The sequence below is a fragment of the bacterium genome (assembly GCA_021372615.1).
Classification (GTDB): domain Bacteria; phylum Armatimonadota; class Zipacnadia; order Zipacnadales; family UBA11051; genus JAJFUB01.
Window position 1 is genome coordinate 1 of sequence record JAJFUB010000132.1, and the last position, 57671, is coordinate 57671.

General features: G+C 68.2%; 46 protein-coding genes (1 of these 46 running past the window's edge). 13 read left to right on the forward strand and 33 right to left on the reverse strand.

Translation table 11 applies throughout. The features are described from left to right. Nucleotides 1–100: 100 nt before the first annotated feature. Complete coding sequence (locus LLH23_19530; GenBank protein ID MCE5240658.1) at nt 101–1138, reverse strand: radical SAM protein; 1038 nt, start codon at nt 1136–1138, stop codon at nt 101–103. A gap of 71 nt (nt 1139–1209) precedes the next feature. Continuing rightward, the gene (locus tag LLH23_19535; protein ID MCE5240659.1) at nt 1210–2223 is read right to left on the reverse strand and encodes a zinc ABC transporter substrate-binding protein; all 1014 of its coding nucleotides are present in this window, start codon (nt 2221–2223) and stop codon (nt 1210–1212) included. 149 nt (nt 2224–2372) lie between these two features. Between LLH23_19535 and LLH23_19540 the strand changes: the two genes are divergently transcribed. After that, the gene (locus tag LLH23_19540; GenBank protein ID MCE5240660.1) at nt 2373–3971 is read left to right on the forward strand and encodes a DUF2961 domain-containing protein; all 1599 of its coding nucleotides are present in this window, start codon (nt 2373–2375) and stop codon (nt 3969–3971) included. A 76-nt stretch (nt 3972–4047) separates the two neighbouring features. Here the strand turns inward: LLH23_19540 and LLH23_19545 are convergent, their stop codons facing one another. The 4 genes from LLH23_19545 to LLH23_19560 all read right to left on the reverse strand — a co-directional run bounded on the left by LLH23_19545 (nt 4048) and on the right by LLH23_19560 (nt 10363). Beyond that, complete coding sequence (locus tag LLH23_19545) at nt 4048–4737, reverse strand: rhomboid family intramembrane serine protease (protein MCE5240661.1); 690 nt, start codon at nt 4735–4737, stop codon at nt 4048–4050. A 157-nt stretch (nt 4738–4894) separates the two neighbouring features. Beyond that, nucleotides 4895–8260 (reverse strand): hypothetical protein, encoded by a 3366-nt coding sequence (locus LLH23_19550; protein MCE5240662.1) that lies wholly within the window; start codon nt 8258–8260, stop codon nt 4895–4897. A 93-nt stretch (nt 8261–8353) separates the two neighbouring features. After that, nucleotides 8354–9985, reverse strand: a complete 1632-nt coding sequence (gene groL / locus LLH23_19555) for a chaperonin GroEL (protein ID MCE5240663.1) — start codon at nt 9983–9985, stop codon at nt 8354–8356. Nucleotides 9986–10048: 63 nt separating this feature from the next. Continuing rightward, nucleotides 10049–10363 carry a co-chaperone GroES gene (locus tag LLH23_19560; protein MCE5240664.1) on the reverse strand — a complete coding sequence of 105 codons (315 nt, stop codon included), beginning with the start codon at nt 10361–10363 and terminating at the stop codon, nt 10049–10051. A gap of 219 nt (nt 10364–10582) precedes the next feature. Between LLH23_19560 and LLH23_19565 the strand changes: the two genes are divergently transcribed. After that, nucleotides 10583–14056, forward strand: coding sequence for a DUF4091 domain-containing protein (locus LLH23_19565; GenBank protein ID MCE5240665.1), 3474 nt, complete (start codon nt 10583–10585; stop codon nt 14054–14056). A gap of 7 nt (nt 14057–14063) precedes the next feature. On the opposite strand, the gene hflX is transcribed toward LLH23_19565, so the two are convergent. The 6 genes from hflX to miaA form a co-directional block, all read right to left on the reverse strand. After that, nucleotides 14064–15368, reverse strand: coding sequence for a GTPase HflX (gene hflX, locus LLH23_19570; GenBank protein MCE5240666.1), 1305 nt, complete (start codon nt 15366–15368; stop codon nt 14064–14066). 163 nt (nt 15369–15531) lie between these two features. Then, on the reverse strand, nt 15532–15825 hold the full coding sequence (locus LLH23_19575) for a hypothetical protein (GenBank protein MCE5240667.1): 294 nt from the start codon (nt 15823–15825) through the stop codon (nt 15532–15534). A gap of 101 nt (nt 15826–15926) precedes the next feature. Then, the gene (locus tag LLH23_19580; GenBank protein MCE5240668.1) at nt 15927–17114 is read right to left on the reverse strand and encodes an LL-diaminopimelate aminotransferase; all 1188 of its coding nucleotides are present in this window, start codon (nt 17112–17114) and stop codon (nt 15927–15929) included. Nucleotides 17115–17176: 62 nt separating this feature from the next. Then, complete coding sequence (gene dapF, locus LLH23_19585) at nt 17177–18043, reverse strand: diaminopimelate epimerase (protein ID MCE5240669.1); 867 nt, start codon at nt 18041–18043, stop codon at nt 17177–17179. A 121-nt stretch (nt 18044–18164) separates the two neighbouring features. Continuing rightward, on the reverse strand, nt 18165–18380 hold the full coding sequence (locus tag LLH23_19590; GenBank protein MCE5240670.1) for an RNA chaperone Hfq: 216 nt from the start codon (nt 18378–18380) through the stop codon (nt 18165–18167). Further along, nucleotides 18380–19324, reverse strand: a complete 945-nt coding sequence (gene miaA, locus LLH23_19595; GenBank protein MCE5240671.1) for a tRNA (adenosine(37)-N6)-dimethylallyltransferase MiaA — start codon at nt 19322–19324, stop codon at nt 18380–18382. The genes LLH23_19590 and miaA overlap by 1 nt, the downstream gene beginning before the upstream one ends. Nucleotides 19325–19795: 471 nt before the next feature. Here miaA and LLH23_19600 point away from each other — a divergent pair, with 471 nt between their 5' ends. The 9 genes from LLH23_19600 to LLH23_19640 all read left to right on the forward strand — a co-directional run bounded on the left by LLH23_19600 (nt 19796) and on the right by LLH23_19640 (nt 29953). Continuing rightward, a complete protein-coding gene (locus LLH23_19600) occupies nt 19796–20734 on the forward strand; it encodes an ATP-binding cassette domain-containing protein (protein ID MCE5240672.1) in 939 nt (312 codons plus the stop codon). Between the two features lies 1 nt (nt 20735). Beyond that, complete coding sequence (locus tag LLH23_19605) at nt 20736–21449, forward strand: ABC transporter permease (GenBank protein MCE5240673.1); 714 nt, start codon at nt 20736–20738, stop codon at nt 21447–21449. 62 nt (nt 21450–21511) lie between these two features. Further along, nucleotides 21512–23194: a GldG family protein gene (locus tag LLH23_19610; protein MCE5240674.1), complete on the forward strand. Its 1683-nt coding sequence runs from the start codon at nt 21512–21514 to the stop codon at nt 23192–23194. A 6-nt stretch (nt 23195–23200) separates the two neighbouring features. Further along, on the forward strand, nt 23201–24676 hold the full coding sequence (locus LLH23_19615; GenBank protein MCE5240675.1) for a DUF4340 domain-containing protein: 1476 nt from the start codon (nt 23201–23203) through the stop codon (nt 24674–24676). A gap of 137 nt (nt 24677–24813) precedes the next feature. Further along, nucleotides 24814–25014, forward strand: a complete 201-nt coding sequence (locus LLH23_19620; protein MCE5240676.1) for a helix-turn-helix domain-containing protein — start codon at nt 24814–24816, stop codon at nt 25012–25014. Nucleotides 25015–25170: 156 nt separating this feature from the next. Further along, nucleotides 25171–27000 carry a TIGR03960 family B12-binding radical SAM protein gene (locus LLH23_19625; protein MCE5240677.1) on the forward strand — a complete coding sequence of 610 codons (1830 nt, stop codon included), beginning with the start codon at nt 25171–25173 and terminating at the stop codon, nt 26998–27000. Next, a complete protein-coding gene (locus LLH23_19630; GenBank protein ID MCE5240678.1) occupies nt 26997–27671 on the forward strand; it encodes a TIGR03936 family radical SAM-associated protein in 675 nt (224 codons plus the stop codon). The genes LLH23_19625 and LLH23_19630 overlap by 4 nt, the downstream gene beginning before the upstream one ends. Before the next feature lie 191 nt (nt 27672–27862). Further along, nucleotides 27863–29554 carry an Rne/Rng family ribonuclease gene (locus LLH23_19635; protein MCE5240679.1) on the forward strand — a complete coding sequence of 564 codons (1692 nt, stop codon included), beginning with the start codon at nt 27863–27865 and terminating at the stop codon, nt 29552–29554. 3 nt (nt 29555–29557) lie between these two features. Beyond that, entirely contained in the window at nt 29558–29953 is a 396-nt protein-coding gene (locus LLH23_19640; GenBank protein ID MCE5240680.1) for a hypothetical protein, read from the forward strand. Between the two features lie 99 nt (nt 29954–30052). On the opposite strand, the gene LLH23_19645 is transcribed toward LLH23_19640, so the two are convergent. The 15 genes from LLH23_19645 to LLH23_19715 all read right to left on the reverse strand — a co-directional run bounded on the left by LLH23_19645 (nt 30053) and on the right by LLH23_19715 (nt 47884). After that, entirely contained in the window at nt 30053–30913 is an 861-nt protein-coding gene (locus tag LLH23_19645; protein ID MCE5240681.1) for a PHP domain-containing protein, read from the reverse strand. An 89-nt stretch (nt 30914–31002) separates the two neighbouring features. Next, nucleotides 31003–33288 carry a DEAD/DEAH box helicase gene (locus LLH23_19650; GenBank protein ID MCE5240682.1) on the reverse strand — a complete coding sequence of 762 codons (2286 nt, stop codon included), beginning with the start codon at nt 33286–33288 and terminating at the stop codon, nt 31003–31005. Then, the gene (gene tatC, locus LLH23_19655; protein MCE5240683.1) at nt 33285–34181 is read right to left on the reverse strand and encodes a twin-arginine translocase subunit TatC; all 897 of its coding nucleotides are present in this window, start codon (nt 34179–34181) and stop codon (nt 33285–33287) included. Before tatC ends, LLH23_19650 begins: the two co-directional genes overlap by 4 nt. Nucleotides 34182–34307: 126 nt before the next feature. Then, nucleotides 34308–35414: a sn-glycerol-3-phosphate ABC transporter ATP-binding protein UgpC gene (gene ugpC, locus LLH23_19660; GenBank protein ID MCE5240684.1), complete on the reverse strand. Its 1107-nt coding sequence runs from the start codon at nt 35412–35414 to the stop codon at nt 34308–34310. Between the two features lie 181 nt (nt 35415–35595). After that, nucleotides 35596–36531: a lysophospholipid acyltransferase family protein gene (locus LLH23_19665; protein ID MCE5240685.1), complete on the reverse strand. Its 936-nt coding sequence runs from the start codon at nt 36529–36531 to the stop codon at nt 35596–35598. A gap of 98 nt (nt 36532–36629) precedes the next feature. Then, complete coding sequence (locus tag LLH23_19670; GenBank protein MCE5240686.1) at nt 36630–37652, reverse strand: hypothetical protein; 1023 nt, start codon at nt 37650–37652, stop codon at nt 36630–36632. Continuing rightward, nucleotides 37649–38575, reverse strand: coding sequence for a 4Fe-4S binding protein (locus tag LLH23_19675; protein MCE5240687.1), 927 nt, complete (start codon nt 38573–38575; stop codon nt 37649–37651). Before LLH23_19675 ends, LLH23_19670 begins: the two co-directional genes overlap by 4 nt. Before the next feature lie 95 nt (nt 38576–38670). Beyond that, nucleotides 38671–39417, reverse strand: a complete 747-nt coding sequence (locus tag LLH23_19680) for a helix-turn-helix domain-containing protein (protein ID MCE5240688.1) — start codon at nt 39415–39417, stop codon at nt 38671–38673. Nucleotides 39418–39541: 124 nt separating this feature from the next. Further along, entirely contained in the window at nt 39542–40237 is a 696-nt protein-coding gene (locus LLH23_19685) for a class I SAM-dependent methyltransferase (protein MCE5240689.1), read from the reverse strand. Nucleotide 40238: 1 nt separating this feature from the next. Continuing rightward, complete coding sequence (locus LLH23_19690) at nt 40239–41390, reverse strand: glycosyltransferase family 4 protein (protein MCE5240690.1); 1152 nt, start codon at nt 41388–41390, stop codon at nt 40239–40241. 9 nt (nt 41391–41399) lie between these two features. Then, nucleotides 41400–42260, reverse strand: a complete 861-nt coding sequence (locus tag LLH23_19695; protein ID MCE5240691.1) for a ChbG/HpnK family deacetylase — start codon at nt 42258–42260, stop codon at nt 41400–41402. Further along, nucleotides 42257–43222 (reverse strand): glycosyltransferase family 2 protein, encoded by a 966-nt coding sequence (locus LLH23_19700; protein MCE5240692.1) that lies wholly within the window; start codon nt 43220–43222, stop codon nt 42257–42259. Before LLH23_19700 ends, LLH23_19695 begins: the two co-directional genes overlap by 4 nt. 11 nt (nt 43223–43233) lie before the next feature. Beyond that, nucleotides 43234–45249 (reverse strand): hypothetical protein, encoded by a 2016-nt coding sequence (locus LLH23_19705; protein MCE5240693.1) that lies wholly within the window; start codon nt 45247–45249, stop codon nt 43234–43236. Beyond that, nucleotides 45246–46229 carry a glycosyltransferase family 2 protein gene (locus LLH23_19710; GenBank protein MCE5240694.1) on the reverse strand — a complete coding sequence of 328 codons (984 nt, stop codon included), beginning with the start codon at nt 46227–46229 and terminating at the stop codon, nt 45246–45248. The genes LLH23_19705 and LLH23_19710 overlap by 4 nt, the downstream gene beginning before the upstream one ends. A 65-nt stretch (nt 46230–46294) precedes the next feature. Continuing rightward, complete coding sequence (locus LLH23_19715; GenBank protein MCE5240695.1) at nt 46295–47884, reverse strand: glycosyltransferase family 39 protein; 1590 nt, start codon at nt 47882–47884, stop codon at nt 46295–46297. Nucleotides 47885–48127: 243 nt separating this feature from the next. Here LLH23_19715 and LLH23_19720 point away from each other — a divergent pair, with 243 nt between their 5' ends. Together LLH23_19720 and LLH23_19725 are read left to right on the forward strand one after the other, a co-directional pair. Next, nucleotides 48128–50014 (forward strand): hypothetical protein, encoded by a 1887-nt coding sequence (locus LLH23_19720; protein ID MCE5240696.1) that lies wholly within the window; start codon nt 48128–48130, stop codon nt 50012–50014. 130 nt (nt 50015–50144) lie between these two features. Continuing rightward, the gene (locus LLH23_19725) at nt 50145–50912 is read left to right on the forward strand and encodes an N-6 DNA methylase (GenBank protein MCE5240697.1); all 768 of its coding nucleotides are present in this window, start codon (nt 50145–50147) and stop codon (nt 50910–50912) included. Between the two features lie 81 nt (nt 50913–50993). Here the strand turns inward: LLH23_19725 and LLH23_19730 are convergent, their stop codons facing one another. The 6 genes in view from LLH23_19730 to LLH23_19755 are tightly spaced (at most 44 nt apart) and all read right to left on the reverse strand, a layout consistent with a single transcriptional unit that may run on beyond the window. Further along, on the reverse strand, nt 50994–52025 hold the full coding sequence (locus LLH23_19730) for an Ig-like domain-containing protein (GenBank protein MCE5240698.1): 1032 nt from the start codon (nt 52023–52025) through the stop codon (nt 50994–50996). A gap of 40 nt (nt 52026–52065) precedes the next feature. Further along, nucleotides 52066–53727 carry a FecR domain-containing protein gene (locus LLH23_19735; protein ID MCE5240699.1) on the reverse strand — a complete coding sequence of 554 codons (1662 nt, stop codon included), beginning with the start codon at nt 53725–53727 and terminating at the stop codon, nt 52066–52068. Continuing rightward, nucleotides 53724–55640 (reverse strand): adenylate/guanylate cyclase domain-containing protein, encoded by a 1917-nt coding sequence (locus LLH23_19740; protein MCE5240700.1) that lies wholly within the window; start codon nt 55638–55640, stop codon nt 53724–53726. Before LLH23_19740 ends, LLH23_19735 begins: the two co-directional genes overlap by 4 nt. A 44-nt stretch (nt 55641–55684) precedes the next feature. Then, nucleotides 55685–56359, reverse strand: a complete 675-nt coding sequence (locus LLH23_19745; GenBank protein ID MCE5240701.1) for a sugar transferase — start codon at nt 56357–56359, stop codon at nt 55685–55687. A 29-nt stretch (nt 56360–56388) separates the two neighbouring features. Continuing rightward, nucleotides 56389–57027 carry an EpsI family protein gene (locus LLH23_19750; protein ID MCE5240702.1) on the reverse strand — a complete coding sequence of 213 codons (639 nt, stop codon included), beginning with the start codon at nt 57025–57027 and terminating at the stop codon, nt 56389–56391. Further along, nucleotides 57000–57671, reverse strand: partial view of an exosortase/archaeosortase family protein gene (locus LLH23_19755; GenBank protein MCE5240703.1) — the 3' portion only. The gene runs 213 nt beyond the window's last position; the window shows 672 of its 885 coding nt (coding positions 214–885); its start codon lies beyond the right edge, outside the window; it ends in the stop codon at nt 57000–57002. Before LLH23_19755 ends, LLH23_19750 begins: the two co-directional genes overlap by 28 nt.

The following is a 57671-nucleotide window of genomic DNA, read 5'->3' on the forward strand; positions in this document are numbered from 1 at the left end:
GGTCGGTGACCGCTCCCACAGACTGGCGTCTGCTCAGTGGCGTGGCCCACATGAGGGCCGTGGTCCGCGCGTGGGAGGGGTCACCGACCCCGACCGGACCTCAGCGACGCCTCAAGTAGTCCAGCGGGTACTTCCGCCCCATCGCGCAATCCTGGCACAGCGGCAGCCCCGCCAGTCTCCCCCACCTCATCCGCCGCCGCAGGGCCTGCAGCTTGTCCCCGTGCCAGATCTCGGGGATCGTCTGCTCGGTGGCGTTCCCCAGGCCGAAGTCCGCCTGCACGTCATAGCAACACAGGCCGATCTCGCCGCCCGCGCCGATGACGAGCGTGTCGTGCAGCCGCCCGCAGTCCACGTACACAAAGCCGCGGCGCCGGTCGGGTCGCGCCAACTCGGGGGCGACGACCTGCCCGGCCCAGTCAGTCCACGGCTTCAGCTCGAGGCGGACGTTCGGCCGCCCGCGGGCCAGGGCCTGCCAGCGCGCCACGACGGCGCTGAACTCCGGCAGCGTCGCCTCAGTGGCAATCACCTGCAGGGCAATGACAGGGAGGTCGCGGTCGCTCGTCGCGTTCAGCTCCAGCAGGCCCCGCACGTTGTCCATGACCTGGGCGAAGGCGCCGCCGCAGCGCAGGCTCTCATACGTCTCGGGGCTGCTACCGTCCACGGACACCCCCAGCCACGTCAGGGGTGAGGCCAGCAGCCCGGCCGCGGCTGCCTGGTCCAGCAGCGTCGCGTTCGTGCTGAGCGTCAGGCCCCGCATGGCGTTCCGTTCCTGCCCGTACGCCAGCAGGCCGGGCAGCCGCTCGCCGGCCAGATGGACAAAGTCCAGCAGTCGTGGGTGCAGCAGCGGCTCGCCGAACCAGTGCAGCGCCAGAAAGCGCACATGCCCGCCCGAACGCGCCTCAGCCGCCGCGATCTGCTCGATGAGCCGCTCGAACAGGTCCGGGCTCATGTCCCGCGCGGGCCGCCGCATGTCCCGGCGCGGGCACATGCGGCAGTTCAGGTTGCACCGGCTGGTGGTCTCGATGACGAAGCTCGTGGGGAAGTCCGGGGTGCGCGGCACCCGCCAGGCGCCGTACAGCCGCGCCAACGGGGCGTTGACCAGGCGCAGGAAGGCCGATTGGCGAGCAGGAGAGTTCATAGCCCCTGTAGTGGCGCGATTTATCGCGCCCGCACGGCGCAGTGAGATGCACGGCGCGATGAATCGCGCCGCTACCGATCGAAGATGCCCGCGCCGCAGGAGGGCGCGCGGGGACGGGACAGGCGACGGCCGATGACGATCCCCAGCAGTAGCCCCAGGAGCCCGGCTGCCAGCAGCCGGGCGCCAGTCGTCGCGGGCGACGTCTTCGGCTCCACGCCCCTGGCGTCAATGGCCGCCAGGGCGGCGGTGTTGTCGGCCATCTGTGACAGGTACGTGTCCTGCCCCGGGCGTGTGTCCAGGAAATGCACGTAGACGATGGGCGCGCCGCTGTCGCTGGCGATCTGGCGGGCCGCCTCGCCCTGCTTGGACTGGCGCATGGACAGCGGGCAGACAATGGCCGAGTAGGCGCCCCGGCGCAACTGCGCCACGGCCTCTTGCAGGCGCCGGCCGGCCACCGTGCCGGAGCCCTCCGCCATGGCGACTTCGCCCACCGGCACGCCGAAGTTGGCGATGACGTCACAGACACCGGGGATCATGGCCAGCATCGGCCGACCGGACAGCCCGCGTTCCTGGACGACACGCAGGCCCGCCTGGCGCTGGGCGGCCAGCTCCTGCTCGAAGGCCTGCAGACGCGCCTGAAGCACCGCCGCGGGCAGCCCTATCTGGGCCAGCCGCCCCGCGACGGCGCGCGCGATGGCGACGGCGTTGTCCAGGCGGAGCCACGGCGCGTGGGGGTTGCGGGGGTAGCCGGGGTAGTCGTGCAGCGCGGCGCCCCGGGCGGCGTAGTCGTCCCAGTCCAGGGAGGGCTTGTCGCGCAGGGCGGATTTGATGGCTGCCTCGAACTCATGCGAGGAGCTGGCTGCATAGATGACCAACTCGCTGCGGCCAAAGCTCCGCACCTGCGCGGCGGAGATGGTGAAGTCGTGGGGGTCGGAACCGGGCGGCAGCACGACCTGCATCTCCACCAGGTCGCCCGCGACCGCCTGCACGATGGCAGCCATGTCGGGCATCGTGACCAGCACCAGCGGTCGCCCAGCCGCATGCGCCGGGATCGTACCGACCACGATGGCGGCCAGCAGGCCCACCAAGCGACTCAGCCCCGCATTCGTCCCGCAGTTCATTGGCGATATCGCACCTGCCCGATTCGCCTCAGCATATCAGAAACACCGGAAGGTGTCACTCCTGCCCCGAGACGTTATAATGCGCACAGTCCGCTCCCTGCATGGAGGCCGCAATGTCCCGCTTCATCCAGTCCAGTCTCACCTTCGCGCTGGTGTTTGTCTGCCTCTCGGCGGTGACGATGGCGCAGAGCCCCACCTGGTTCAGCCCCGAGAACCTGCCCCCCCAGCTCCGGCACCCGCTGAAGCTGCTGGCAACCACTGCCATGTCCGGCGAGGGCAAGGACTTCTTCAGCCTCAAGCCCGGCCAGACGGCCACCATCGGCACGATCACCGGCCCCGCCATCATCTTCCGCATCTGGTCCACCTCCAGCAACACGAAGCTATCCTCGCTGGACATGATCGTGGATGGGAAGAAGGAGACGCTGGTGGACCGAGGCCGGTGGAGCGAGGAGCAGTGGCGCAAGACCAGTCCCCTGCGTTCTCTGGACAAGCAGGCCTACTGGTCGTATGTCCCGGTCTTCGTCAAGAAGCAGGCCGTGTTCCGCGCCCACAGCTTTGAGCAGGGCACGAACGAGCCGATGAAGTTCTACCTGCAGGTCGGCTATCGGCAAGTGCCGGCGACAGAGCTGGCGGCCGCTGCGAAGCTGGACCTCAAGCCCATCCGCGAGGAGTTGGGGCAAGCCTACGCCCTGGAGCCGAGCTTCTGGGGCAATCCCGCCACTGCGGCGAAGGGGCCGCTGACGTTGGGGAAGGCGTGGACGGTGCCGGTGTCGGGCCCGGCCCAGGTGCAATGTCTGGCCCTCACCGTCGGCGACGCCGCCACGCCCGAGCAACTGCGGGCGACGCGGCTGGTCGTGACGTGCGACGGGGTGCGGACCATTGATGCACCCGTGGGCGCGCTGTTCGGCACAGGGCACCGTGCGGCGGAAAAGCGACGCGGCTGGATCCCGGCCATCGGTACGCCGGTGGGGGACGGAGCGCTACGCCTCGCCTTCCCGATGTTCTTCGCCCAGTCCATGACGGTGGCCCTGGAGCCGTTCGGGAAGGGCGCTCTCCCGTCGGCCGAAGTGGCGATCCACCACATGCCGCTCAAGCAGGCCCCGAGGTACCGCCTGTGCGCGCAGTACTTCTCCCAACTCTCCGTCGCCGACCAACCCATGACGCTGCTGAACGTCACGGGCGAGGGGATCTTCGTGGGCACGAACCTGTGTGTGGACGGCAAAGACCGGAAGACCTTCGCCTTTCTCGAAGGCAATGAGCAGATCTACATCGATGGCGGCGCCAAGCCGACCATCGAGGGCACGGGCACTGAGGACTACTTCAACAACGCCTGGTACTTCGAGGCCGGGGAGAAGGCGAACCTCTTCTGCGGGGTGACGTTCAAGCAGGATCGCGAGCCACCGATGGTGGACTGCTACCGCTACCTGGTCTCGGACTGCATCCCGTTCCAGAAGAGCTTCCGGTTCGACCTGCAGCACGGCAGCCGCAACAAGGCGCCGGACGTGCTGTACGAGGGCGTGAACTTCTGGTACCAGGTGTCGCCGACGAACGTGGCCGAGCCAGTGGCGGCCAGGGCCCCGGCGGCCGGTGGAGCCGCGGGAGAGCCGACCGAGGGCGGCAAGATCCCGCTCGTGCGGATCGTGGGCTTCGTGCTGGCGCTGGCAGTGGTCGGCTTCGTCACGTGGTGGCTGCTGCTGAAGCGCAAGGCGTGAGGAATCGACACGGGGCGCCGTCCTCACGGCGGCGCCCCGTCTGCCTTCGCGTAACCCGTACCCCGTAGCCCGCCCCTCAGTACCGCACATCCAGCACACGCGGCCGCGGAAGCGTACGTCGCGGCATCACCGCGAACCGCTTCACCAGCCACAGGCCGGCGATGAAGCCGCCAATGTGCGCCCAGACGGCCACACCCCCACCGGCGCCCCCGATGCTGCCCAACCCCGCGAAGAACTGGAAGACGAACCACAGGCCCAGGAACACCACCGCAGGCAGGTCCACGACGGTGATGAAGACCACCAGGATGACCAGTGTGCGCACCGTGGCGCCCCGGAAGAGCACGAAGTAGGCGCCCAGGACGCCGGCAATGGCGCCGCTAGCCCCCAGCACCGGCACTGACGCGAAGCCGGAGACCAGCGCATGTGCCAGCGCGGCGATCGTCCCACACAGCAGGTAGAAGACCAGATAGCGGAAGTGCCCCATGCGGTCCTCGACGTTATCGCCGAAGATCCACAGGAAGAGCATGTTCCCCGCCAGGTGCAGCACCCCACCGTGCATGAACATCGAGGTCAGGATGGTCAGGAAGACGAAGCTCAGGGGCTCCCCGGCGTCTCGGTGGATGAGGTGCGCGGGGTTGAGCGCGAACTCCGTCCGCAAGTCCTTCTCCTGGACCTGCCACACAAACACGAGCAGGCAGGTGGCGATGATCAGGTAGTTGACCACCGGCGGGCGCGAGGACGGGATGTTGTCACGTAGGGGTAGCATGGAGTGTCCTGAATGAGCTGGGTCGCAGGCTGCTCGGGCGCTAGTGTCGCGTCCCGTGATTGGCTATGTGCTCCCAGTAGCGCGGGCGGCCCGCCCGCGCGGGCAGGCGAGCCGCCTGCCCTACTGCACAGCCTCTAGCCATCACCGGGACAGCACACTACGGCGTGGCGCCGGCCCGGCTGCGCACGTACGGGATGGCCTCGGCGTGCAGCCGCTGCGCTTGCGCCAGCAACTCGGCGGCGGGAGCGGCTACGGCGGCCGCCTCGCCCGCAACGACACGATCCTCCAACAACAGCCGCTGGCAGAACGCCTCCGCTGTGTCATCCACGAGCTGCTGCAGCTTCGCGTCCCGCGTGTTCGCGAAGGGCTGCGAGCGCGGGCTCTGCTTGACGAGGTCCGGAGGGACGAGCACGTCGAAGTTGGCCCGGTAGACGTCCGCCACCTCTGACAGCAGGCGTAGGCTGTCCTGGAGTTGGGCGAGCACCTCGCCCAGCGGCTTCGCCGCCGTCACGGCCTCCGCGAGCTTGGCCTGGGCGGCCGACAGGCGGGCGTGGGCGAGGGTGTAGTCGCCGCGCTTGGTGGCCTCGGCGGCCTGCCGCGATAGCCCGGCGGCAGCACCGAGGTCCACACCATTGGCCGCGGCGACTGCGGCGTCCATGTCGTAGATGACGCGCTCGTTGTCGTAGTGGCCCCGATGCACGGCGGCCAAGGCCGCCTGCGCCCCCGCCGCAGTCCCGCAGTAAAGCACGCGGCCGTCGCCGGGAGCCAGCGTGACGGCCAGGCCACCAGCGGGGAAGGGTGCCGGCGCGGTGAGGCCGCTCAGGTCACAGAGCTGGGTCGCGGCCCCGAGCTTGCCGGCGTCGGCCCGCAGCGTCGCCTGCTGCTCATGCTCCACGTCCTGGTTCACGGCCACGATGAAGAAGCCGCCGCCGGTGCGCTGCTTGAGCACCCCGAGCGTCACCGCCGGGCCCTGGTAGGCCGCCTTGCCCAGGTCCAGCGGCTGCGCCTCGGCGGTGAAGGGGTGGTCGTCCACGCAGTCCGTCTCCAGCAGCGACGGCCCGATGGCCGTGACCTGCCGGCCCGCCGCGCGCAGCGCCTCCCACCCCGACGTCCCCACACCCCACGAGTCGCACAGTGTGTAGAAGTAGTGCTGGTTGTAGCGCCAGCAGGGCGGCGACTGGCTGCCATGCCACGTGATGCCCTTGCCGCCGTTGGCCACGACCAGCCAGATCATCAGCCGCGTCTCAGGGCCGGTCGGCAGCAGCCACGTGTAGCCCTCCCGGCCGCCGAAGGCCGGTAGCATCACCCATACGGGGGCCGGGGTCTGCCGGGCGCAGAAGCGCACGAGCTTGGTCACTTCCCATGGGCGGCGGCCAGTGTTGCGGATCGGGTACTCATCACCGTAGTACACCGGCATGTACGGCAGGTACTCGGTGCGGTCGAGGTTGAGGATCACGAGCACGGGGTGGTTGGGGTCGGCCTCGCGGTACAGGGACTGCAACTCCACATACGCCGGCACATGGCCCGAGCCCGGTTCATCGCTCAGGTCGTAGGCGAGGATGAGGTCGCCGTACTCGCGGGCAAAGGTGCGGCGCAGATCCAGGTCAAAGCCGGTCTCGGCGATGCGCGCCAGCATGGCCTCCCGCGTTCCGGGCGGCTCGGGCAGCTCCACGTAGGCGCCGTCGGGCCGGTGCCCGAAGCGCCGCAGCATGTCGCCCTTGGGGATCAGGCGCATGTGGTACTGCCGCGCCAGGTCGCACAGCCACGGCTTCTCCCCCGCCTTCAGCGGCGTCAGGCAGATGTTCTCGCCGACGATGTACGTGTTCAGGTACGCTCGCCGGTACAGCCGAAGCTGCCGCTCGGTGGCCTGCTGCAACGTGCCCATCTCCGGCCCGGTGTAGCCGCGGAAGTACTCGCCGAACGGGTAGAAACCCGCCAGCGCCGGGTAGGGGTTGTCATCCGGCGGCGCGGGCAGGTTCTGCGGGAACCGGGCATTGATGAGCGCGGGTGAGAGCGCCACGCTCTGCGCAGTCGGCCCCGTGCCGGCGACCAAGCGCAGTTCCTGAACCTGCTGCCCGGGCCACGGCAGCTTCAGGGCGGCCGGCGTAGTCGGGGACAGGGGGACGGTCTGCTGCCACGACACAGGCTTGCCCGCCACGCGGCCCGTCACGCGCACTTCGGCCGATCTCGCGCCGCTCACGGGCGCTACGCCCAGCGTGAGGTCGCCCGCGCCCGGCAAGTTCAGCGGGCTGAGCGATACGGCCAAGTCCCGGCTGGCGCTGACGATGGGCCCGCCGCCGGGGACGGGCGCGATGAGGTAGGTCGTCTGCCAGGTCCCGCCAGCCGGCAGCTCGACGGGCCGGTATGTCCACTCCAGCGTGTTGAGGGCGGGCGTGAGGGAGACGAGGGCGTGTTCGGTCTGGGCGCGATCGAAGAGGACCGCCAGGCTGCGCTGCGCCGCGGGGTCGCTGTAGGCCAGCCAGCCCTCGCGGAGGTCGGTGATCGGGATGTTGGCCCGCGTCAGGCTTTCCAGCGGCTGCACGACGCGCAGATGGTCGCGCGCCGGCCAGGTGAAGACGCCGTGGCCTGGGGGCAGGGCCTGCTGGACCCGGAGGCTCAGGCACCGCTTCTCGGCCGCCGTATTGCGCACCCGCAGCGTCACTTCCAGCGACGCCGACCCGTCCGGCAGCCGCAGCTCCTTTTCAAACTGCAGGTCGGCGAGGCTGCCGCCGGCGCCCTGGTGCCGCACGCGGACGCAGCGCCGGGGCTCGATGACCTCCAGGATACACGGGTCGTCGCGCAGCAGGCCTGGGGGCGCCTCGGCCGGGGCAATCTCGGCGGCCATGCCACCGGGGCGGATCCCCTGCCACACGGTGGTCTCGTGATCCCCGGGCTTGAGCACATAGCTGCACACGCGGCCGCCCAGGATCGGCTCGACGATCGCACGGGCGAAGTCGTTGTCCAGCACATCGCCGGCGGGGATGAGTTGCACGTCGTCGTACCAGACGGAGCCGGCGCCGCCGTTGCGCAGATAGAGCAGGACGCTGCGCGTGGCGGCGTCGGTGCTGAAGTCCCAGACCAGTTCTGTCCACTCGGGCTGCTGCTCGATGCGCCGGCTGGACAGGTACTGCAGGCGGTTGCCCTTCTCGTCGGCGGTCATCACCGAGCAGTAGGCCATGCCATCGCCCGAGGTCCTCAGCCACACGCGGAGGGTCATGCGGCCGGGCCCGACGAGGCGGTCGCCCAGCTCCTGGCCGGCGATGTTGTTGTTCGCCTTGCCGGCATCGGTGATCTGCTCGCGGGGCAAGCCGGTGATCTGCAGCGAGCGGGCGCCGCTGTGGGCGTCGTCGGAGGCCTCGATCTTCCCGCGCGGGTTGCTCCAGTACACCGGCTCCCAGTCCTGTGGCAGGTTGGTGGCCGGGGCCAGAGTCTCGAAGCCGGGGTTGCTGACGGGGTTGGTCTGGGCGAGGGCGAGGGTGGCGCCGCACAGGGCGGCCAGGGCAAGGGCCAGGCGGGCAGGCATGGCGGTCCTCCGGTTGCCGTCAGTCCACACGCAGACAGGCGGGCCACAATGGGCCCGCCTGTCGGTTTCGTCTGCAGCGATCCGGCTTCCTGCCTACATGCCCATGCCGCCGGGCGGCATGGCGGGCATGGCCGGAGCCTTACTCTTATCTTCGGGCAGCTCGGCCAGCGCGCTCTCGGTCGTGAGCAGCATGCTGGCGACACTCGCCGCGTTCTCCAGGGCCGACCGCGTGACCTTCAGCGGGTCAATGATGCCGGCCTTCAGCATGTTGGTGTACTCGCCCGTGCGGGCGTCGAAGCCCTGGGACTTCTTCTTGCTGCCCAGGACCTCACTGACGACCACGGAACCCTCGTAGCCGGCGTTGGCAGCGATCTGCTTGAGCGGCTCGGGCAGGGCCTTGCGGACAATGTCCACACCGATGGCGGCATCGTCTTCGGCCTTGACGTCGTCCAGCACCGGCAGGGCGTGTACCAGCGACGCGCCGCCGCCGGCCACAATGCCCTCTTCGACGGCCGCGCGCGTGGCGCTCAGGGCGTCCTCGAAGCGATGCTTGCGCTCCTTGAGCTCGGTCTCGGTGGCCGCGCCGACCTCGATGACGGCCACGCCGCCGGCCAGCTTCGCCAGCCGCTCTTCCAGCTTCTCGCGGTCGTAGTCGCTATCGGTCTCCTCGATCTGCCGGCGGATCTGGGCGATGCGCGCCTTGATGGCGTCTTCCTTGCCCGCACCCTCGACGATCGTGGTCTCGTCCTTGCTGACGGTGATGCGCTTGGCCGAGCCCAGCATCGTCATGTCAATGCTCTCGAGCTTGATGCCGAGGTCCTCGGAGATGAACGTCCCGGCGGTCAGCACCGCGATGTCCTCGAGCATGGCCTTGCGGCGGTCGCCGAAGCCCGGGGCCTTGACGGCGCAGACGTTCAGGATGCCGCGCAGGCGGTTGACGACGAGCGTGGCCAGGGCCTCGCCCTCGAGGTCCTCAGCGACGATCAGCATCGGCTTGCCGGACTGGACGACCTTCTCGAGCACGGGCACGAGATCGGCGACGGCGCTGATCTTCTTCTCGAACAGCAGGATGTAGGGCTCTTCGAGCACGCAGGCCATCGTCTCGCGGTCGTTGATGAAATACGGGGAAAGATAGCCCTTGTCGAACTGCATGCCCTCGACGAGCTTCAGGTTCGTCTCGGTGGACTTGGACTCTTCGACGGTGATGACGCCGTCCTTGCCGACCTCACCCATGGCGTCGGCGACGATCTCGCCGATGCTCTCGGAGTTACCGGCGATGGAGGCGACGTTGCGCATCTCCTCTTCGGTGCTCACGGGTGTAGCGCTCTCGCGCAGCGCAGCGACGACGGCCGCGACGGCCTTGTCGATGCCGCGCTTGATGAGCATCGGGTTGGCGCCGGCGGCGACGGACTTGAGGCCCTCGCGCATCATGGCCTGCGCCAGTACGGTGGCGGTGGTGGTGCCGTCACCGGCGATGTCGTTCGTCTTGGACGCGGCTTCCTTCAGAAGCTGCGCCCCCATGTTCTCGAAGTTGTCCTCCAGCTCGATCTCCTTGGCGACGGTGACGCCGTCCTTGGTGATCACGGGGGAACCGAACTTCTTGTCCAGCAGCACGTTGCGCCCGGCGGGGCCAAGCGTCACCTTGACGGCATTGGCGACGGCATTGGCGCCCCGCTCCAGGGCCCGACGAGCATTCTCGTCAAACAGAATATCCTTGGCGGCCATAGCCTCAGAATCTCCTTCGTTTCAGGGGTAGTGCGGGCTTGCAGCCCGCGCCGGCCGACGCCTCTACGCGAGCTTGGCGTAGACCTGGTCGGCTTCGAGGATCAGGTAATCCTCACCAGCGTCGCTGACTTCGCGGCCGCCGTACTTGGCGAATACCACGCGGTCGCCGGCTTTGACATCCAGGGGCTGGGTGGAGCCATCTTCCAGGCGATACTCACCCACGCAGACGACGGTGCCCCATTGCGGCTTCTCACGGGCGGTCTCGGGCAGCAGGATGCCACCCTCGGTGGTCTTGGCCTCATCAACCTTGATCATCACTCTGGCGCCTAGCACTTTCAGAGCCACTAACTGTACCTCCCTTCGGGTCGCTGACGGCATCTGAAGGGGCCCGCCCGGTCTCGGGCGCGGCCCACCATTGCCATGCACTGCCCCGCCGGAGCGGGTGAGACAGAATATAGCGCATGGCGAGCGGTTTGGCAAGAGGGAATTAGCACTCTCCATGGGCGAGTGCTAAAGCGATGCTGTCGGCCCGCCCCGCAGGTGCTCCCACCCCGCTCGGCGAATGTCTTCGGACCCCATCCCCACGGGAGAAAGCCCATGCGATTCTGCCTGCTGCCAGCCCTGGCCCTGCTCGTCTCGGCCCTGGCCCATGCCGAGCCTACCCTCGTCGTTGACGCCATGGAGGACCTGGCCGCCTGGCGCACCGGCGGCCAGAAGGAGGCCTCCCTGCGCCCCGAGACCGCCCGTGTCGCCGAGGGCAAGCAGGCCCTGCGCTTTGACGTCAAGATTGACCACAACGCCGGCGAGGGCATCCAGGGCAAGCAGTATCCGAAGGGCTGGCCGCGGGTCGAGCGCAACCCGCAGCCGCCCCTGGACCTCTCCCCCGTCGGGGCGATCGGGTTCGACATCTGGACCGAGAGCAGCCGCGCCGCCATGCCCGGCTCGTCGCTGCACATGATCCTGCGCGACCAGAGCGGTGCGAACTGGTCGGCCAACCTGGGCCAACTCCCCCTCGGGAAGTGGCAGCACTTCCGACTGGACCTGGGCACCTTCCGGCACGACGCCATCGTCCACTGGCAGTTCTTCCTGTCCGAGTCGGACTACAACCACGGCGATGCGGTGAGCTTCATCATTGACAACGTGGTCGGCTACGCCGCCCAGCGGTCGCGGCAGTTGCTGCCCAGGCTGGCGGCCAAGACGCTGGCTCTGCAGCGGCTGGCCCCCGGAGCGGCCGCGGAGCAGATGGCCCGGCTGGCAGCTGTGAAGCATGAGACGGAGGCGGCGGTCCAGCGCTTCCAGGCCCTGGACCAGGTCAGCCTGCAGGAGTCCAATGCCCTGGACCAGGACTGCGAGCGGCTGGTGGCCGAGGCGGCGGCCCTCGCTCTGGAGATGGGGGCGGCCCGGACCGTGCCCGATGGGTCGTACTGCATCGCCACCGAGCACAGCTTGCGCAAGATCATGCGGGACGACACGGACCTGAACGTCCGGCGCGAGCTGAAGCTGTCGGTGGCGGGCAATGAGCACGAGGACGGGCAGATCGTCGTCCGCGCGATGACGAAGGACATCCCACGCCTGGCCGCCGACTGGACAGACCTCATCGTCCCGGGCGGGGCCAAGCTCCCGCGTAGCCTCGTCACTGTCAACGCCGTGGGCTATGTCGAGATGCTCAAGACCAGCTACCCGGTGGACCGCGGCGGCTGGTGGCCTGACCCGCTCCTCCCGCTGGATTGGCCTGGGAGCGGCAAGCAGGGCCTGGGGCCGCTCGCTGACAGCTTCTGCAAGCAGGGGGAGACGCAGCCCCTCTGGGTCACTGTCGCCTGCCCGGCGGGCACCAGGCCGGGCGCCTACCGGGGCACAATCACCCTCAGGCCGGAGGGGCTGCCACAAAGCCAGGTCGCGCTAACGGTGCAGGTGCGGAACTTCAGCCTGCCCCTGCGCCCGCGCCTCAAGACCGCCTTCGCGTTCTTCGAGGGCGAGTACCGCAACTACTTCAAGCGCCCCATGGCCGAGGCCGAGCGCCACGCCGCCGAGGACTTCCTGCTGGCCCACAAGCTCAACCCGATGAACCTGTACACCCCATGGGCGTGGCCGGGGCTGAAGGACCTCCAGCGGATGCGCGAGCGCGGCCTGAACGCCGTCTGCCTGGGCTACTGCCCCGACACGCCCGAGAAGTTCGGCGACCTGGTCTACTACCGCTATCTGCGCGAGCAGCGTCGGCAACTGGCCGCCGCGAACATGGCCGCCGACGGCTGGCTCTACGGCTACGACGAGCCCCACTGTCGCCCGGACTTCGAGCAGTTCAAGGGCATCATGCGTGAGGTGTACGACATGGTCGAGGCGGTCGCGCCGGGCATGCCGCGCGGCTCCACGACCGCCATCGTGCCGGACCTGCTCGGGGCGGTGAACCTGTGGGTCCCCCAGACGATGCAGGTTGTGCGCCACGACACGCTGGCCCGGCAGCAGGCCGGGGACACCGTCTGGACCTACGTGGCCTGCACCCCACCGCATCCCTTTGCCAACTACTTCATCGAGTACGCCACGCTCGAACAGCGGCTGCTGGGCTGGCAGACATGGCAGGAGCGCTGCACGGGCTTCCTGTACTACGCCACGAACCTCTGGCGCCCCAACTACGAGGAGCCCTCACCCCCTGCCCCCTCTCCCACGGGGAGCGGGGGGGAGATGGTTCGCTGGCCGGATCGGCCCTGGAACCCCCGCCCGGCCAAGGACTTCCAGTTCAACGGCGACGGGCTCCTGATCTACCCCCACCCGGACGGCAGCCTGCTGTCCACGATCCGCCTGGAGGCCATCCGCGATGGCTTTGAGGACTATGACCTCCTGTGCCTGCTGCGGGACGGCGGAGCGGCGCTGAAGGCCGCGAGGAAGCGCCCCGATCTGGTCAAGCAGGCGGCGGAGTACAGCGTCGTGCCGGAGACCGTCTCCAAGTCGCTCACCGACTACAACCACGACCCGAGCGTGCTGCTGGCCCGCCGTGAGGTCGTGGCGGGCGTGCTGGAGCAGGTGAAGACGGCCCTGGGCGACGCGGCCTGGCAGAAGGTGCTGACGGCCGAGCAGCCCCTCTCCCCGACCTCAGGCATCAAGGGCAACGGCGAAGCTGTCGTCGATCCGCCCTGCACCTTCGCTCCCAGGCAGATGCGAGCGTGGGATAGCGGGCCGAAGCTCGGGGCGAAGGCCGACGTGCACGGGCCCATCGCCGGGGCAGCGGGGCCGGTGTCGGCCGTCGCGACCGGGCACGGCAAGGGCTGGGCGGACTTCGAGAGCGAGTTTGTCCGGGTGCAGCCGGGGACATACGCGGTGCGCGTGCGCGTCAAGCCGGACTTCAGGAGCGGTCTGGTGCGCGTGTTGCTCTACAAGTACGACGAGGACAGGCGGCCCCTGGACCTGCCGACGCAGGCGCAGGGCGATCTGCCCGCCGCGCTGTTGGGCACGATCACCAGCAGCGGCCAGTGGGAGACGCACCGCTATCTGGTCAACATCCCGGCGCAGGTGAAGCTCGCGCAGATCTACCTGCAATGCTACCGCCTCGACGGTAGGGTGGCCTGCGATGCCCTGAGCCTGGAGCCGTGGAAGCCGGAGGCAGGCCTGGTGGACGACATGGAAGAGATCGGCAACTGGCGGCCTGGCTTCCCCGAGTCCAGCGTGGCGCGCGAGACACAGCTCGTCCACCAGGGCGACGCGGCCCTGGCATACGCGGTGAAGATTGACCACAAGGGCGGCGAGGAGAAGTACCCTATCGGCTGGCCCAGCCTCACCTACACGCCGGTCCCGCCGCTGGACTGGACCGGCAAGCAGGCGCTGACCTTCTGGGTGTACCCGACCACCAACCGCCCGGCGCTGCCTGCGCGCGCCATCAACTTCTCGATCCGGAGCAAGCCGGGCGACTCGCCCTTCCCCCCGCTGAGCCTCAAGCCCGGCGAGTGGCAGCAGGTGCGCATCCCGCTGGCGGGCAAGAGCCTGCCGGCGGTGAGCAGCCTGCACTTCTTCGTCGAGGAGGCGGCCTACCAGGACGGGGATTGGGTGCGACTCGTGATGGACGACATGCGGGTGGAGTAGACGGGGCTCAGGAGGGCGGCGTGGCGACCACGAACGGGCGGAAGCGCTCCACGTAGGCTTCCTCGATCTCCACGTCCGCCTTCACGGCCTCGCCCTCGTACTCGGTGTTGAAGACGCGGCCGTGGGCGTGGGCGAGGTTGACCAGGTCCATCCGCGCGTAGGGCAACTCCAGGGTCAGCCGCACCAGCTTGCTAAAGACGTGGCGCGCGATCTCCGCCCGCAGCTCGTCCAGTCCCTCGCCGGTCAGCGCCGAGATGGGCAGCCCCTGGGGGAGCTGCTTCAGCACCGCGGCGCCGCGTGCGGGCGCCATCTGATCCCACTTGTTCAGCGCCAGGATCGTCGGCTTCTCCCCGATGTTCAAGCTCCGCAGAGTCTCCTCGGTGGAGCGCATCTCCGTCAGAGCAAACTCCTTGCTGGCGTCTACCACATGGATCAGCACTGCGGACTCGACGACCTCCTCCAGCGTGGCACGGAAGGCCTCGACGAGCTGCTTGGGCAGGTCGTGGATGAAGCCGACGGTGTCGCTGAGCAGCACCTCGTGGTCGGCGATGTTGACGCGGCGGCAGGTGGGGTCGAGGGTCTCGAAGAGACGGTCGCGCACAGAGACTTCGTCGGTCCCGGCCAGCGCGTTGAGCAGCGTAGACTTGCCGGCATTGGTGTAGCCGACGAGGCTCACGGTCGAGAGCCCGGCGCGGCGGCGCGTGTCGCGTTCGACGTCACGGCGCCGGCTGACCTCCCCCAGTTCCTCCTTCAGGCGCCCGATGCGGGCGCGCAGACGTCGCCGGTCGGTCTCCAGCTTCGTCTCCCCGGGGCCGCGCACGCCCACGCCGCCGGCCGCCCCGCCACCAATCCGGTCCATCATCTTCCCCCGCCCGGTCAGGCGCGGGAGCAGATACGAGAGCTGCGCCAACTCGACCTGCAGCTTCCCCTCGGCCGTGTGCGCGTGCTGGGCGAAGATGTCCAGGATCAGCTCGGTCCGGTCCAGGACCTTGCAGCCTTCGAGGGCGTCCACCAGGTTCCGCACTTGCCGCGGTGACAACTCGCCGTCGAACAGCGCCACGGTGGCGTCGAGCGAGGCCATCTCGGCCTTCAGCTCCAGGAGCTTGCCCTTGCCCAGGAAGGTGTTCTGGTGGGGCGCCTCGCGGTTCTGCACCATGACGCCCACGGGCTCGGCCCCGGCGGCTTTCGCCAGGTCAGCCAGCTCGTCCATCGAGCGCAGGCCCTCGCCGATCAGCCGATCGGTGCCGACCAGCACGGCGCGCTCGATCTCTTCGCCCTTGCGTTCCAGGCCAACGCCGATGATGTCAGTCATGGGGATGGGGATCAGGCATTAGGGATTAGGGACTGGGTACGGCAACGGCTACGGCCGCACAGCCAACACTATAGAACAGGCGCCGGGAAATGCAAAGGGCCGGCCTCAGCGGAGGTCGGCCCTGAAGGATCCGGGGATGGATGGGGGGGCAGCCTGGGCACCGTCACAAGCGATGGAAGGTCCAGGGAAAGGTCCCCGCTGCGGGCAGACCCGGCGTGGTCTCGATGTACGCCAGCGCCGAGGTGAAGATCAGCACGTCGCTGTCATCCACGACCAGGCGCAGGATGCCCTCTTTCATGGCCCGCGTGAGGCGGCCCCTGAAGTCCTCGACCTCGGCGACGGCCGGCATGGGCTGCGGCGAGAACTCGAACACTTCCTCATGTCCGTCCACGAAGTGCAGCTTCATGATGAAGGGCGCTTCGGGCGGCGGTCCGCTTCCTTCGGGGGGGTGCACCATGGTGAGATCGCACTCTCCTTCGCGGATAAGCTCAGCGCGCTCTACGCATTGTGCGTGTTTCGTCCTGCGACCGCCCCGCACCTTCGTCCGGGGGCAACGCCTCAGAACTCCAGCGTCAGGTTCGCCCGCATCGCCGCGATGGCCTCCTCGATCTGCGCCAGCTTGTCCTGGCCCTTGATCGTCAGCGAGAAGCGCACGAAGCCCTCGCCGTACTCCCCGTAGACGGCGCCGGGGATGGCCAGCACGCGGCACTTGGCCAGCAGGTCGGTGGCGAAGCTCTTGCTCGTGTGCCCCTTGGGCACCGGCACCCACACGTAGAACGTGGCCTTGGGCGCGTCCAGCTTCCAGCCGAGGCTGTTGAGGCCCGAGACGAAGGCGTCGCGGCGGCGCTGGTACTCGTTCCGCATCTGCGGGACCCAGTCCTCGAACCGGTTCAGGCCGACGATGGCCGCCCGCTGGATGGCCATGAAGGTGCCGCTGTCAATGTTGCTCTTGCAGCGCGACAGGGCCTCGACATAGGGCTTGCCGCCCATGGCCCAGCCGACGCGCCAGCCGGTCATGTTGAAGGTCTTGGACAGCGAGTGCATCTCGATGGCGACGTCCTTGGCGCCCTCGATCTGCAGCACGCTCGGGGGCTGCACGCCGTCGTAGGCGACTTCGGAGTAGGCGCAGTCATTGACCAGGATGATCTGATGCTCCCGGGCGAAGGCCACGGCCTGCTCCAGGAACGCCAGGTCGGCAATGGCCCCGGTGGGGTTGTTCGGGTAGTTCAGGAACATCATCTTGGCGGCCTTGGCCACGCTGCGGGGGATGGCGTCGAAGTCCGGCAGGAAGCCGTTCTCGGGCAGCAGGGGCATCGGGAAGGCCGCGCCGCCACACCAGGTCGTCTGGACCTTGTAGACCGAGTAGGCCGGGTCGGGCACGAGCACCACGTCGCTGGGGTCAATGTAGGCCCAGATGATGTGCGCCAGGGCTTCCTTGGACCCGATGACGCTCTGGATCTCCTTGCCCTCGGGGTCCACCGCGACGCCAAAGCGGCGCTGGGCGAAGTCCGCCACGGCGGCCTTGTACTCCGGGATACCGAAGCCCGTCTCGTCGTACGGGTGGGTCTCGGGGTCGTGAGCCGCCTCCGCGAGCGCGTCAATGATGAAGTCCGGGGTGGGCATGTCGGGGTCGCCGATCCCGAAGTCAATCGGCTCCTTGCCGTCCGCAATCATCTTGCTCTTCAGCTCATTGATCTCGCGGAAAGGGTACGGCGGAATGCGCTGCAGCCTCTGCGCCTGCGGGATGTCCACTGCGTTGCCTCCGAGCGATGCGTAGTGCGGGCTTCCAGCCCGCTCAGGCCCCGAACCTATAGGACGGCCCGAGCCAGTAGTTCCTCGTTGACCGTCCCCTCGCAGACCTCGGTCGCCGGGCCGGTCATGTAGACATGGTTGTCCGCTTCGGACCACTCGATCTGCAGGTCGCCGCCCAGCAGGTGCACGGTCACCTGGCGACCGCAGTGGCCTCCCAGGATGGCGGCGACGGTCGTGGCGCACGCCCCCGTGCCGCAGGCCATGGTCTCGCCCGCGCCCCGCTCCCACACGCGCATCCGCACCTCGCTGCGGTCCAGCACCTGCACGAACTCCACGTTGGTCTTGCGCGGGAACAGGCTGTGGCACTCCAGTTGCGGCCCGTGCTCGCGCACCATGGTGTCGCAGATCTCGTCCACCTTGATGACGCAGTGGGGGTTGCCCATCGAGACGCAGGTGGCGGTGTAGCTACACTCCGGCAGCGGCACCTCGACGCCCTGCGCCGGCGCGGCGGCCTCGCCGGTCATGGGGATCTCGCCGCGCGTCAGGCGCGGCTCGCCCATGTCCACGCGCACGGACTGTACCTTGCCCTCACCCACGTCGAGGCGCGGGCGGATCAGCCCGGCGCCGGTCTCGACCGTCAGTTCGGTCTTCTCGGTCAGCCCGTGCTCGAAGACGTACTTGGCGAAGCAGCGCATGGCGTTGCCGCACATCTCGGCCTCGGAGCCGTCGCTGTTGAAGGTGCGCATGTGGAAATCAGCCTGCGACGAGGGGAGAATCAGGATGATGCCATCGCTGCCGATGCCGAAGTGGCGCTCGGACAGCAGGCGTGACAACTCCGGGAGGTCATAGGGGCTCAAGTCCTGCCCGATGCCGTCTATGTAGATGTAGTCATTGCCGAGGCCGTGCATTTTGGTGAAGCGCATGTCAACCCTCGCAGTGTGGCGCGATTCGTCGCGCCGCCATAGAAAGCACGCACGACAGGGAGTACCTGTCGTGCCTTCGGTGTCGGGGCTGCGGGGTGCGGCTCTCCGCGGCGTTCCGCAACTACTCGTTGTTGCGCGACTGGGGCCCCAGCACCGAGACGGCGCTCTTGTAGACCAGCAACTCGACGCCGCCGATGTCCAGAATCAGGGTGAAGGCGTCACAGGACTTGATGAGCCCGCGCAGGTCCTTGCCATTGACCAGCAGCACGCGCACGGGTGTCCGGCTTGTAATGAGCTTCTTGAGGTACTCGTCTTGGATGCTGGCCTTGCCCGACATTACGCCTCACCTGCCCCAGGGAGATGCTGTTCAATCATGCGCACGGCCGCGTCAAAGCCCTCAGAGTCCGCCCATTCCAGCCACGTCATCGTCTCACGTCGAAACCACGTCAGTTGGCGCTTGGCATAGCGCCGGGTATCGCGCTTGATCTGGGCTACGACCTCCGCCCAGTCTCCGCCCGTTTCCAGGAAGGCCAACAGGTGCCGGTAGCCGATGGCCTGCATGGCCTGGTGGGCCGTCGTCACGCCCGCCTCCCGCAGGTGCTCGACCTCCCGCAGCCACCCGGCAGCCAACATCTGGTCCACGCGAGCCTCGATGCGCGCGTACAGCACCGCCCGCGGGGATGTCAGGGCGAAAGTGGCGGCATTATAGTGGACTTTGGCCGCGTCGTCAACGCGAGCCAGGGCCGCCAGAGGCTCTCCAGTGTGCTCGTAGACCTCCAGCGCCCGGATGATCCGCTTGCGGTCACCGGCCCCCAGTCGGGCGACCGTCTGCGGGTCCACCTGCCGCAGACGCTCCCGCAGCGAGCCGAGCCCGTGCGCGTCGGCCTCCTGCTCCAGGCGCTGCCGGATCTCCTGCGTCTCCGGCGTCCCCCCCGGGGGGAAGCTCAGCCCGCCCAAGACCGCCCGGATGTAGAGGCCTGTCCCCCCACATAGGATCGGTAGCTTGCCGCGCGCATGGATGTCGGCAATGGCCGCAGCAGCCTCACGCTGGAAGTCCGCCACCGTGTACGGCGTGCGCGGGTCGGCGACGTCTACCAGGTGGAAGCGCGCCCGGGCGTGGTCGGCGGCCGTAGGCTTCGCCGTGCCGACGCCAAACTCCTGGTATATCTGCATTGAGTCTGCGGAAACGACCTCCCCGCCATGCCGCTCGGCGAGGCGCACTGCGGCCTCGGTCTTGCCGGTGGCGGTCGGGCCGCCGATGACGAGCAGGGGGATGGGCATGGTCTGATTATAGGGCGGCGAACGGCCTTGTCCAGCCTCAAGGACCCGTCAAGTCGCCTTGCGGAAAACCTGAAGAAAAATAACCAAGCTACATGTTTGGGCTCTGTCGCTACCGGGTATAGTAGACGCAGAAACCCTCCCTTTGACGCGCTGAGCGCGGCAGGCGATACCCGGATAAGCCTGCCGCGCTCAGTTTTTGTGCCCCGGTGTCCCCACTGTCGGAACCTTCCCGGCGTCGCCTGGTGTTATTGACCGCGAACTGGACGGCTAGTATACTGGCGCTGCCTTCCGAGGTCGTCGCATCGTGTCACGCATCGGGTCCCCCGCCGGGTGGGGGAGGCGGTGTGTTTTGTTTCTCGTGTCGGGCGCTGGTCGTAGGCGAGCGCCCACTCCCTGATCCCAATTGTTCCCGGCCATCTCCCGCCATCCGTGTGCAGGATGGGGTCACACCCGCTTGTCGGAGGTCAGAATATGATTGAGGTACAGGGCCTGACCAAGTACTACGGCCCACATCCGGCGATCATGGATGTTTCGTTCCAGGTGGAGGCAGGTGAGGTCGTAGCCTTCCTGGGGCCCAACGGCGCCGGCAAGACGACGTGCATGCGCATCCTCACCGGCTTCATGCCGGCCAATGCCGGCACGGCGACCATCGCCGGGTTCGACATCCATGAGCAGTCGCTGGACGCGCGCCGCCAGATCGGCTACCTGCCCGAGCACACCGCGCTCTACCGCGACATGCGGGTGCGGCAGTACCTGCGCTACATGGGACAGCTCGCCGGCATGGGCTCCGCGCAGGTCAAGGACCGCATGGACAATGTCATGACCCGCTGCGGTCTGGCGGAGCGGGCCGACCAGATCATCGGCACCCTCTCGCGGGGCTACCGCCAGCGCGTCGGCATCGCCCAGGCGATGCTCCACGATCCCCAGGTGCTCATCCTCGACGAGCCGACCATCGGGCTGGACCCCAACCAGATCCGCGAGGTCCGCAGCCTCATCAAGAGCCTGGCCGGCGACCACACAGTCATGCTCTCCACCCACATCCTCCCCGAGGCCCAGGCGACCTGCGAGCGGGTCATCATCATCAACCAGGGCAAGATCGTCGCCACCGACACCACCTCGGCCCTGACCCACCGGGTCAAGGACGCCGAGACCATGATGTTCCGGGTGGCCCAGGACGACGGGGCCATTCCCGCGGCGCTGCGCGCCCTCCAGAACGTCCACGCGGTGCGGGCGGTCCGGGGCGACAAGGGTGCGTACCAGGTGGAGACTTCCGTGGGCTGCGACTGCCGCCCGGAGGTGGCGCGCGCCATCGTCGAGGGCGGCTGGGGTCTGCTGGAACTGCGCCCGCTGGAGATGAGCCTGGAGGAAGTATTCGTCGAACTCACCACCGAAGATGAGGAGGTTGGCTAGGATGCGCAACGTCCTGACCATCGCCCGGCGCGAGATGATGGGCTACTTCACTTCCCCCATGGCCTATGCGGCCATGCTGTTCTTCCTGGGCGTCTGCGGTCTGATCTTCGTGCTCAGCACCTCGCAGTCCGGCGCCAAGGCCGACATGACCGGCATGTTCCACAGCATGGTGTTCCTGAGCCTGCTCATGTGCCCGGTCATCACCATGGGCCTGCTCGCGCAGGAGACGAACTCGGGCACCTACGAACTGCTGATGACCCGCCCGGTGCACGACGCCGAGGTCGTGGTGGGCAAGTTCCTCGGCGCGTTCGGGCTCTACCTGGCCATCATCGTGGTCAGCCTCGAGTTCCCGCTCATCTTCGAGGGCTTCGGCTCGCCCGACTGGGGCCAGACCCTCTGCGGCTATGTGGGCATCATCCTGGCCGGCATGGCCTTCCTGGCCGTCGGGGTGTTCACCAGCTCCCTGACCTCCAACCAGATCGCCGCGTGGCTCATGGGCCTGATCCTGCTGCTGTTCTTCTGGCTGATCGGCTGGATCGGCTATGGCGGCAGCGGCCTGCTGGGCGATGTGGCCAAGTCGCTGTCGTCGTACGAGAACTTCGGCGACCTGGAGAAGGGTGTCATCTCCAGCAAGAACATCGTGTACTTCGTGACCCTGATCGGCTTCTTCCTGTTCCTGGCGACGCGCTCGCTGGAGAGTCGGCGGACGGTCTAGCGCTTCGGGGGGACACCCCCCGCCGGCACACTGCAACCGCATATTTGGGTAGGTGAAACATAATGGCAGAATCGCGGGAAGAGCAACACTCCGCCAAGCGTGACCCGCGCCTGATGGCGCTGCCCAGCGAGGCGATGACGGTAGTGGCCTTCTATGGCCGCATGGCCGGATGGGCCGGCAGCGTGCTCCTTCTGGCCGCGCTGTTCATGGCGATGATCGCCAAGACGCTCAATCGCATGCCGATCAAGGTCGTCGGCATCCTGGCGTTGCTGTGCATCGCCTTCTGGGTCTACAGCAACATCCACCAACTCGTGGTCGCCGTCCGCACGCGCGGGGTCCAGAGCGCGCTGAACTCCGCCTTGTTCAGCGTGTTCATCCTCGCGATCCTCGTGGTGCTCAACTACATCGGTCTGCGCCACGAGGTCTTCCGGGCGGACCTGACCAAGAGCAAGCAGTACTCGCTCTCCGAACAGACCATCAAGATCGTCAAGGGCCTGGACAAGAAGGTCACCATCACGGCCTTCATCTCCCAGGAGCAATACAACTCCGACAAGCTGCGCCGGCTGCTGCACATGTACGAGATCGCCGGCGGCAGCAAGCTCGGCGTCAAGGTCTATGACTTCAAGACCGACATTGACAAGGCCCAGGAGTATGGGGCCCGGTTCGATGGCACGATGTACATTGAGTCGGGGGAAGAGGGCTCCAAGCGCAAGGAAGAGATCCAGGGCGGCACCGAGGAGCAGATCACCAGCGCCATCCTCGCCGCCACCACCGGCCAGAAGACCCGCATCTGTCTGCTGACCGGTCACGGTGAAATCGGCGTGGAGGGCGGCGGACCGGACAAGCCCTCCCTGGGCATGCTCAAGAGCATCCTGCAGAACCAGCAGTACCAACTGGACAGCCTGAACCTGTTCACCCAGGCCAAGCCGCAGGTACCCACGGACTGCAAACTGCTGATCATCGCTGGCGCCAAGTACGCCCCCACCGCCAAGGAGATGACCGCCATCAACCAGTACCTGGACCAGGGCGGCAACCTCTGGCTGCTGCTGGAGCCGCCGCCGGCCCCGGACTTCGCCGACCTGCTCAAGGCCCATGGCGTGACCCCGCTCGCCGGCGTCGTGACCGACACGGACCCGTACAGCAGCGCCGAGGGCAACCCGACCATCCTGGCCGCACACCCGCAGGAGCATGACACCACCGGCCCGCTGCAGACCGTCGTGCTGCCCACCTCCATTGCCTTCGACGTGCAGGAGAGCGCGCCGCCGCCGTCCATGCCCGGTGCGCCCCCGCCGCCGTCCAATGACAAGGCCAAGGCCATCCTGAAGACCAGCGATGTGGCCAGCGTCAAGGGCATCAGCGGGCGCCGCGGTCCCTTCGCCGTCGCGGTGGCCGTGGACGAGAGCCCGGCTCCGCCCCAGCAGATGCCCGGCCAGGAGCCGCAGGAACAGTCACCGGCCGAGCGCAAGGCGCGCCTCCTGGTCGTCGGTGACTCCGACTTCATCACCGACACATTCCTGCCGAACCTCGGCGGCCTGAGCCGACAGAACCTGGCGTTCGCCTCCATGTCGGTCAACTGGCTGGTCAAGAACGAGAAGCTCGTCAGCATCCCGGCGAAGGAGCCCGACGACAAGCCCTACAGCGTCACGGACGCCCAGCGCCGCTTCACCTGGGTGCTCACCGCCGGGATCGTTCCGTTGCTTATCATCATCGCCGGCGTGTTCGTCTGGTGGCGCAGGAGGGTCTAGCGGATCATGAAGAATGCCAAACGCCTCATCGCCGCCGCTGCCGTCCTGGTCGTCCTGCTGGCCTGGGTGCTGGTCAAGGACCGTGGCCGGGTAGCGGAAAAGGAAGAGGTCTTCAAGCTCAAGACCGAGCAGGTCAGTGCCCTGCAGGTCAAGACCGACACGCTGTCGCTGATGCTCCGCAAGGAGGGCGACCAGTGGGTGCTGGCTGAGCCGGTCAAGGGCTGGGCGGACAAGGACGCCGCCGAGCGCGCCGTCAACGCCATGGCCCGCCTCAAGCCGACCGGCAGCCGCGCCAAGGATGTCAACCTGGACGACGACAAGTGGGGTCTGAAGAAGCCCAAGCTGACCGCGACCATCACCTATGATGGCAACCGGACGGCCACGTTGTACCTGGGCAACCAGACGCTGGACAGCTCGGAGTACTTCGGCCGCATCGAGGGACGCAACAAGCTGTACTTCATCCCCACCAGCATCTACAGTGACCTGACGCAGGCCGTGGACGCGCTGCGCGACAAGTCCCTGGTGCACGTGAAGAAGGAAGACATCAAGTCGCTGACCCTCCAGTACCCTGACCGGGTGCTGGCAGTCGAGAAGGGCGGCACGGCCGAGGAGCCCCAGTGGTCCCTGACCCAGCCGTACCAGGCCAAGGCCGACGAGTGGGCCGCCAAGACGGTCGCCGAGAAGCTGGCGGACCTGAAGGCCGACGGCTTCGCCCCCGACACGCCGGCTGCGGGCAAGGACTACGGCTTCGCCAAGCCCATGCTCAAGGCGACGCTCACCACCCGCGACGGCAAGCAGTTCGTCGTGACCTTCGGCGCCAAGGGGCAGGAGATCGCCCCGCCGGGCGCCGAGAGCGCCCCGGGTTCCGTGCCGGGCCCCAAGGGCGTCGTCTACGCCCAGGTGGAGGGCCGGCCGGAAGTCCTGTTCGTCGCCGACAGCAACATGAGCGACCTGCAGAAGACCGACATGGACCTGCGCGACAAGCGTCTGCTGGACTTCAAGAAGGAGCAGGTGCGCGAGATCAAGGTGGAGCGCAAGCAAGGCGTCTCCTTCACCGTCGAGCGCAGCGGTCCGGATACCTGGCGCATCTCCGCGCCGAGCCCGGGCAAGGCCAACAAGACCAAGGTGGACGACCTGCTGTGGGACCTCACCGAACTGGAAGCCAAGGAGTTCCTCGGCGAACAGCAGGACCTCAAGCCCTACGGTCTGGCCGTCTCGGACATCATCTACACAGTGACCGTTGCGGGTCGCAGTGAGCCCATCAGGATCTACATCGGCTACCAGAAGGTGGATGGCGTCTACTACTGCCGGACCTCGCTGAGCAACCAGGTGTATGCCATCGGCGAGATGCCGGTCGTGGACCTGCCCAAGTCCCTGAACGACCTCAAGGACACCACGCCCGCCGCCACCGCAGCCCCGGCTCCCGCGCCGGCGCCCACGGTGCCGGCGACACCTGCGCCGCCGCCGGGCGGCGCGCAGTAGCCCTACGGCAAGCGCCTCAGCGACCCCGGCAGGCTCTGCCGGGGTTGCTGCTTTTCCGGGGCACAAGGATGCATGGTGGTGCAGAATGTGCTATAATCAGGGCACAAGACTGCATGACAGGACGGATAGTGGTCTATATGGCGCACGACGTGATGACAGCCGACCAGGCCGCGGAGTTCCTGCAGACGAGCCGTGACACGCTGCTGCGCAAGGCCCGGCGGGGCGAGCTACCCGCGGCCAAGCTGGGCCGCGAGTGGCGCTTCCGCCGCGCCGACCTGGAGGCGTGGCTGATCGAGGGCGGGGACGCGCTACGAGGTCGTGGGGCAGACGAAGACTGAGCTAGGGTTGGCCGGGCCAGTGGCTAACCGCGCGCGGCGGACCCGGTTCGCTTGACTCATCTCCCCCGTTCCAATATCCTATCCGCAGGCCGCTTTCCCTGCGGTCTTGTGTAGAGGTGTGTGTCTTTGGGCTGCGATCCCGGCACTGATTCCCACGTGGGGCTGCTGCAACAGCGTTTCCTCGAGCAGGTACAAACCCCGGCGCGGTATCTCGGACTTGAGCACAACAGCATCGTCAAGGACGCTGCGTCCGTGCGCGCGCGTTTCGCCCTGTGCTACCCCGATACGTACGAGATCGGGATGTCGCACCTGGGCTCCCTGATCCTCTACAGCGTCATCAACAGCCACCCGGAGGTCTGGTGCGAGCGCGCCTACCACCCGTGGTTCGATGCCAGCGAGTTGATGCGCCGCGAGGGTCTGACGCTGACGAGCCTGGAGTCCCACACGCCGCTGGCGCAGTTCGACTTCGTGGGCCTGACGCTGCAGCATGAGCTGAACTACACCGCGGTGCTGTCGCTGCTCGACCTGGCACAGATCACGCTCCGCGCCGCCGAGCGCCGCCCTGAGGAGCCCCTGGTCATCGCGGGCGGGCCGTGCGCCTACAACCCCGAGCCCGTGGCCGACTTCTTCGACCTGTTCGTCATCGGCGAGGGCGAGGAAGTCACGCTGGAGCTGCTTGACGCCTACCTGGCCGAGCAGGAGACATGGGGGGAAGCGCCGGACGCCGACCAGCGAGCCGCGCTGCTGGCCAGGCTGGCGCAGATCGAGGGTGTGTACGTGCCGCGATTCGGCACGGAGCGCACCGTCCGCAAGCGCCTGGTGCAGGAGTTCGAGCACACGCCGGCGGCCACCCGCCCACCTGTCCCCTACCCCGAGATCGTGCACGACCGGGGACAGATCGAGATCAACCGGGGCTGCACGCGCGGCTGCCGGTACTGCCAGGCCGGGATGGTCTATCGCCCCGTCCGCGAGCGCAGCGTCGAGACACTCGTCGCCCAGGCCACGGAGGTCATTGACAGCACGGGCTATGACGAGGTCTCCCTGGTCTCGCTCAACTGCCCGGACTACACGCATATCCTGCCCCTGGTGGATCGCCTGCACGAGCAGTTGTCCGATCGCCGAGTGGCCATTGGCCTGCCGTCGCTGCGCATTGACAGCTTCAGCGTGGAGTTGGCCGAGCGCGTGCAGCGGGTCAAGAAGACGGGGCTGACGTTCGCGCCCGAGGCGGGATCGCAGCGCCTGCGGGATGCCATCAACAAGGGCGTCACGGAGGACGACCTGAGGCAGGCGGCGGGGGCGGCCTTCCAGAATGGCTGGCACCGCCTGAAGCTGTACTTCATGATCGGGCTGCCGGGCGAGACCGAAGATGACGTGCACGCGATTGCGGACCTGGTGGTCTCCGTGCTGCAGCTCGGCCGCGAGGTGCTCGGCCCGGACAAGGGCCGCCTGGCGCTCAACGTGAGCATCGCCGGCTTCATCCCCAAGCCCCATACGCCCTTCCAGTGGGCGCGGCAGAACACGATCGACGAACTGGAGGCCAAGCAAACGCTGCTACGGGAGCTGCTGGCCCGGCACAAGCAGGTCAAGCTGTCCTTCCACAGCGCGCCCCAGGCCGTGCTGGAGGGTCTGCTGGCGCGAGGTGGACGCGACTGGGCCGATCTGATCGAGGCCGCCTACCGCGAGGGCGCCGTGTTCGAGTCCTGGAGCGACCGCTTCGATCTCGGCCTGTGGCTGCGGGTCGCTGGGGAGCGGGGGCGCGATCTGCTGTCCGAGGCCCAGCGGGAGTGGGCCGTGGACGCCCCGCTGCCGTGGGATCACATCAGTTGCGGCGTGTCAAAGGACTTCCTGGCCCGCGAGGCCCGTCTGGCCGAGAGCCTGGCGCTCACCACCGATTGCCGCTTCGGCGCCTGCAGCGGCTGCGGCCTGCGCGGCCTGTCCGACCAGTGCGCCTCCCGCAGCGCGACTGAGGCGGAGGCCCGCCCATGATGCTCCGGGAACGCACCTTCGCGCTGATCACGTTCCGCAAGACCGGTTGGCTGCGCTTCCTGGGGCACCTGGACGTCGTGCGCGCCTTCGACCGGGCCATCCGCCGCGCCAAGCTGCCGGTGGCCTACTCGCAAGGCTTCTCGCCCCATACGCTGCTCAGCTTCGCCATGCCGCTGCCGGTGGGCATCGCGGGGGAGAACGAGCTGGCGGGCCTGGAGTTGGCCGTGGAGTGGGACCCGCGCGCGGTCTACAAGAGCCTGTCGCGGCAACTGCCCCCCGAACTGGGCATCGTCGGAGTGCAGATGCTGCAGAAGTCCAAGCGCTCGATCTTCGCCGACCTGGCGGCCGCGGACTACCGCGCCGACTTCACCGGCGTGGACGCCCAGGGTCTGGCGCAGGCTGTGCGCGCGTTGCAGGCCGAGCCGGAGTGGCTCATCCACCGCACCACCAAGAGCAAGGAAGTGGACCTGGACCTCAAGCGCAGGGTCCATGGTCTGAAGGCGCTGGAGGGGACGCTGCTGATGCGCATCGGGCTCGGACAGGACAACCTGGCGAAGCCCGAGGAGGTCCTGGAGCTGCTCTCGCGCCACCTGGACCACCCGCTGGAGACCGCGCTGACCCGCGTGGCGCTGTACTCCGAGCGACAGTTGCCCTTCACACCGGCTCTCTGAAGGCGTAGTATATAGCTAGCGAGAGACTTCGCCGGAAGCGACCTTCCGGCACGGCCGCAGTCGTCCCGGCCGCCGACGAGCGGCCCGCGCGAAGTGACGCGCGGGGGCTCGAGCGGCAGAGCGCCGGTGCGGTCCATATCACACCACCGGCGGGAGCCGTCGCGCTGCCGCCGCATCGAGGCTCAGAACCAATGGAGACTGACATCATTGTCAACGTCGCCACGCCGCGCACGCGGGTGGCGATCATGCAGGACGGCGAGCTGGCCGAACTGCTGCTGGAAAGCGAAGACCGCGTCGTTGGGAATATCTACCTCGCCCGGGTGGAGAACGTCGTACCGGGCCTGGATGCCGCGTTTGTCGACTGCGGCATGGACAAGAATGCGTTCCTCCATGTCTCCGACGCCATGGAGACGGAGCCCTCGCGTGCGCAGATGCGCCGCAAGATGGAGTCCTTCCCCCCCATCAAGGAAGTCGTCAAGAACGGCGACCAGTTCCTGGTGCAAGTCACCAAGGGCCCGGTGGACGCCAAGGGCGCGCGCGCCACGCGGCGCCTGGCTCTCCCCAGCCGCAACCTCGTGCTCATGGCCGACGGGCGAGGCAAGGTCGGCGTCTCCAAGAAGATCGAGGACGACCAGGAACGCGCCCGGCTGCGCGAGCTGGCGGTCAAGACCAAGCCCGAGGGCTTCGGCATGATCGTCCGTACCCGCGCCGAGGGCGCCGACCGCAAGGACTTCGAGGCCGACGTCAAGTTCCTGATGAGACTGTGGCGCTCGATCCAGGCGCGGGCCCGGCAAGAGAAGGCCCCGGCCCTCATCTACGAGGACCTCAGCCTCGTCTTCGAGGTCCTGCGCGATGTCTTTGACCCCAACGTCCGCAACTTTGTCGTGGACGACAAGATCACCTACGACAAGGTGCTCAACCTCCTGAATACACTGGCGCCCGAGCTGCGCCCGCGCGTGAAGCTCTACCGTGAAGAAGAGCCCATCTTCGCGCACTACAAGGTTGAACAGGAGATCGAGCGGGCGCTGCACCGTAAGGTCTGGCTGCCCAAGGGCGGCTACATCGCCATAGACCCCACCGAGGCCCTCACGGCCATCGACGTGAATACGGGCAAGTTCACCTCCCCCAAGCGGCTGGAGGACACGGTGCTGCGCACGAACCTGGAAGCGGCGACGGCCATCGCCCGCCAACTGCGCCTGCGCGACATCGGCGGCATCATCGTCATTGACTTCATTGACATGGACAACCCGCGCCACCGGCGGCAGGTCACGGCGGCGCTGAAGGCCGCGCTCGAAGAAGACCGCATGCGCACGCGCATCATGCACATCACGCGGCTGGGGCTGGTCGAGATGACGCGCAAGCGCACCGGCCAGAGCCTCAACCGGCAGATGCTGATCCCGTGCCCGTGCTGCGAGGGCACCGGGCGCATCCACAGCCCGGAGACCGTAGCGACGCGCCTGGCTGAGGCCCTGCGCCAGGCCGCGCTGCAGCACCCCGGACAGGCTCTGTTGGTGAAGGCCAACCCGGACGTGGTGCTGCTGCACGTGGGCTCGCAGGGCACCATCGCGACGCAGACCGAGCAGCGCCTGGGCCACAACGTGTACTTCCGCGGGGTGCCGGACATGCACCCGGAGACGTTCGAGGTCACGCCCGACACCGACCGCAATCTCAAGAAGGTCCACCTGACGTTGCGCAAGGGCCAGAAGATCGCCTTGGAGAGCGACGACGTGGTCGCCCGGCCTGAGGAGGGCCTGGTGGCTCTGCGAGATGGGTACCTGATCGAGGTTCCCGGGATTCCGGCTGACGCCGCCCTGCCGCTGCAGGTGCGTCTGACCGATGTGCAGCGCTCCCACGCCGTTGCGGAGCCCATGAACCGCAAGTAGCCTATGCGCCCGCCTAAGCCTTCACCCTTCTTCCGTCCCCAGCGGATGGACGCGCTGGTGCAGGCGCCCTCCCGTCCGCTGTTGACGCACGCCCGCCGCCGGGTGGTGGCGTGGGTCGTGGCGCTGGCGCTGTTCGCCCTCGCGGCCGGGACCGCCATCTACCTGGCGCACCCCGAGCGCTGGCAGCATCCCGGGGAGAGGAAGTCAGCGCAGGGCCAGGAGACGAGGACGCGAATCGCGCAGGAGGAGCCCGGCGTGGCCGCCGTGGAGGTGCAGCGCGGCCGGGACACGCGCACGTACCGTTTCCGGCGGGTCGGCAAGCAGGTCGTGGTGGAGGAGACGACACCCCCGAAGCCGCAGAAGAAGGGCTGGTGGCAGCGGCTCTTCGGCCGCGACTGAGGGGGGCCCGCACGCGCTTCGCCAGTGCCGGCTACTCTACAGTACCAGTAGCGCGGGCGGCCTCGCCCGCGCGCCGACGGGCAGGCGAGGTCGCCTGCCCTACTGGAGAGGCGGAGCGCCGCTCCTCCCCCGCGCCTGCGCCCACCCCAACAGCTTCTCCGCACACGAGTCCGGCACCTCAATCCCCCCGATGTCCACCGGATAGCTCCCGGACGGCCCGTGGCAGTCTGTCCCGCCCGTGACGTACAGCCCCAACCGCTCCGCCATCTCGAGGTACCGCCTTGTGTCGGCCGGGCTGTGCGCCGTGTGGTAGGCTTCCAGGCCGGCGATGCCCTGCAGCACCAGTTGCGGAATCAGAGCGTCGTCCCTCACGAGCCCCGGGTGGGCCAGCACCGGCAGCCCCCCGGCCTCGCGGATCAGTGCCGAGGCGCGTTCGGGCTTCAGTCGGTAGCGCTCCATGTACGCCGGACGCCCCCGCCGCAGGTACACCTCGAAGGCCTCATTGGTCGTCTCGACCACACCGCGCCGTACCAGCGCCAGCGCCACATGCGGCCGCCCCAGGGCAATGTCATGCCCCTCCTCGGCTCCGGCGGCGGCCTCGACATCCGCCACCTCCAACGCCACCCCCAGCTCGTTCAGGCGCGCCACTGTGCGCTCGATGCGCGCGGCACGCTCCACGCGGACATGCCGCAGCTCATCCAGCAGCGGCTCATAGTCCGACCGCGCGAAGTAGCCCAGGATGTGCAGCTCCTGTCCCCGGCGCACGCTGCTCACCTCAACGGCGGGCAGGTAGGCGATGCGCCCCTCCGCCGCCGCCAACGCCGCGGCGTTGGCCGCCATCGAGTCGTGATCGCAGATGGAGACCGCGGTCAGCCCCTTGCCGACCGCCAGGTCAATGATCTGCTCGGGGCTGTATGCCCCGTCCGAAGCCGTGGAATGAACGTGAAGATCAACACTCATGGGCCATACCGAATGACGCCTGCAGGACGATGGGCCGCCAGGGCCGGGGAAGCCGCTCTCTGCCTGCCCCATCCATCACTCCGCATTCATCATTCATCACTCTTCCTTTCGGTCAGCCACCACCGGACCAGCTTCAGCGCGCCGGCTTTGTCCAGGGGGCGGTTCATGCTACCACAGCTGGCCTGCTGCACACACGCGGGACAGCCCTGCTCGCACGGGCAGTTCGCGATCGTCTGCTCGGCGGCCTGCAGCAGCTCCGGCACGACCCGGAAGGCCGCCTCGGCGATCCCCACGCCGCCGGGGTAGCCGTCGTAGACGCAGATCGCGGGGCCCGAGATGTCCGGATGCAGCGGGGTGGAGATGCCCCCCACATCGTGCGGATCGCACGAGGCGAATAGCGGCAGCAGCATGATCATCACATGCTCCAGCGCGTGCAGCGCCCCGGCCTGGTCGTAGACCTCGTCCTCGGGCAGGCGCATCGCCTCCGGCGACGGCAGCAGCCACAGACCCATTGTCTCGAAGTCCTCGGCCGGCAGCTCCAGGGCCTCGCTGCCCATCTGCTGCTCGGTCACCTGCCGGATCCTCTGGTACCCCACGACCTGCGAGCGCACCGTGACCGGCCCCAGTTCCAGGTGCAGGGCCCCCGCCTGGGCCGTCTCCGCGCCCTCGGTGACGCGCCGCACTTCGGACATCACCAGGGGCTGGGTGTAGTACTCGGCGTCGGCCGGCCGCACCCGGGCCACCCGCTCCTCCAGGTCCAGCTTCTCGACCAGGTAGGTCTGCCCGCCATGCAGGTAGATCGCCCCCTGGTGGACCATGCGGAAGGCCGACTGGCCGTCCATGGTGCCCAACAGGGCGCCGCTGTCGGCGTGGACGATGTCATAGCCCGCGCCCGAGGCGCTGCGGATGCTAATGTCGCGCGCGGGGTACAGCTCCGGGTCCACCCAGTACCAGCGCGAGCGCTCGATGACATACCCGCCGTCGCGCAGGACCTCCAGGATGGCCGGCATCTTGCGCCCGAAGAGTGCTGTCTCGCCATCCCCGAGGGGCAGCTCATAGGCCGCGCACATCAGGTGGCCGGCGAGGATGAAGGTGTTTTGGGGGTCAATGATCGCGCGCTCGGTGCTGGCCCCGGCGAGGTAGTCCGGGTTGTTGACGACATACTGGTGCATGGGCCCGCTCAGGCCGATGAGCACCGCCAGGGCGTCCTCGTGCCCGCGCCCGGCGCGCCCCATCTGCTGCCACGCCCCGGCGATTGTGCCCGGATAGCCGGCCATCACGACCGCCTCCAGGCCGCCGATGTCCACGCCCAACTCCAGGGCCGTCGTAGCCGTCACGCCCAGCAACTCCCCCGCGAACAGGCGCCGCTCGATCTCCCGGCGCTCCAGCGGCAAGTACCCGCCCCGATAGGCCATCACGCGGGCATCCAGCCCGCCTTCGCGGAGTTGCTCGCGGGCATAGCGCAGGATCAGCTCCGCCTGGCTCCGGGCGAGGGTGAAGGTGATGTTGCGCACCTCGCGCCGCACCAGCAGAGCCATCAGGTCGGCGGCCTCCAGGTTCCCGCTGCGGCGGCGGCCCGTCACCTGCTCCACGACCGGCGGGTTCCAGAAGACGATGAGCTTGCGGCTCCGGGGCGCACCGTCATCGGCGATCACGCGCAGGGGCAGCCCGGTCAGCTTCGCTGTCAGCTCCTCGGGGTTGGCGATGGTCGCCGAGCAGCAGATGAAGCGTGGATCGGACCCGTAGTGGGCGCAGAGGCGCCGCAGCCGCCGGATGACGTTGGCCGTGTGCGAGCCGAAGATGCCCCGGTATGTGTGGACCTCGTCGAGCACGACGTACTGCAGGTTGCGGAAGAAGTCCGACCACGTGTGGTGGTAGGGCAAGATGCCGACATGCAGCATGTCGGGGTTGGTCAGCACGACCTGGGCGTTGCGCTTGATCAGCCGGCGGCGGTCGCGCGGCGTGTCGCCGTCGTAAGTGTCGGCCACGAAGCGCTCCCCGGCGCCGTAGTCGCCGAGCTTGCGCAGTTGGTCCTGCGCCAAAGCCTTGGTGGGGTAGATCAGCAGCGCCCGGCTGCCGGAGTTGCGGTACAGCGCGTCCACGATCGGCAGCAGGTAGGTCAGGGTCTTGCCGCTCGCCGTGCCTGAGACCGTGCAGACGTGCCCGCCGCCCAGCACCGCCGAGATGGCCTCAGCCTGGTGGCTGTACAGGTGTTCGATGCCCTGGGCGGCCAGCAGCGACGCGACCTCCGGGTGCAGGGGCAGTTCGGCGTCGCTGAAGGTGGCGGCGCGAGCGGGCCGCTCGCGCACATGGATGACCTGCCCCCCGTAGCTCTCGCGGCCCTGGATGTCAGCCAGCAGGCGCTCGACGTTCATGGCTCATCCTGTGGCTCGGGCGCGTCTGGCGGCGCGTCGAGCGGCTCGGCTTCGGCCGCCGGGGGCAGTCCCTGTCCCCCGCCGCCGAGGCCGTACGGGTCGTCGTCCGTCGCCGTGTACGCCGCCTCGTCTGCGGCTGCGGCTTCCCGCTTCGCCCGCTCGACCCACCTGGCCAGTGTGATGCTCAGGAAGTACAGCCCGATCAGCGGCAGCCCCATGGCCGCCATCGTGACGGGGTCGGTCGTCGGGGTCACGATAGCCACGACGATCAGGATGATGACGGCGGCGTTGCGCCACTGGCGGCGCAACCCCTCCGAGGTGGTCAGCCCGATCCAGACCAGGAACATCACGACCATCGGCAACTCGAACAGGATGCCGGTGGCCACCAGGCATTGCAGCAGGAAGCGCAGGTACGAGCCCAGCGTCCACTCCGGCGCCACCTGGAAGCTGACGAGGTTGAACCGCAGCAGGAACCAGCAGAACACCGGGGCGAGGAAGTAGCAGAAGAGCACGCCCACCACAAACAGCCCGATGAAGCCGGGGATGAACCAGTAGGTGAGCTTGCGCTCACGGGGCGTCAGCGCCGGGTTCACGAACCGGAGCAGTTCCCACAGCCACAGCGGTGCGGTCACGACGACGCCGACGATCAGCGAGGCGTACATCATGATCAGCAGGCCGCCGACCGGCTCGAAGATGCGGAAGTTGAAGTCGCTCAAGCCGGCCCATCGGGCGCCCTGCCAGGCCGGCCACTCGAGCGCCCAGAAGACCGAGTTGCGGAACAGCCAGGCGCCCCCCGTCGCCAGCGCAATGTACAGCAGCGACCGCAGCAGCGCGAAGCGGAACTCCTCCAGATGCTCCCAGAAGGTCATCTCGGCGTTGGGGTTGGTTGCCATGGGGCACCCCGTCGGGCCCGTGGGCCCACGGTCTGGCGCGGCCGCTCGGAACCCGCGCGTCCGGATACGTCAAAGCCTCCACTGCCCGACGGACAATGGAGGCTTCCGGTTCCCGTCCGTGCGAGACTAGATGATCGTGACTTCGGTCTCCTGGTCGAAGACATGGCACTTGGCCATGTCGAACACGACCTCCAGCGGCTGGCGTTCCTTGGCGTCGGTCGCGCTGTCGAGGTTGACCACCATGTCATCCCCGCCGCAGTTGACGTACAGGACACACTCGGCGCCCATCGGCTCGATGACCTCGACTTCCACCGTGACGGTGTTGTCGGCGGTGGGAGGCACAGCGCCCGGAAGGGCCTTGTCGCAGATGTCGCTGGGGCGGATGCCGAAAACGACCTGCTTGCCGACATAATCCTGCAGCTTCGGGGCGCGCTCCTCGTCCACCTTGACGCGGAAGCCGTTGGCCTTCACGTAGATGGACGAACCGTTGCCCTCCACGGAGGCAGTCACGAAGTTCATGGGCGGGCTGCCGATGAAGCCGGCCACGAAGCGGTTGGCGGGGTAGCGATAGATCTGCAGGGGGGTGTCCACCTGCTGGACGAGGCCGTCGCGCATGACCACAATGCGGTCGCCCATGGTCATGGCCTCGACCTGGTCGTGGGTGACGTAGACGGTGGTGATGCCCAGGCGCCGGTGCAGCTTGATCAGCTCGGCGCGGGTCTGGATGCGCAGCTTGGCGTCCAGGTTCGACAGCGGCTCGTCCATGAGGAACACAGCGGGCTCGCGGACGATGGCTCGGCCGACGGCGACGCGCTGCCGCTGGCCGCCGGACAGCTCCTTGGGGCGGCGCTTGAGGAGGCCCTGGATGCCGAGCATCTCGGCCGCTTCGGCCACGCGGCGGGCGATGTCCTCGCGCGCCACCTTGCGCAGCTTCAGCCCGAAGGCCATGTTCTCGTACACACTCATGTGGGGGTACAGGGCGTAGTTCTGGAAGACCATGGCGATGTCGCGGTCTTTGGGCGACACGTCGTTGACCAGCCGGTCGCCGATCCAGATCTCCCCGTCGGAGGATTCCTCCAGGCCGGCGATCATGCGCAGACAGGTGGTCTTGCCGCACCCGGACGGGCCGACCAGCACCAGGAACTCCTGGTCGCGGATCTCCAGGTTGACATTGTTGACCGCAATCACGCCGGGGAATCGTTTGCTCAGGTTGACAAGTCTCACTTGCGCCATAGACGGGACACGCTCCGGGATCGAACAGGACCGACAGGGGTAGGGCGCGCGTTGCGCCCGCTCGAACGCCGCCAAGACAGGTCTGGTCCTGCCCGCGGCCCTCAGCAAAACGGCCCGTATACCCACGGGCCGGACCTGCTGCGATTATAGGTGAGGTCGGGCCGGATGTCAATTCGCTCGGTCACAGGGCCGCCGCGGCCCGCTCCCGTTGCCGCGCCCGCTGCTCCTCGGTCTTCCAGCGGTCGTGCAGCCACAGCCAGTTGTCCGGGGCCATGCGAATGGCCTGCTCGATGGCCGCGTTGACCCGCCGGGTGTTCTCGATCAGGTCCGCGTCCCGGTCCTGCGTCGCCACCATCTCGAGCTCCGGCAGCAGCACCCCCTCGAAAGTGCCGTCCCAGTGGCGGATGCAGAAGCCCGCGAAGACCCGCGCCCGCGTGGCGCGAGCCAGCCAGGCCGGACCGGTGACCGACCAGGCCGGCCGGCCCATGAAGTCCACCTGGACCCCGCCCTCCAGGGCATGCTGGTCGGGAAGAATGCCCAGAAGCCCCCCCGACTTGAGCACGCGCACCATCTCCAGCGTCTCGTCCCGGTCCAGGACGCGCAGGCCATGGCTCAGCCGGGCCTCGCGGATGGTCTGGTCGGCTCCCGGGTGTTTGTGGGGGCGCGCCACGACCGACATGGGCTGACCCAGCCCATCCGCCACCCGGATCGCGGACCACTCCCACTGCCCGAGGTGGGCCGTGATCATCAGCACCCCTGATCCCGCCGCCAGGGCCTCCCGCACCGGGTCCAGCGGCGGCACCGGCACGAGCCGACGCAGGTCTTCGGGCCGCAGGTACGGCAGCTTCAGCATCTCACCCACAGTGCGGGCCGCGTTGCGGACCGAGCGGACGTAGACTCCGCGCCGCTCCGTTGGCGACATCTCCGGGAAGGCTGCGGCGATGTTCGCATCGGCCATGCGCCCGCGGCGCCGGGCCAGCAGAATGACCAGCGCGGCCAGTGCGTCAGACACGCCCCAGAGCGCCCGCAGCGGCAGCAGACGCCCCAGTAGACTTCCCATGCTCAAGCCGGCCGAAGCTGCTGCCCGCCCCAGCCGTCGTCCCAGGCTGACCCTCATGTACTCACCCACTACTCCGCGTTACCCACCCTAAAACAGATTCGCCGCCGGGGAGCCAATGCCCTCCCCGGCGGCGATAGGCGGACCAACGGTACTGGCTAACCCTCCGGCGGTGGGATGACCCATGGCTCCTTGCGCCGGAACTCGTTCTCGAACTGACTCTCGATGATCCCCCGCTTCTCCAGGGCGATCATGCAGGCGCGGATGCAGCCCTTCGCACCGCAGACCGCGTAGTAGCCCGTCGTGGAGAGCATCGTCTTGTAGTAGTCCACCACGTGCCCGGTGGGGAACTCGGGCGTCTTGCGCCACGTGGCCCCGGCGATGGTGTAGGCCAGCTTGTAGGCCTCCTCCTCGCTGCAGTGTTGCTTGGCCACGTTGAGCCGCAGGCCGGGGCAGTCCCTGGCCAGGAACGGCGAGGCCTCCACGTTCAGCCCGTGATGGGTCAGTGTGCACTTGCCCATGTGCACATCGCCCCACTCGATGACCTGATCCTCGATCTGGATGCGGACCACCTGGTTGTCCTTCACGTGCGGAATGCAGTGGCCCGGGCAGTCGCGCACGCAGGCCATGCAGCGGTTGCACAGCGACGGCTTCAGCACCGGGTCGGGCTCCAGCTCCGCGTCGGTGATGATCATGCCGAGGCGCTGGCGCGGCCCGAACTTCTTGGTCAGGAAGACCTTCGACCAGCCGATCTCACCCAGGCCGGCGGCCACGCCGGCGATGCGGATCTGCGGGTAGATGTCCGGCCCCGGCTGCCCCTCGCGCAGCGGGCCCTGGCGCGGCATGGCTTCGGGCACGCCCGGGTAGATGGGGATGGCCTCAAAGCCATGGTCCTCGATGAAGCACGCCGTCTCGTAAGTGCCCTTGGGGCGGAACAGGTTGTTGAGCCGGTTGTAGGCGAAGAAGGTGTAGTTGCTCCAGTGCGTGCCCTCCTCGATGCCCCGGTAGGTGCCCCGGGGGATCCGGCGCAGAGTCACGATCACCGTCTTGGCCTTCGGGTAGATCAGCGCGGGGTTCATCTGGTCGGGCGCGCCCGCGAAGCGCGAGATGGGCGCCATGCCGACCATGTCCAGCCCGCGGCTGATCCCGTAGTCCTTGATCATCTGCGAGGTGAGCTTCATCGGGCCTTCTCCTCCTCGCGCGCGCGGAAGCCCTCCGGGTCGGCACAGCCCTTGCCCTGTGACAGCGGCGCCGGCTTGACGCTCTGCCCCATCGTGTCCAGGGCCCACGGCTCGCGCCAGCGGAACTCGCTGCTGAAGGTGTTGCTCAGCTTGCCATTGCGCTCCAGTTGGTCGAGGCAGGTGCGGGTGCACAGGGCGGCGAGGCGGTCCGGCTTGCCTGCCGGGTGGTAGCGGTTGCCGCTGGCGCCGTTGCGGCAGGCCTTGCACTTGCCGTAGTCCACCCCGCAGACGGTCATCTGCTTTCCCGCGATGTCGAGGGTCTCCTCACCGGAGGCCTCCAGTGCCCCGAGCGGACAGATCTCCACACAGGCGCCGCACTGGCCGCAGATCGACTCTGTCAGCAGCGGGTCGGCTTCCAGCGGGGCGTCGCTGAGAATGAGCTGGAAGCGCTGGCGCGGCCCGAACTGCGGGGACAGGAAGACGCCGTGGTAGCTGATCTCGCCCAGCCCGGCGGCCACGGCGGCATAGTCGAAGTCGGGATAGACGTTCGGCGCCGGAGAGCCCTCGCGGACGACGATGCCCTGCGGATGCGCCTCGGGCGGGAAGGGGAACAGCGGCGTGGCTTCCCAGCCGTTGTCCTCGATGAAGCTGACGACCTCGAAGGTCATCATGGCGACGAACTCGCCATCCAACCAACTGTACCCGAACATCTCGTAGGCGCCGAGGTTGGTGCCTTCCTCGGTGGCCCGCAAGGTGCCGCGGGTGATGCGCCGCCCGACCACAATGATGCTCTTGGCGTCCGGGAAGATGGACAGGGGGTTCCGCTCCGCCGGGACGTTGGCGAAGCGCTCGGGCGGGGCGATGCCGACCAGATCGGCCCCGGCCTTGCGGGCATACTCCTTGACTTGCTGCGCCGTCAGCATATCCACGACTCCTCCGACCAGTATTGAGGCGGCCTCGCCGCCTGTGTGTGGCGTGTCTGATGCGATGGCTGCGCCGGCAGAGGGCCAGTTCCGCTCTATCGGCCGACCGTGATCTGCCTGGAGATCTCCTCGGCGGTCGCCTGCACCGCCGCCAACGCCGCTGCCCGCTGCTCGCCGGCAAAGCGCACCGCCGGGGCGAACAGCCCCAGCGCCGCGACGACCTCGCCGTCCTGCCGCACCGGGAAGGAGGCCCGCGCCAGACCGTCCGCCCGCACGTCTTCATACTGCCCGGCTTGCCGGACCGCGGCCAGGGCCTGCTCCAGGGCCGCCATGTCCCCCACCTCGGGCCACGCTGTGCCAGGCAGGCCGTTGCGGGCCACGAACCCCGCCAGTGCCTCTGTCGGCAGATAGGCCAGCAGCACCCGCCCGTTGGCGGCCGCGTAGATGCTCTCCACGAGCTGCAGATCGCGCCGCAGTTGCAGCAGGCTGTCGCCTTCGGCCCGGGCCAGCTCGAAGAGCCGATCCTGGTGCAGGGCCGACAGCACGAGGTTCTCATGTACCTGGGCCGCCAGCGCCATCAGCAGCGGCTCGGCGACCTGCACGAGGTCGCTCCCGTACCCCCGCACCCGCCCCAGCCGCAGGGCCATCGGGCCCAGCATGTAGCCCTTCCGCGCGCCGACCTGATCCACATAGCTGCGGCTGACGAGCGTCTTGAGCAGATTCGCGCACGTGCTGGCGTTCAGGCCCGTGTGGCGCGCGATGTCACTCAGCGGCACCGGCTCGCCGCCGCGTCGGGCGAGGTACTCGAGGATGTCGAAAGCTCGGTGGAGGGACTGTATCATTTCATTATTACAAAAGTCTTTGTTGCTATGCTGAACATCTTATCGGCCCCCCTCCCTGCTGTCAAGCCCCAGAAACGAAGACAGCGCGCCATGGGGCGCGCTGTCTTGCCGGGCAGGCCGGGGCTCAAGCCGAGCGGGTGCCGCAGCCGATGAGACCCTTGGTCAGCACGCGGGCCCGGGGCACCCCGTGCACCTTGTACCAGAACCGCCAGTGCGCGTGCTGCAGGGCGCTCAGCAGCCGTCCCCCCAGGTTCGCGACTGCGCTGCCCGTCACGTAGATATCCACGGGGGCCACCTGGATCTCGGCGAAGCCGGCCTGCTCGAGCACATAGACCATCGTGTCCTCGGTGAAGCCGACCTCGTGGGTGAGATCCATGTGGAAGGTCCGCGCGGCGGTCAGCGGGTTAGCCATGTTCGGCGTCCTGAAGATAGCCTTGCCACCCGGGAGCAGCCGCTCGCGGATGAGGCTCACGAGCGGGATGATCTCGGGCTTGGCGATGTGCTCGATGACATCGTTCATGGCAATCGCGGCGTACAGATCGGACCGCGCCAGGCACTCCGCGGCCGTCTCCTGCCGCGCGTCGAGCCCCTGCTCACGGCAGTAGGCCACGTTCTCAGCGTCCCGGTCCACGCCGAGGGCCTCGCAGCCCAGCTCCCCCCTGCAATAGACCAGGAAATCGCCCAACCCACAGCCGATGTCAAGCACACGCCCCTGGGGCAGGTCGCTCATCAGCGCCCCGTAGTTGCGCCGGTAGTAGGCCCTGGCCGCCCGCTCGTCCGGGAAGCTCCGTACACGCTTCAGGTGGGGCGAATACGACATTTCAGCGCTTCCTCCGGGCCTTGTGTTCGGCGATGACTTCCTCAAACAGCGCCTCGTACCGGTCGGCCGCCGCATCGCAGGTGTAGAGGCTGAAGGCCCGCTCGTGGGCGGCATCCCCCATGGACCGCACGAGACCCGGATCGGCCAGCAGGCGGGCCAGATGCCCCGCCAGCGCCACATCGTCGTCGGGGTCCATGAGAATCCCGGTGTCACCGACCACCTCGGGTGAAGCCCCGACATCCGAGGTCACACAGGCCAGCCCCGCCATCATCGCCTCGCCGAGGACCACGCCGAACGACTCCATCTGACTCGGGAAGACGAAGATGCTGCTGGTGCGGTACAGGTCGGCGTACTGCGCGGACGTATTCTCCAGCCAGCCGTGGAACACCACGGGCGTGGGTGCGTCCGCTGCCATGGCCTGCAGTTGCGCCATGTCCGGCCCGTCGCCCACAATGTGGAGTTCAAGGTCGAGGGAATGGTGTCGCAGCGCCCGCAGCATGGTGCGGAAACCCTTGCGCTCCAGCAGGCGCCCGACCATGAGCACCCGGCGAGGGTCCTTGGCCGCGGGGTCGTACGGCATCGGGCGCAGCCCGTGGGGGATAACCTGCAGGCGGTCATCCGCGGCCATACGGGGCGCCGCGCGGGCTACGAGGTTGGCCAACTGTCGGCTGGGGGTCACGATCCGGTCGGGCTGGCGCGCCAGCCAGCCCCATGCCCGCCGCATCAGCTTGTGCTCAAGCTGGAAGCGGTGCGGGTTGTAGCCGGGGATGTCCGAGCCGTGGGCCGAGATGACGAGGGGCAGGCGCCCACGCCGCGCGAGGGCCACGGCGACGGGGCCGGTCGGGAAGATGAAGTGGGCATGCACGAGGTCATACGGCTGGGCCCGCAGCAACTCCCGGCCCTTGCGCCAGGCCGGCCACAGGTAGGTGGCCATCTCTCGCGTCGTGCAGATCTCGATCCGCGAGCGGCGGCAGGGCACGCGGTGGACCCGCACCAGCTCATCGAGCTCGAAGGCCGGGAGGTCCTGGTAGGCCATGGTCACCACGTCGAGGTCGTGGCCGCGCCGCGCCAGCTCCTGCGCGATGCTGCGGCAGATCGGGGCGCCGCCGCCGCCCAGCGGCGGGTACTCATAGTCCATGACCAGTATGCGCATGTCCACCACTCAGAGGTTATTGGCGGCCATCTCTCGGAAGTTCGTCACGCGCAACCCGCGGCGGGCGATCATCTCCCCCACCTCGGGCGCACTCAGTGCCTGGTGCTCGGCAGCCCACGCATAGCCCCATCGGTGGCGCGTGTAGGCATCGCAGGCCTCCGTGGCGGGGTGACACATGATCTCGTGCCGGCCCGGCTGCAGCCCGCCCAGGAGGCTCAGGAGCAGTTCGCGGCTCAGATGCCCCGCCGCCAGCATGCCCCACACTTCGTCGGTGTGGCCGATGGCTCCTGTGTCGCGCCCGCGGACCCGCCCGATCACATAGGCCATCAGCCGGCGCCGCACCGGCCCGACCCGCACCGACCCTGTCTCCAGGGCCCCTCGCCCCGGCAGCCGGATGAACGGGATGCCGTGCGCGCGGCACAGCTCCAGGCACATCTCAAACAGCGGCGGCCACAGGTGCAGATGCTGATGGCTGTCCAGGTGTGTGGGGCGCAGGCCCGCTGCCACCATCCGCTCCAGTTGCGCCTCAGCCTCGCGCCGCACCTGCTCCAGGGGCAGCCGCCCGGTCAGCAGCCGCGCCATGAACTGCTTGTGGCCCAGCACCAGGCGCCCCTCGCGGTCCAGGAGCGCCGGAATCTGCCCCGGCTCGGCCGCCGGGCGCTCGTGGATCCACGCCAGGTGCAGCCCCACACCCAACTCGGGCAGGCGGTGGGCCAGCGCGATGGCCTCCGCGGCCGCGGGGCCTGTCACCAGCAGACTGGCTGACCGCACGACACCCGCCCGACACAGCGCAGCCACGGAGGCGTTCACTGCCGGCGCCAGGCCGAGATCGTCGGCATTGAGGACGACACTGACGTCGTGCTGGCTCATGCCGGTGGGTCTTCGGGGCCCGGCTCGCGGCGCGCGAAGCCGACGTTCTCGCGGACGATGAATAGCGGCCGGCCCTTCGTCTCCTCGTAGATCTGCGAGATGTACTCGGCGATGATCCCCAGCACGAAGAGCTGGATGCTGGCCGCCAGCATGATCAGCCAGACAGTCGAGGTCCAGCCGGGCACAACGAGATGGGCGACAAACTTGGCGTAGACGGCCCACAGGCCGTAGATCCATGACAGCAGGAAGACGATCAGGCCCGACCAGACCCCGAGGCGCAGGGGCTGGGTGGAGAACGAGATGATCGCCGTCAGGGCGAACTTGAGCATGCGCCCCAGTGAGTACTTGGTCTCGCCGGCAAAGCGTCGGTCCGCCTCAAACTCGACCGCGGTCTGCGAGAAGCCTACCCAGTTCATCAGGCCCCGCAGGAATACAGTGTGCTCCCGCAGCTTCTTCAGCTCTTCCAGGACAGCACGATCCACCAGACGGAAGTCCGCCGCATTCGGTGTGATGGGCACATCCGAGATGCGGTTGATGAAGGCGTAGAAGGCGGCCGTGAGGCCCCGCTTGAGCGGCCCGGCGTCCAGAGTGTTGGTGCGGATGGTGTTGACCACGTGATAGCCCTCGCGCCACTTCTCCAGCAGGCGCGGGATCAACTCTGGCGGGTGCTGCAGGTCGGCGTCCATCATCACGATCGCCTGGCCCGTTGCGGCACACAGGCCCGCCATGAGGGCGCACTGGTGGCCGAAGTTCCGCGACAGGCGCACGCCGCGGACCCGGCCGTTGTCCCGCGCCAGGCGCTCGATCAGGTCCCACGTGTCATCGGCGCTGCCGTCGTCCACGAGCACGATCTCGGAGGTCATGTCCAGGCCGTCCAGCACGGCGCTTACCCGGCGGACGAACTCCGCGGCCGTCTCGGCTTCATTGTACATGGGCGAAACGACCGATAGTCTCACGCTCATGTCAGCGGTCCTCACGGGTGCATGGCGTAGAGTTTCAGCCCGCCCACGGAGAAGACCTCCGTGAACTCCTGCGGGCGAGACCGAATCAGGGCCTCGGCTTTCGGCTGCAAGCCCGGATCGTCGGGGCGCAAGAGCACGAACACCGGGCGATTGAGTTCGCGTAGCATCAGCCGCTGCGGCGACGTCAGCGGTCGCCCCCCGTACAGGGCGCGCACCAGTTCCATACGCGCCGGGCACTCGGCGTAGCCGCCGGTCATCCAGTAGTTGGGGATGGCCGTGAAGAGCTGCCGTCGAGCCAGCAGCGGCACTTCGAGCAGTTGGGTGTTCTGCTGACACTCGGACGGGTCGTCAATGACGACGGCATCCGGCGGCGTGGCCCGGCGGATGAAGTCGTACATGGCGCGACGCGCGGGACTCATGTCCGGCGAAGCCACCACCTCGGTCCCTGCGCGCTCGAAGTGGAACTGCCCCAGGTACCTGCCCGTGCGTGCCCGCGCCGGCATCGTGGTGAGCAGCGTGAGGCACAGCAGGGCGACGACGCCCGCCACCAGCACGGTGCGCAGACGGGGGCTACGCAGCCCCGACAGCCCGGCGCACACCAAGAGGGCCATGAAGGGCGACAGCAGCTGGACGAACTTGTAGTGGTTCTCGTAGGGCAACCGCACCACCAGCGCGCACAGGGCCAGGAGCACCGCACCGATGCAGACCAGATACGCGACCGGCTCGCGCCGCCGCAGCAGGACGACCAGGCCGGGGACCGCAAAGGGCCACGCCCACACCCACGGCCCGGCCAGGTCCCAGAGACGCCCAGGCAGCGGCGCCGCGGAAGTCACCAGGCCCATGGTGCTCTCCTGGAAGGCGCCCCCCAGTTCGCGCATGTGAGCCGCTCCGATGGCCATGCCGCCCACCACGCTTGCCAGCAGCCACAGGCCATTGGGAACGAACGGGGCCGGAGAGCGGAAGGCGGCCCACAGCAGAGCGAAGACCAGGGCCAGGGGGACTACCATCGCCCCGCTAGTCGGGTGCAGCAGCACCCCGCCAGCCACACAGAGCGCCACAATGAGAGCCGGCCACCAGCCGGCTCTCTCCCGGGGGGTCTTCAGGAGCAGCGTGACGGCGGCCACGAAGCAGGTGATGCCCAGCCCGCCCCCGCCCACCTCGCCCCATCCCTCCAGGGGCACGCTGCAGCTCGTCCATCCAAGAGTCAGAGCCAGCACGTTCAGGCGGTCGGTGAACACGTACTCCGCCAGCGAGGCCCGACCGGCCAGCAGCCGCAGGAGCAGCCAGCCGAAGCCGAATCCATTCACTCCGCCCACGGAGGCCAGGGCCGCCAGCCAGGGCCACGGCGGCCCTGTGAAGAGCAGCGCCGCGACCTCGTACACTGCGACCACGAGCGGCCATAGGGCCACCACGTTGAGCAACAGCGCCGCCCCGGCGGTGGTTCTGCCCAGGGCGTGCGCCATCTCGATGATGAACAGGTCATAGCCCCAGTACAGGTAGGCTCGGCGACCGGCGAAGACGGGGTTCTCGGGGGGGACGCGCTCCAACGTCTGCAGCCCGCTGGCGGTGTGCCACAGGCCATGCGCGCCCATCATGAGCCGGCAGTTGCCCCATACCGGGGCCAGAACGATCAGCCCGACCAGGACCGTCGCACCCAGGAGCCAGGCATCCTGCTTGTTCGCCCGGGGGCGGACCCGCCACACCGCCACGGCCCCGAGTAGGGCCAACACGGCGTACTCGGCCAGCACCCAGTGCAGCGCCCCGTCCCAGGCCAGTCCGGCTTCGCGGTGCGCCCACAGCAGCAGGGCCGTCAGCGCGATGCTGCCCATGACGAAGAAGGGGAGGCGCCGCATGGGCAGGGCCGGTTGGGCCAGGCCGCTCAGCACCCACAGAGCCACCGCCGGGGAGATGATGAGCGCCAGGACGTCCACCAGGCTGCCCAGTTCCCTGCCGCCGCCGGGGAGGGTCCAGAGGGCGGGCCCCAGCAGCAGTACACTGAGCAGGATGCGGACGACGGTCAGCTTCATTTGTCTCCTGATGCCTCGCCCTGGCGGACCACCCGCCGGACGCGGTAGATCGGCTTGTTCTGGCTCTCGTAGTACGTGCGCACCTGCACCTCGGCCATCAGCCCCATGGTGATGAACTGCACCCCCACGATCATCAGCAGCACCGCCAGCAGCAGCAGCGGGCGGGTGCCGATGTTGACATTGAGGACCAGCTTCTCCACCGACAGGTACAGCGCCAGCAGGAAGCCCAGAGCGCCGGAGATCACGCCCCAGCGCCCGAATACCTGGATCGGCTTGGTTGAGTAGGCCAGCAGGAACTTGACGGTCATCAGGTCGAGCACGACCCGGAGGATGCGCGAGAGGCCGTACTTGCTCTTGCCGAAGCGGCGCGGGTGGTGGGTCACGACCACCTCGGCCACGCTGCCGCCTGCCCAGTAGGCCAGCGCGGGGATGTAGCGGTGCATCTCGCCGTACAGCCGCACATCGCGCAGCACCTCGCGGCGGTAGGCCTTGAGCGAGCAGCCGTAGTCGTGCAGGTACACCCCGGTCATCCAGGAGATCAACCAGTTGGCGATCTTGGAGGGCAGGATGCGGGTGAGCCACTTGTCCTTGCGGTCGCGCCGCCACCCGCTGACCACGTCGTAGCCCTCTCTCATCTTGTCCAGCAGCTTCGGGATGTCCGCCGGGTCGTTCTGCAGGTCGGCATCCATGGCGATGACGACGTCGCCCGTGGCCTGATCGAACCCGGCGGCCATGGCGGCTGTCTGCCCGAAGTTGCGCCGCAGGTGGATGATGACGAAGCGACTGTCGCGCTCGGCCAGCGCGTCCAGCCGAGCCGCCGTATCGTCGCTGCTGCCGTCGTTGACCAACACCACCTCGCACGGCAAGGGCAGCCCGGCCATCGTCCCCACCAGCGCCTCGTATAGCGGCTGCACGTTGTCCTCTTCGTTGTACACCGGGAGAACCAGCGATACACTCTTGATGCTGCCAGCGGCTTCCATGACGCTTCCCTCAGATCAGGTGCACGCAAGAGAGCGGGCCGCGAACGGCCCGAGCCCCGTGCCGTTCACCGTCTTCCCTTCCATCGGTAGATGCTCATCGGTCCGGCCCACGTGCCGGGCACCTCGGCGACCAGCTCATAGTTGGTGGCGATCAGACCCATGACGAGGCTGTCCAGCCGCTGCCCTCCGCTGTAGCGGCCGCTGTCGCGCATGAAGCTGCGGGCGTCGGCGCTGATGACAGCGTACTGCGCCCCGCCGCTGAGCCACTCGCGGATGATCTCGCCATTGTACATGTGCACCCGGCGCAGGAGGGCGGTGTCGGACGACTCGCGGTAGGAGAATAGCTGGTGCGTCAGGGCCCCCGGGAGCAGCAGTCCCGCCTGCAGGAACTGGTGCGGGTCGTCCAGAGTGAAGATCGCGGACCCCGGAGGAACCGTCCGGGCCAGGGCACGGGCGCCGACGCCGATGCGCTCCAGAGCCGTGGGGCGCTGCAGCGAGAGCTCCAGGCGTGGGCCAGGCCCGGTGAAGACGGCCATCGCCACGGCGAAAGCCCCCACCAGCGCCAGGGCACGCGCGGCGGCCGTCGTCTGCGGGGCCGACAGGGACCGAACCGCCAGCACCAGCATCGCCGCCGCCGGCATCGCCACCAGGAAGAAGATGTACGGGTCGAGCAGGTAGTAGACGTTGCCGCCGCCGATCGCCGCCGCCGCCGGGACGTGGCTGAGCCAGAACAGCAGCGCCGTGCCCAGCATCCAGCCCAGCGGCTGAGGCATCGCTGTCCCGGGGGCATCACTCGTCGCGTCTCGCGCCCGCATGAACGGCGCCCCGACCACCAGCAGCAGAATGATGCCGGCATAGGCCCGCAGGAGCATCGCCACATGCCAAACGATGGCCCGCACGGAGGCCGGTGTCGCTTCGCCGTAGCTCCCCATGCTGGGCACCTGTGGCCCCAGCATGCCAACGGACATGGACCATAGCACGTTCGCGGGGGCCATCAGCACGAAGGGCAGCAGCACCAGCCCGAACACCGCCCAGGAGAACACGACACCCCCGATGCGCACCGGCAGCGCCAGGGGGTACTTCCACAGCGCATACACCCACAGCACCAGCACCAGAGGCAGCATATCCTGCCGGCACAGCAGCACCCCCGCCAGCGCCGCGTTGGCTGCCAGTAGCGCCGCCGGTCGGGGTCGCGGCAGGATCAGCAACGCCAGCGCCAGGACGATGAAGAAGGCGGTCGGGGCGACGGCATAGGCATGGAGGTAGTAGTTGAGAGCGAAGGGGTTGCCGGCCAGGAGCCACACGAGGAGGACGCCCGCCCACGGCCCGGCCAGCCGCCGCACGATTGAGACGCTCAGTGCCAGGCCCGCGAACATGAAGAGGGCTGACTCGAGGCGTCCGACCAGCAGCGATGGCCCGCAGAGAGCCTGTCCGGCCCCATAGAGATAGTAGAGCAGCGGCGGGAGCTTGGCGAAGAAATCGCGGAAGGGTAGCTGACCGTGGGTGACAGTGGCCCAGCCCTCGTACAGGTAGCCGCCCTCGTCGTAGACGCTGGTGCCGTACAGGCAGAAGGCGACCGTCTCGGCCACCAGGACAAGCACGCCCGCAAGGAGCAGGGCTCGGGCCAGGCCGGTTGTCTGCCGAAAGGCTGACATGAGTAGTGCGATTTCCTCTGCGATGCGCCACGAGCCCCCGCGTAGCGAGTGTTGCCTCCCCCCAGCCTGACAATGTGCATTATCGGGACACGGAAGGGATGAGTCAAGCAGGTCCGGTCGGCGCGGGCGGAGTGGGCCGTGCAGGAGGCGCACCTGCCGCCGGCGAATGGTCTGCCGCCAAAGGAGGCGGCACCGATCGCAGACCGCGCTGCATCAGCAATCGCACACCCCCCGCCCACTCCGGTGACGCCGCGCGCGGTCATCCTCGGTCTGCTGCTCATCGTCCCCAACGCCTGGTTCATCCTGTGGGGCTACGTGTGGGGGCCGCAGAGCCGCCCCACCACCGTGTCGTTGTACTTCAACGTCATCATCACACTGCTCATCCTGTGCGGGCTCAATGCGCTGCTGTCCCGCATCTCCAGGCGCCTGACCCTCAGCCAGGGAGAGATGCTGGTCATCTACGCCATGCTGGCCATCGCCAGCGCGGTGTGCGGCCTCGACCAGATCCAGACGATGCTGCCGGTGGTGGCGCACCCCTTCTGGCACTCCACGCCCGAGAACCACTGGGAGCAGCTCTTCTTAGAGAAAGTCCCGACGTTCCTGACCGTCACCGACCAGCGGGCGCTATACGCCTACTACGAGCTGAACGAGCCGCTCTTCGCGACCCCGTACTGGCGGCAGTGGCTGGTGCCGGCCGCGTGGTGGTCGGGCTTCTCGTTCACGCTCATCACCGTCATGCTGGCCCTGTCCAGCCTGTTCCGCAAGCAGTGGACCGAGGAAGCCAAGCTCAGCTTCCCGATCGTGCAGCTCCCCCTGGAGATGACGCGTCCGGAGACGCCGTTGTGGCGCAGCCGACTGATGTGGGTCGGGTTCGCCGTGGCCTTTGTGGTGGACGCCGTCAACGGCCTGCACCAGATCTGGCCAGTGATCCCCAGCCTGACGGGTGAGCTGAGCGCCAAGTACGACCTGGGGCAGATCGTCAAGGCGATGCCCTGGCGGGCCATCGGCTGGACGCCCCTGATGGTCTTCCCCTTCGTGGTGGGGCTGGCATTCTTCATCCCGCTGGACCTGGCCCTCAGCTCCTGGTTCTTCTACATCGGCTGGAAGCTCGTGCGCATCAGCTTCGCGGCGGCGGGATGGCACAGCCTCCCCCGCGCTCCGTGGATTGACGAGCAGTCCTTCGGCGCCTACATGGCCCTGGCGTTCTTCTCGCTCTACTCCAGCCGGCGCCACATTGTGCGGGCTGTCGAGAGCGCCTTCGGCGTCCAGCACGGCGACGATAGCCGCGAGGCCTTCTCGTACCGCTTCACGGTCTGGACCATCATCATCGGCCTGGCGCTGCTCATCGGCTTCTGCCTGCACGCCGGGATGGACCTGTGGTGGGCGGTCGCCTTTCTGGTACTGTACCTGGGCGTCTCCATCGCCGTGGCCCGCATCCGCGCGGAGCTGGGCTCGCCGGTGCATGACCTGCACAAGATCGGGCCGGAGGCGGTGCTGACCACCGTAGCCGGGCCGCGCCGCATCGGCGTGAGCAACCTCGTGATGTTCGCCTTCTACTGGTCCATCAACCGCGCCCACCGCAGCCACCCGATGCCTAACCAGATTGAGGGCATGAAGCTGTCGAGTGTCAGCAACACCTCGCAGACCGGCCTGGCCCTGGCGCTGACGCTGGCCACCGTGTTGGGCCTGGTGCTGGGCTGGGGCATCCTGCTCGATGCGTTCTTCCGCGTGGGCGGGGAACGGTGGGCCGGGAAAGGGCAAGAAGCCTTCTCCCGCCTGCAGTCGTGGCTGGAGAGCCCGGGCACCACGAACTGGTATGCGACCGCGGCGCTGCCGGTGGGCTTCCTGTTCACAGTAGCCCTGGCGGCGATGCGCACGAGCTTCACCTGGTGGCCGCTGCACCCGGCGGGCTTCGCCGTGTCGGGAAGCTGGTCCATGGCCCTGTTCGCGCCCTCCATCCTCGTGAGCTGGGTGCTCAAGTCGCTCGTCCTGCGCTATGGCGGGATGGGCGCCTTCCGTCCGGCCTCGATGTTCTTCATGGGGCTGATCCTCGGTGAGTTCCTGGCCGGGGCGATCTGGGGGACCCTGGGCATCTTCCTGCACATGCGCATGTACAACTTCCTACCGTGACCGCTGGGGTCTGTCCCCGAAGGTCTGCGCAGCAGGGCGCAGGGGGCTGACCCCACAGAGGTGATGACATCGGGGTCAGCCCCCTGCGGGTGGCTCCGCCTCCCTCCGGGGACAGACCCCTACCACACTCATGCTACCATCACGCCCCCTGGGACAGTTCTTCACGCCCCCACAGGTCGTTGACCTGGCCTTCGCCGTGCTCGCCTGGCTGCGGCCGGATGTGCGCGCAGGACGGCTGGTGGACCTGTCGTGCGGCGAGGGGGCGTTCCTGGCCGGGGCGCTGCGGCATGGCTTCCTCGTCGAGCGTGTCTACGGCCTCGACGTAGACCCGAAGTTGCTGCCGGTGTGGCAAGCGCACTTCCCCCCGCCCGCGCGCCCCCACCTCGCCCTGGCGGACGGGCTCCTCGGCACGATGACGGAGGCCTTCGAGGTGGTGGTGGGCAACCCGCCCTTCGGCGGCAGCCCCGACCCCGCTGTGCTGCCACACCTGATGGGGGTCTACCACTGGTGGCGGCTGGGCCGCCGTGGTGGCGGTTCGTTCCCACGGGAGCTATGGTTCCTGGAGCGGTCGCTGCGCCTCCTGCGCCCCGGCGGGCTGCTGGGCCTCGTGCTGCCCGAGGGCTTCCTGGCGAACAAGCGGTGGCGTCCGCAGCGGGAGGACCTGCTGCGGACGGCGCAGGTGGAGGCGGTGATCGGGCTGCCCCGGTCGGTGTTCCGTCACAGCCACGCCGCGGTCAAGACGTGCCTGATCTTCGTCAGGCAGCAGGCGCCAGCGGCGGGGCACGTGGTGCGGCTGGCGGAGTTGGACGACGAGGACTTGCCGTGCCCCGAGGCGCTCCTCGGAGCCTGGGAGGCGGGGGCGGTGCATGCCACAGAGGCGCCGTGGCGGGAGGCGTAGGGCCGCTGCATCGCGGCAGGCAAACACGACGGGGCCGGCATCAATGCCGGCCCCGCTGGCTTGCAGGACGAGCCTGGTGGCTTAGTTGACGATGATGTTGATGTCACCCAGGGCCGTGACCGTGACGCTCAGCGTGCCCACGGCGGAGGTGTACGGCTGCGACGCGGTGATGGTCACCGGGCCGCCCTCCTTGATCCCGTGGATAGTGGCGTTCGGGCTGTCGGTCGCCGCAGGGGCGACGGTCACCGTCGTGTTGTCACCAGAGGTGAAGGTGATGGGCACATCGGTGATCTCCGTAGAGCCACTGTAACACTTGGCCACAATGTCCTGGTACTGCCAGATGTTGATCGTGGTGGATCCGCCCGCGGCAGTGCCGGCCGGGGCCACGTACGGCGACCCGACCGTCGTGATCTCCACCCGGTCAATGTTGGGGTTCACCGCGATGTTGTGGATGGCCGGCGTGGCGATAGCCTTCGCCTCTTCGACCTTGATGCCCGTGTTCCCGCGTGCGACGCCCGTAACCAGCCCCGTCTGGTCCACCTGGGCGAGCGTGTTATCCAAGGACGACCAGGTGAAGTCGGCGTCCAGCACGACGTTCCCGTCCACATCGTAGCCGGTAGCGGTGAGCTGCGTGTTGCCACCTACCAGTACCGACGAGGCGCCCGTGATCTCAATGCGGATGACCGTAGTTGCCATGGTCATGGTCACGCTCACGGCCACGTTGGGCAGCACCTCGACCCCGGCGGTGGCGTCGCAGATCACCGTCCCTGTGCCGTTGAGGCCGTCATAGCCCTTGATGATCAGCGTCGTGGCCCCGATGTGCACTGCCTCGACGGTGACGTTGACGACTTCCTCTGACGGGCTGGTCCGGTTCACGATGATGGGGGCGCACTTGGGCAACCCCGTATTCGTGTCTATGACCTCGATGACCAGGGACATCAGCTTGGCCGGCAGGTACTCGGGCATGACCACCCCATCGGGAAGTGCCGGGAACCTGACGCTGAACCGCAGCGATCCCACGTCGCCGCCGCCGCTGCCACTTCCCCCCCCGCAACCGCACAGCAAGATGATCGCCAGCAGGCCTGCACCCAGAACCATCATGCGCGTGCTCATCTCGTCCTCCTCCGTGCTCTTGCTCGTGGATGAATGATGTCTAGTCGAACCCCTTGATGACGCCCAGGCTCACGACCGTGTCGTCCTCGGGCCTGGCCAGCACCGACAGCACCGTCGTCCAGTTGTGCCCGAACTCGCGGTAGGCCCGCGCGGACAAGAGCGACCCCTGCCCCTCCCGGTGGGCATATTCGAGGAACAGGTCCACATCATAGCGGTCGTACAGCTCGGGGAAGTAGGCGCCCAGAGTCTCGAGGCTCCGGTCCGCCGGATCGGAGCCGAACTCCCCATACACGTCCCATTTGCCGGCAATCACGGGGAAAGAGAAGTCCATCGAGACCCCGGTGCCGATGTCGTTGTAGTGCAAAGCGTTGAAGCCCACCGTGCCCCGGAAGATCGAGCCCTCGACGCGGGTGTAGTAGCCGCGCAGGTGGTCCTGATCCAGCGGCAGGAAGTCATGGACATAGCCCAGGTCAAAGCGCACGGCCCCCAGCTGTGGCTGCCACCGGACGGCGTCGGCCGTGTCGAAGCCGACGAGCGTGCCCAGGTTACTGTTGTTGACCGGCCCCATGATGAAATGCTGGCGCCCGACGGTGACATCGCCGCAGCGGGGGCGCGCCTTGGCGAAGGCCTCGCTGATCTCGGCGCGCCACTCGCAGTCGGTGCGCGTCCAGGCCAGGCCGCCCAGCTCGAAGTAGATGTCGTTCCACACGGCGCTGGGCCGTACTCGCACCCCGGCCAGGCTGCTGTCGGTGCTGCCCAGGGCGAAGAGGTCGGCCCGAGTGGTGCGACCGTAGAAGCGCTTGCCGAAGGCCTTGGCCGGTTCGGTCTGCAGCATCGTCAGGGGCGCCACATCGAGCGCCACATCCGGCGCGGGCAGCGGGAGTGCGGCCAGGCGTTGTCCCGAGGACCTGCGCTGCCCGTCCGCCACGGAAGCCGTCCCCACCCGGGTGCTCTGCAGATCAATGACCACGGTGCCGTTGTGCAGCGGGTACCATCCATCCGCGCCCATGGCGGGCGAGTGGCTCGCTTGGAACTCGGCGCGCTGCGCCAACCCGGTAGGCGAGGCCGGGGTGGACTGCAGGTTGGTGTGGGGGGCCAGACCCTCCCACCACTGGTCGGCCGTCCCGCTGAAGAACTCCTCGCCGGGCACGTGGCGCACCTCGCCGGGGGTGCCGTCCCGCCCGATGCGGGCCTGCGTGCCCCGCCCCACTTCACGCGTCTGCCCACCGCCGCTCAACTCGGCCAGTCCATCAAAGATGGTGAGGACGTTCGTCGCCCGCTCGCGCGCCGCGCCCATGTCTCCGGCGTCGAACTCCAGCACTGTGCCCTTGATGGAGGCCACGCCCGTGCCGCCCTGGATGCGGGCCGTCGTGCCCTTCACGATCCGCGCGTACAGCTTGCCATAGCCCATGGAGAGGTCTTTGCCGGCGATCTTGACGAGGGTCAGGTCGCTCAGCGGGGAGAGGCGAATGAGGCTGCCGTCGGAGAACTTGATCTCACACTTGCCCCGCTTGCCGGTACGCACCTGCGCCCCGGCGCCCAGCATCCGGCCGACCTTCGCCGGCGCCCAGGTCGCGCCGGCCGAGGCCCGGCACTTCACGTCGAGCAGGACCGCCGTGATCTTGGCTGTCTGCGCCGACACCGCGGCCGGGAGCAGGGCCAGCACCAGCAGCAGGCAGCAGGCGATCTTGGGTCGGTTCATGGCTGGCTCGTCTCCCCTACCGGCTGTGTCGGCGGATGCAAGTCGGGCAGATCCACCGTGTACAGCTCGAGTGTCTCGGCGCGGCCACGTACGCTCTGGGTGCCCAGATGCTTGAGGGGCAGGTCGGTCGTCCCCAGCGCCGCCACCGTCTGCCCACTCATCAGGATTCCGGTCCGGAAGTCCTTGTTGAGCCCCTCGATGCGCGAGGCGGTGCTGACGGTATCGCCGATCACCGTGTATTCCAGCATTTGCTCGGAGCCGATGTCCCCGGCCACGAGCGCCCCACTGTGGATGCCGATGCCCATGAGCAGAGGCGCCTGGCCCGCCGCCACGGCAGCAGCGTTTTCGGCCGCCATGCGCCGCTGCATGGCCACCGCGGCCCGCACCGCCCGGGCCGCATGGTCGTCCTGGGCCACCGGGTCCCCAAACACGGCCATGATGCCGTCACCGATGAACTTGTGTATGGTTCCCCCAAACTCGCGGATGACCTCCACCATCGCCGTGAGATACTTGTTGAGGCGCTCGACCACGACCTCGGGGTCGCTGGTGGAGCACAGGGTCGTGAAGCCGCGCAGGTCGCTGAACATCACTGTCGCGTCCAGCCGCCGCCCCTGCACTTTCCTGACCGGATTGCTCAGGATGACGTGGAGTACTTCGGCCGACACTCGTTGCTGCCAGGCCCGGCGCAGCCGTAGCCGTGCCCGCTCCTCAGTCAGGTACATGTAGACCGTGCCTGCCACGTAGGCCAGGAGACCGCTCAGGAGCGGCGGCACCAGCGGCAGCCACAGCCGCATCTGCCACATCAGCAGGAACGTCGCCAGGACCGTCACAGCCAGCAGCACGAGGGTCAGCAGCCCGGCCCGCAGGGGGCGCAGGTACACCGTGGCCGCCGCCACGAGTAGTGCCAGCAGTCCCGTCACCAGCCACAGGACCGGCAGCGGCGTCGGGCGGATGGCGCTGCCCTCCAGCAGCGTCACCAGGGCATTGGCTTGAACCTCCACCCCCGGCATCTGCACCAGCCGTGCTTCCTCCGGGTGTCCCGGGTCCTGACGGGCCATGGGCGTCGGGTAGACATCCTGCAGGATCTCCGCCGTGCCGCCCACCAGGACGATCTTGTCGCGGAAGGTCCCCGGCGGGGTGATCCCCTCGAGCACCTGGTAGTAGGGCACGTACTTGATGGTGCCGGCCGGCCCGGTGTAGTTGATGAGGATGGTGTCCCCGCCGATATACGGATGACCGCTGGCCCCGGCCCGGAGGCCCGCCGCGGCAATCGCGGCCGGATCGCGCCCGAGGTAGTGCGCCGCCAGCATCACCGGCAGCGTGTAGTAGGGCTCTTCCTGGTGCTGCCGGGTCAGCCAGGCCCGGCGCACGGTGGCGTCCGGGTCGCGCGGGATGTTCGTCAGCCCCACGTCCAGCATCGTCTCGGCGAAGCAGTCGACGGGGAAGCTGACGCTGCTGACACCGGTGGCCATCTCCTCGCCGCGAGTGGCAGTGTCCTGGTTGAGTTGGCCAGCCAGGATCACACGCCCGCAGCGCGCCATGGCCTGCGCCAGCGCCTCGTCGGCGGCCGGGTCGTCCGAGGGGCTGTCGAAGAGGATGTCCATGCCAATGACTCGCGCACCGTCCGCGGCCAGCCGGTCGAGCAGACGGGCGTGCACCGAGCGCGGCCAGGGCCACTCGCTCAGGCGGTTGCGGGCCTGCTTGAGCGACTCGTTGTCAATGGCGACGATGACGACTTGCTCGTTGAAGCGGGAGGGACGGCTGGCGAGACGGGAGTCGTAGGCGCCCAACTCCAGGCGCCACAGCAGAGACCCCAGGGGGGCGGGGGGGCGATGCAGAACCACAGCCGCTGCCGCGGCGGCGACAGTGCAGAGCACGACAGCCAGTGCGGACCGGATGCGCCGTTGGTTCATTGGGAGACCCCGGGGGAGCGGCCGGCTTCCACCGACGGCCGACGTCAGTAAGCGCCGCGACCGCTCAGTACGGCTGGAATGGTCAGCAACAGGATCTTGAGGTCAAGCCACAGGCTGCGCCGTCGCACGTACTCGATGTCCAGCTCGACCCACCGCTCAAAGGGAATGTCGCTGCGGCCGCTGATCTGCCAGATGCACGTCAGGCCGGGACGGATGGCGAGGCGCTCGCGCTGCCACGGCTCGTAGTTCTCGACCTCCTCCGGCAGCGGCGGGCGTGGCCCCACCAGGCTCATCTGCCCCATCAGCACATGGAACAACTGCGGGGTCTCGTCCAGACTGGTCCTGCGGATCCAGCGTCCAACGCGTGTGATGCGGGGGTCCCGGCGGATCTTGAACACAGGGCCACTGGCCTCGTTGACTGCCTCCAGATCGGCGCGGATGCTCTCCGCGTTGGCCACCATGGACCGGAACTTCAGGAACCGGAAGGGGAGGCCGTTCTCCCCCAGGCGGGTCTGGCCGTAGAGGACCGGCCCCCGTGACTCCAGCTTGATGGCCAGGGCCACCAGAGCCATGGGGAGGCCCAGGAACAGGAGCGCGAAGCCGGCGCCAATGACGTCAATGACGCGCTTGGTGACCATGTAGGCGCGGGAGACGCCCGTCCGCGGAGGTGCGATGGTGGCGGCCTCGGTGGGGAGCCGCACGGGCTGGACCTGGGTCATGGGGAAAGCGTGGACGCGCGCGACCCGCCTCACTGGTACCAGAAGCGGACCGCCGGCACGTAGACGCTGGCTAACACCTCCTCCAGAAGCTCCCGCGCTGCCTCAATCGCCCCAGGCCGGGGGTAGGTGCTCAGGGACAGCATCAGGCCGCCGGTTCCCCGCGGGGCCTGCGACACTGCCCAGCCCTGCTGCATCCAGTCGCCGGTCGTTCCCCCCCTGTGCGCGAACACGTACAGTACCAGGATCTCCTGGCTGCCGCGCCGACCGTGTAGCATCTGCCCGTGCAGCGGCCCCGCATGGGGACAGCCCGGCGGCGCCGCCACACTGACTAGTTTCTTCTCCGACACCTGCCAGCCCTGCTGCGGCAGGCACGACAGCGGGGAATGCACTGCCCGCCAGTCGGTGCCGTAGACCAGACTCAGGTGAACGTTCCGGTTCGACGACTTGTACTCCAGCTCGTCCATCACGTCGGCGCCCAGATACTGGAAGATGCGCTGATCCACCGGGACGCGCTCCGCCGCCATGTCCCCAATCCGGGTCGGGATGTCGCGGAAGTCCACGCGATAGCGCACCTGCGGGGCGCGCCGCGCCCACAGCAGATTGGCATAGGCGGCGCCCCCCAGCAACAGCACCGCGGCGACTAGATATCGTCGCGCATCCGCGTGCATCCGATGAGACTCCCAAAGGCGAATAGTGTGAGCAGCGCGATCAGGAACACGAGCATGCCTGACAGCGTGTGGAAGAACCCTTCGGCCGCTTTGGGGCCGAAGGACTGCGCCAGCACCAGGGTCAGCCAGATGCGGATGGCGTTGGCGACCAGGGCTGCCGGCAGCGACATGGCGAAGATCAGCAGGCGCTTGAGCATGGGCGCCACCACGACGTATGCATACAGGGCGCCCAGAGCGGTCATGGCGATGGCTGACTTGAGGCCGCTGCAGGCGATCGCCACCTCAAAGCGGTAGCCGGGGATCTGCAGCGAGGTGCCTGAGCGGACGACCGGTATGCCCAGGAAGCCGGCCGTGCCGCCAGCGATCCTGGCCCCCCATAGCTGCATCGGCTGAGCGAACTTGTCCACCAGCAGCCGCCCCATCGGCACCATGAACAGCAGGAACACGAGGGGGAAGATGATGACGCGCGCCGCCGGCCAGCCCCACAGCCAGATCACCAGTCCGATGATGACCGTCACGAGGGCGAAGCCCTGCGGGAAGTTGACGTCCTTGGCGATGGCGACCAGATGCAGGGCCAGGCCGAGAGCGATCAGCGGTAGGCCGAGGGCGAAGTCCCGCCGCGGCGCGGCGGCGAGTTCGTCGCG

What these genes read in the sequence shown, in the direction of transcription:
- LLH23_19530 (MCE5240658.1), bottom strand. Translation starts at nt 1,138, where the DNA reads ATGAACTCTCCTGCTCGCCAATCGGCCTTCCTGCGCCTGGTCAACGCC.
- LLH23_19540 (MCE5240660.1), top strand. Translation starts at nt 2,373, where the DNA reads ATGTCCCGCTTCATCCAGTCCAGTCTCACCTTCGCGCTGGTGTTTGTC.
- LLH23_19545 (MCE5240661.1), bottom strand. Translation starts at nt 4,737, where the DNA reads ATGCTACCCCTACGTGACAACATCCCGTCCTCGCGCCCGCCGGTGGTC.
- LLH23_19550 (MCE5240662.1), bottom strand. Translation starts at nt 8,260, where the DNA reads ATGCCTGCCCGCCTGGCCCTTGCCCTGGCCGCCCTGTGCGGCGCCACC.
- groL (MCE5240663.1), bottom strand. Translation starts at nt 9,985, where the DNA reads ATGGCCGCCAAGGATATTCTGTTTGACGAGAATGCTCGTCGGGCCCTG.
- LLH23_19560 (MCE5240664.1), bottom strand. Translation starts at nt 10,363, where the DNA reads ATGCCGTCAGCGACCCGAAGGGAGGTACAGTTAGTGGCTCTGAAAGTG.
- LLH23_19565 (MCE5240665.1), top strand. Translation starts at nt 10,583, where the DNA reads ATGCGATTCTGCCTGCTGCCAGCCCTGGCCCTGCTCGTCTCGGCCCTG.
- hflX (MCE5240666.1), bottom strand. Translation starts at nt 15,368, where the DNA reads ATGACTGACATCATCGGCGTTGGCCTGGAACGCAAGGGCGAAGAGATC.
- LLH23_19575 (MCE5240667.1), bottom strand. Translation starts at nt 15,825, where the DNA reads ATGGTGCACCCCCCCGAAGGAAGCGGACCGCCGCCCGAAGCGCCCTTC.
- dapF (MCE5240669.1), bottom strand. Translation starts at nt 18,043, where the DNA reads ATGCGCTTCACCAAAATGCACGGCCTCGGCAATGACTACATCTACATA.
- LLH23_19590 (MCE5240670.1), bottom strand. Translation starts at nt 18,380, where the DNA reads ATGTCGGGCAAGGCCAGCATCCAAGACGAGTACCTCAAGAAGCTCATT.
- miaA (MCE5240671.1), bottom strand. Translation starts at nt 19,324, where the DNA reads ATGCCCATCCCCCTGCTCGTCATCGGCGGCCCGACCGCCACCGGCAAG.
- LLH23_19600 (MCE5240672.1), top strand. Translation starts at nt 19,796, where the DNA reads ATGATTGAGGTACAGGGCCTGACCAAGTACTACGGCCCACATCCGGCG.
- LLH23_19605 (MCE5240673.1), top strand. Translation starts at nt 20,736, where the DNA reads ATGCGCAACGTCCTGACCATCGCCCGGCGCGAGATGATGGGCTACTTC.
- LLH23_19610 (MCE5240674.1), top strand. Translation starts at nt 21,512, where the DNA reads ATGGCAGAATCGCGGGAAGAGCAACACTCCGCCAAGCGTGACCCGCGC.
- LLH23_19615 (MCE5240675.1), top strand. Translation starts at nt 23,201, where the DNA reads ATGAAGAATGCCAAACGCCTCATCGCCGCCGCTGCCGTCCTGGTCGTC.
- LLH23_19620 (MCE5240676.1), top strand. Translation starts at nt 24,814, where the DNA reads ATGGCGCACGACGTGATGACAGCCGACCAGGCCGCGGAGTTCCTGCAG.
- LLH23_19630 (MCE5240678.1), top strand. Translation starts at nt 26,997, where the DNA reads ATGATGCTCCGGGAACGCACCTTCGCGCTGATCACGTTCCGCAAGACC.
- LLH23_19635 (MCE5240679.1), top strand. Translation starts at nt 27,863, where the DNA reads ATGGAGACTGACATCATTGTCAACGTCGCCACGCCGCGCACGCGGGTG.
- LLH23_19640 (MCE5240680.1), top strand. Translation starts at nt 29,558, where the DNA reads ATGCGCCCGCCTAAGCCTTCACCCTTCTTCCGTCCCCAGCGGATGGAC.
- LLH23_19645 (MCE5240681.1), bottom strand. Translation starts at nt 30,913, where the DNA reads ATGAGTGTTGATCTTCACGTTCATTCCACGGCTTCGGACGGGGCATAC.
- LLH23_19650 (MCE5240682.1), bottom strand. Translation starts at nt 33,288, where the DNA reads ATGAACGTCGAGCGCCTGCTGGCTGACATCCAGGGCCGCGAGAGCTAC.
- tatC (MCE5240683.1), bottom strand. Translation starts at nt 34,181, where the DNA reads ATGGCAACCAACCCCAACGCCGAGATGACCTTCTGGGAGCATCTGGAG.
- ugpC (MCE5240684.1), bottom strand. Translation starts at nt 35,414, where the DNA reads ATGGCGCAAGTGAGACTTGTCAACCTGAGCAAACGATTCCCCGGCGTG.
- LLH23_19665 (MCE5240685.1), bottom strand. Translation starts at nt 36,531, where the DNA reads ATGAGGGTCAGCCTGGGACGACGGCTGGGGCGGGCAGCAGCTTCGGCC.
- LLH23_19670 (MCE5240686.1), bottom strand. Translation starts at nt 37,652, where the DNA reads ATGAAGCTCACCTCGCAGATGATCAAGGACTACGGGATCAGCCGCGGG.
- LLH23_19675 (MCE5240687.1), bottom strand. Translation starts at nt 38,575, where the DNA reads ATGCTGACGGCGCAGCAAGTCAAGGAGTATGCCCGCAAGGCCGGGGCC.
- LLH23_19680 (MCE5240688.1), bottom strand. Translation starts at nt 39,417, where the DNA reads ATGATACAGTCCCTCCACCGAGCTTTCGACATCCTCGAGTACCTCGCC.
- LLH23_19685 (MCE5240689.1), bottom strand. Translation starts at nt 40,237, where the DNA reads ATGTCGTATTCGCCCCACCTGAAGCGTGTACGGAGCTTCCCGGACGAG.
- LLH23_19690 (MCE5240690.1), bottom strand. Translation starts at nt 41,390, where the DNA reads ATGCGCATACTGGTCATGGACTATGAGTACCCGCCGCTGGGCGGCGGC.
- LLH23_19695 (MCE5240691.1), bottom strand. Translation starts at nt 42,260, where the DNA reads ATGAGCCAGCACGACGTCAGTGTCGTCCTCAATGCCGACGATCTCGGC.
- LLH23_19700 (MCE5240692.1), bottom strand. Translation starts at nt 43,222, where the DNA reads ATGAGCGTGAGACTATCGGTCGTTTCGCCCATGTACAATGAAGCCGAG.
- LLH23_19705 (MCE5240693.1), bottom strand. Translation starts at nt 45,249, where the DNA reads ATGAAGCTGACCGTCGTCCGCATCCTGCTCAGTGTACTGCTGCTGGGG.
- LLH23_19710 (MCE5240694.1), bottom strand. Translation starts at nt 46,229, where the DNA reads ATGGAAGCCGCTGGCAGCATCAAGAGTGTATCGCTGGTTCTCCCGGTG.
- LLH23_19715 (MCE5240695.1), bottom strand. Translation starts at nt 47,884, where the DNA reads ATGTCAGCCTTTCGGCAGACAACCGGCCTGGCCCGAGCCCTGCTCCTT.
- LLH23_19725 (MCE5240697.1), top strand. Translation starts at nt 50,145, where the DNA reads ATGCTACCATCACGCCCCCTGGGACAGTTCTTCACGCCCCCACAGGTC.
- LLH23_19730 (MCE5240698.1), bottom strand. Translation starts at nt 52,025, where the DNA reads ATGAGCACGCGCATGATGGTTCTGGGTGCAGGCCTGCTGGCGATCATC.
- LLH23_19735 (MCE5240699.1), bottom strand. Translation starts at nt 53,727, where the DNA reads ATGAACCGACCCAAGATCGCCTGCTGCCTGCTGCTGGTGCTGGCCCTG.
- LLH23_19740 (MCE5240700.1), bottom strand. Translation starts at nt 55,640, where the DNA reads ATGAACCAACGGCGCATCCGGTCCGCACTGGCTGTCGTGCTCTGCACT.
- LLH23_19745 (MCE5240701.1), bottom strand. Translation starts at nt 56,359, where the DNA reads ATGACCCAGGTCCAGCCCGTGCGGCTCCCCACCGAGGCCGCCACCATC.
- LLH23_19750 (MCE5240702.1), bottom strand. Translation starts at nt 57,027, where the DNA reads ATGCACGCGGATGCGCGACGATATCTAGTCGCCGCGGTGCTGTTGCTG.